A 56,824-nucleotide genomic window follows, 5' to 3' on the forward strand; every position below is an offset into this window, starting at 1 on the left:
CCCCGCCCGCCGCCGGCCCCCCCCCCCCCCCCCCCCCCCCCCCCCCCCCCCCCCCCCCCCCCCCCCCCCCCCCCCCCCCCCCCCCCCCCCCCCCCCCCCCCCCCCCCCCCCCCACGACCGTGTCGGCGAGCAGCCGCCCGCGCAGGGTGAGGACGGCGCGCCGGTCGCGGACCGCCGGCACGCCCTCGAGCAGGCCGTCGGCGACGAGGCCGGCGACGGCGCGGCGCCCGGGGTCGTCGAGCACGTCGAGGGCCAGGCCCTCGCGCAGCCGGACCCCGAGGAGCACCTCCTCGTCGTGGCGCTGCTCGTCGGTGAGGACCTCGCGACCGGCGGCCGGCGACTCCCCCGCCGCGAGCCGACCCGCGTACGCCCGCGGGTGCTTGACGTTCCACCACCGCACGCCGCCGACGTGGCCGTGGGCACCCGGCCCGACGCCCCACCACGCGCCGCCGCGCCAGTAGCCCTCGTTGTGCCGGCACCGGCCGGCCGACGTCCGGGACCAGTTGCTCACCTCGTACCAGTCGTAACCGGCCTGCGCGAGAAGGGAGTCCGCCAGCTCGTACTTGTCGGCCTCGTCGTCGCCCTCGGGCTCGGGCAGCTCGCCGCGGCGCACGCGCACCGCCATCCGCGTGCCCTCCTCGACGACGAGGGCGTAGGCCGACACGTGGTCGGGCCCGAGGGCCAGCGCGGCGTCGAGGCTCGTGCGCCAGTCGTCGAGCGTCTCCCCGGGCGTGCCGTAGATGAGGTCGAGGCTGGTCGCGAGCCCGGCGTCCCGGGCTGCCGCCACCGCCGTGCCCACGCGCGCCGGGTCGTGGGTGCGGTCGAGCGTCGCGAGGACGTGCGGCACCGCGCTCTGCATCCCGATGCTCACCCGGGTGAAGCCGCCGGCGGCGAGGGTCCGCAGGCTCTCGGGCGTCACCGAGTCGGGGTTGGCCTCGGTGGTCACCTCGACGTCGTCGGCGAGGCCGAACCGCTCGCGGACGCCGTCGAGCAGCCGGACGAGGTCGGCCGCCGGGAGGAGGGTCGGCGTCCCACCGCCGACGAACACGGTGTCGACGACGGGCGCGGCGTCGCCGAGCACCCGGCGGGCCAGGTCGAGCTCGGCGAGGGCGGTGTCGGCGAAGTCGGCCGTCGACGCGCCCGGGCCGAGCTCGGTCAGGGTGTACGTGTTGAAGTCGCAGTACCCGCAGCGCACCGAGCAGAACGGGACGTGGAGGTAGATCCCGAACGGCCCGTCGCCGAGGCGCGCGAGGGCGGCAGGGGGCAGCTCGCCGGACACGGGGGCGGGCTCGCCGTCGGGCAGTCGGGGCACGCCGCCCATCGTGTCACCCGGCGCAGGTCGCTCCACGGGCCGACCTAGGATGGCGTGGTGCCGGACCGCTGGATCGACCTCGACGGACTCGTCAACATGCGCGACCTCGGCGGACTGCCGACCCTCGACGGAGGCACCACGGTGTCCCGCAGGCTGATCCGCTCGGACAACCTCCAGGACCTCAGCGAGCAGGACGTCGACCGGCTCGTTCGCGAGCTCGGCGTCACCGACGTCGTCGACCTGCGCACCGAGACCGAGCTGCACCTCGACGGCCCCGGGCCGCTGCGGCGCACCACCGACCTCGCGCACCACCACCACTCCCTGCTGCCGCAGCGCGCCCCCGAGAGCGCCGACGAGATCGCCGCCCGCGCGCTGGCCCTGCCGCAGGACGAGCGACCGGTGCGCGACGCCGCCTTCTGGTCCGAGCACTACCTCGGCTACCTCGCGAAGCGCCCTGACTCGGTGGCGGCCGCCCTGCGCGTCGTCGCGGACGCCGCGGGTGCGGCCGTCGTCCACTGCGCCGCGGGCAAGGACCGCACCGGCACGGTCGTGGCGATGGCGCTCGACGTCGCCGGCGTGCCGCGCGAGGAGATCGTCGCCGACTACGCCCTGTCCGCCGAGCGCATCGAGGCGATCATCCGGCGGGTCGCCGGCTCCGACGCCCACGGCCCGTTCCTCAGGGACCAGTCCGTCGCCGACCAGACACCGCGCGCCGAGACGATGGAGGCGATCCTCGATGCCGTGGCCGACGGTTGGGGCGGTGCACCGGGCTGGCTGCGGGCGCAGGGTTGGGCCGAGGAGGACGTCGAGCGGCTGCGCGCCCGCCTCACCCGCCCCTGACCGAGCGGGGACGGCTCAGCGGGAAGGGCGTTCGCTGACGTAGATGGTGATGGTCCCCTCGACGACGACCGTGCCGTCGGTGCGCACGGCCCGCACGCGCACCGGCACGTCCCCCGCGCCCCCGACCTCCCAGTCGGCCGGGTCGGTCTCGGCGACGCACAGCAGGTCGGTCGTCGACCTCGCGAGGTAGGCGACGGTCATGCCCTTGGGGATCCACCGGTGCGTGGCCGGCGTCGTGGCCTCGGCGAGCAGGCCCATCGCCGCCTCGAGCCCGTTGCACACGGCGATGGCGTGCACGGTGCCGATGTGGTTCTGCACGCCCCACCGCTTGGCGACGACGAGCTCGGCGTGGTGCGGCCGCACCTCGCGCACCCGCGGGCGCACGGTGCGGAAGTACGGCGCCTTGAGCGAGAAGAGCAGCGAGAAGGCGCGCCGGCCCCCGGGACGGGCGGAGAGGCGTCGGTAGAGGGCCACGGTGTCGCTCATGCCCGCGATGTTACCCGGCGGTAACCGCTCTCCTCGCCTAGCGTGGCGTCGGTGACCTCTCCCCTGCCCGGCCAGCCCGGCTTCGTCCGCCCGGCCCCCGAGGACCGGCCCCGCTTCGCGCGCCGGGCGGTCCGCGTGCTCCTCCTCGACGAGGACGACCGGGTGCTGCTCCTCGAGGACTCCGACCTCGGGCTCGACCCCGTGCCGCGCTGGTGGAACACCCCGGGTGGCGGGGTGGACCCGGGCGAGAGCGACACCGAGGCGGTCGTGCGCGAGCTGTGGGAGGAGACCGGCCTGCGGGTCACCGAGGCCGACCTCGTCGGTCCGCTCCTCGAGCGGCGGGTCGTCCACGGCTGGAGCGACAAGGTCGTCGATCAGGACGAGGTGTTCTGGGCGGTCCGTGTGCCCGCCTTCGAGGTCGAGACCTCCGGGCACACCGAGGAGGAGCGGCTCACCGTCGTGAGCATCCGGTGGTGGGACCTCGACGCGCTCGAGGCCACCGGAGACCTCGTCTGGCCCGTCGACCTGCGCGCCCTCGCCGACCTCGTGGCCGAGCCGGCGCGGTGGCGCGACGGACCGGTCGCCGCTGGTGAGGTCGAGGAGTCCACCCTCGCCGTCTACCCCCTCATCTGAGGGGTCGGCGACCCTGCACCTGCGGGTCCCGCCACCCCCTCCCCGGCCGCGACACTCGACGCACCCGCGGCACCCGGTCGCGCCCTGACCCGAGGACCGTCGATGCGCCTGGTCCGGCTGTTCGGCACGACCACCGTCGTCGTGGCGGGCACGACGCTGCTCGCGGGCGACGCGCTCGGCGACGAGCGCAGCCGACGCCTCCTCGCCCGCCTGGCCGTCGCGACGCCCGCGCCTCTCCCCCTCGAGCGGCTCGAGCGTGACCTCGGCACCCCGCTCCAGCTGCGACGGGACGCCGCGCGGCTCGCCCACGCCCTCGGCGACCCCGGGCTCGTCGTCGAGCAGGCCGACGGCTGGCTGCTGCGCCCCGGCTGGGGCCGCGTCGACCTCGACGTGGCGCACGCCCTCTTCGCACGGGCCGCCGCGGCTCCCCCGACGACCGCCCTCGCGCTCGTCCTGCGGGCCCTGCGCAGCTGTTGCACCGCGACCCTCCTCGCGTCCGAGGACGGCGCGGCGCCGTGGGTCCGGGAGGCCCGGGCCCGCCACGACCGCGTGCTGCGCGACGCCCTCGTCCGGGGCGCCGCGGCCGCTCGCGTCCTCCACGACGACGAGCTGGCGGACGAGCTGCTCGGCCGGGTCGTCGGCGCCACGCCGGTGGAGTCCCCCGGCCGCTGAGGCACCCGGTGCCCCCGGCCCGCCGCCGTGGGCCACAGGCTTTCCCCAAGGTCCCGCTGGGTCAATGGCCGTGTCCATGGCGACCCGCGGACCCGAGGAGCACGGCCATGACCACGATCACCTTCCACCCCGACCGGCCGTCCACGGCGTCCTACCGGGGGGTGACCGTCGCCCTCGTGGCGCTCCTCGCCGTGGTGCTCGGCCTCGTCGCGATGCCGCTCTCCGGCGCCGCGGCGGCCAGCGGCCAGCCGGCCGTCTCGTCGGCCGTCGACCCCGCGAACGGCTTCCCGCTGTGGTTCGAGGACGGGGGCGGCACCCGCCTGTCGCCGTGCCTCGACCCGACGGACGCCAACTGCGTGGTGCTCGGCGACGCGACCTACGACCCGGCCCGCCCGCAGGTCTTCCCGACCAACTTCCCCTCGGAGTTCTTCTACCTCGTGGCCGAGTCGACGAAGATCCCGACGGCCGGGTGCTCGGGCACCAAGCGCGGCACCACGTCGGTGCGGATGGCCCTGGAGGGGGCCTTCGCCAACGGCAACCCGGTGCCGGGCCAGCAGATGGTCTTCGGGCGGATCCGGCTGACCGTCACGAGCGGCCTGTGTGCCTCCTCGACGTACACCGCCACGACGCCCTTCGGGCAGATCTCGTTCCAGACCGACTCCGCCGGCGCGCTCGCCCGCAACCAGGGCACCACCGACATCGGATGCGCGCCGGTCGCACCGGCGACCTGTGACTGGCGGCTCGCGCTCTCGAGCCCGGTCGCCCGCAGCTTCCTCCGGTGGGACCCCGCGGTCGCCCCCTCGGCCCCGGTCGGCTACCTCGGCGACGCCGTGACGGCCCACCGCATCACCGGTGCCACGTACACCGCGCCGGGTGAGGCGACGCCGGCCAACTACTTCCGGGTCGCCGGTCCGAAGCTGGCCACCCCGCTGAGCACCACCCTCTTCACCGTGGCCGGCAAGGTCGCGGGAGCGCTCACCGCCTCCCCGTCGGCCGTCACGCTCGGCGCGGTCGAGGTCGGCCAGAGCGCCCCCGCCAAGGACGTCGTCCTCACCAACGTCGCCACCGGCACGACGACGCCCGGAGCGGTGTCGGTCACCGGCCCGGCGGCCGGCGACTTCACCGTCACCCAGAACGGCTGCACCGCAGTGCCGTTGGCGCGCGACGCCACCTGCACCGTGCAGGTCCGCTTCTCCCCCACCGCGGTCGGTGCGCGCGGCGCCACCTTGTCGGTGGCCCACGACGGGCTGCGCACCCCGGTGTCCGTGCCGCTGAACGGCGAGGGCACCGCGCCGCACCAGGTGCCCCGCGCGAGCGCGTCCGCGACCTCGATCGCCTTCGGGCCGGAGCGGCTGCGCGTCCCGAGCGACGCCCGTACCGTCACGGTGACCAACACCGGTACCGCCCCGCTGACGCTCGGCACGGCGTCGCTCACGGGCTCCTCGCCGCGGGACTTCGAGAAGAGCTTCGACACCTGCTCGAACGCCGTCGTCGCCGTGGGCGCCACGTGCCGCGTCGACATCGGTTTCCTCCCGCAGGCCGTCGGCGACACCAGTGCCGTCCTCCTCATGCCCTCCGACGACCCCAGCAGCCCGCTCGAGGTGGCCCTGTCCGGCACCGGCTTCGGTGGCGTCGCCGGCGTCTCGCCGACGACCAACCCCTCCACCGGCTTCCCCGTCTGGTACCAGGACGAGCGTGGTGTGCGCCTGGGCGAGTGCATCGACCCGGCGGACCCGAACTGCATCGTGCTCGCCGGCGGCAACTACCCCGGCACCGGTCCGGTGACCTTCCCGGACACCTTCCCGGACGAGTACTTCTACACCGTCGTCGACAGCGACATCATCACCACCCCCGGCTGCGGCTCCAGCCCGCCCGGCAAGATGATGGTGCGGATGGCCCTCGAGGCCGCGTTCGTCAACGGCGACCCCGTCGCCGGTGAGCAGATGACCTTCGGGCGCCTGCGCGTCAACGCCACGAGCGGCCTCTGCGCCGGCCAGGAGTACACGGTCGTGCACCCGTACGGCACGTACACCTTCACCGCCGACGACGCCGGCGGCCTCAAGCGCTCGCCGGGCACGAGCGACGTCGGCTGCCTCGCCGCGACGCCCGAGGCCCCCTGCGCCTGGGAGCAGGCCATCGCGAGCCCCGTGCTCGGCGGCTTCCTCCGCTGGGACCCGGCGGTGGCCCCGGCCGCACCGGCGGGCTACCTCGGTGACGCCACGACGCTCCACAAGGTCACCGGCTCCTCGTACGTGCCCGCCGGCCAGAACGCCCCGGCGAACTACGTCAGGCTCCAGCGCGGCGGTGCCACCATCGCGCAGACCGACCTGTTCACCGTCATGGGCAAGCTGGCCGGGCCGCTCGTGGCCCACCCCGGCACCACCGACTTCGGACGCGTCGCCGAGGGCGACTCCGGCCCGGGCCGGGTGACCCTGCGCAACGAGGGCCTCGAGCCGCTCACCGTCACCGGGCTCTCGCTCCGGGGTGCGGACGTGGCCGACTTCGCCCTCGACGCCGGGTCCGACGCCTGCACCGGCACCACCCTGGCGCCGAACGCCGAGTGCCACGCCGACCTCACCTTCACCCCGTCCGCGGTCGGTGACCGGACGGCGGCCCTCCGGGTGCGCCACACCGGCCTCAACGACCCGCTCGACGTGCCGCTCACCGGCGTGGGCTCCGCGGCCCAGGGCAAGGCGGCGCTGTCCGCCTCCGGTGCCGTGACCTTCGAGCAGCGCCACGTCGGCCGTCCGGCGGCCACCCAGGTCGTCACCGTGTCCAACCGTGGCGGCTCGGCCCCGCTGGCGCTCAAGGCACCGGCGCTCGTCGGCGGCGACGGCGGCGACTTCTCGGTCGTCGGGACGACCTGCGACGCCCCCGTCGACGTCGACGGGACCTGCACGGTGACCGTCGGGTTCACCCCGTCCGCGCCCGGCGCCCGCAGCACCACGCTGCGGCTCTCCGACCCGGCGGCCCGCCCGGCGAGCCTCGACGTCGCGCTCTCCGGACGCGGCTCGACCTCCGACCCGGCCGTCTCGCCGCGGACCCGGACCGACGGCTTCCCGGCCTGGTACCAGGACGGCGACGGCCTGCGCGTCGACCTCTGCGACGACCCGACCGACCCCGGCTGCATCGTCCTCGGCGGTGACGGCTACGACCCGACCCAGCCGATCAGCTTCCCGGACAACTACCCGCCGGAGCTGTTCTACGCGATCGCCGACAGCGAGCCGATGGCGACCGCCGGCTGCGAGGGCGTCGCCCCCGGCACCGCGGCGCTGCGGGTGGCCCTCGAGGCCGCGTTCACCGGAGCCGGTGTCGAGCCGGGCCAGCAGATCGTCTTCGGGCGGGTGCGCTTCAACGCCACGGGCCTGTGCCCGGACACGGACTACACGGTGACCACTCCGTACGGTCCGCTCGACGTGCACAGCAGCGCCACCGGCACCGTGGCCCGCAACGCCGCGACGAGCGACATCGGCTGCGGAGCGGCTCCGTGCGACGTCTCCGAGGCGCTCGCGGCCCCGATCCTCTCGAGCTTCCTGCGCTGGGCACCGGGTGTGGGTCGGGTGGCCCCGGCCGGACACCTCGGCGACGCCGTGACGCTCCACGAGGTCGTCGGCGGGACCGCCGTCGAGGGCGGCGTGCCGGTCAACCACGTCGCGGTCACGGGACCCGAGGGCGAGGTCGCCCGCACGGACCTGTTCACGGTCTCGGGGCGGCTGGCCACCGGCCTCGCGGGCGACACGACGCTGGCCTTCGGCGACCACGACCTCGGGACGAGCACGACGCGCACGGCGACGCTGCAGAACCTCGGGACGGGCGGCCTCGCGCTCGGGACCGTCCGGGTGACCGGACCGCAGGCCGCGGCCTACGTCCTCGGCGCCGGCACCTGCGCGGCCACCACGCTCGCGGGCGACGGCAGCTGCACCCAGGACGTCTCCTTCCGTCCGACGGTCGCCGGTGACGCCCTCGCCACCCTCGAGGTCCTCGCGGACGACGGGCGCGTGCTCAGCAGCACCGCGCTCACCGGCCACGGCATCGCTCCCCCGACGCCGCCGCGAGCCACCCCCTCCGCGACGAGCCTGGCCTTCTCCGCCCAGCGGGTGACGACCACCTCGGCCGACCAGGTGCTCTCGGTCCGGAACACCGGCGGCGCCCCGCTCACCGTCACGGCGGCCGCGCTCACCGGGACCGCGGCGCGCGACTACGCGACCACCGTCGGCGCGGACTGCGTCGACGTGGCGGCCGGGGCCTCGTGCTCGGTGCGGGTCCGGTTCTCCCCCACCGCGGCCGGTACGCGGACGGCGACCCTCACCATCCGCAGCAACGACCCCGGGGCCGGCCCGACGGTGGCGCTGACCGGCACCGGGACCAGCTCGGTCCTCACGCCGAAGTCGACCTCGGTCACCCTCGGCACGGTCAAGGTCGGACGGGCGGCGACGAGCACCCAGACGATCACGAACACCGGGACGGCCCCGCTGAACATCACCCGGGCCACGTCGACGAGCGCCGCGTACACGGTGGCCCTCGGGACGTGCGCCGTGGCGGTGCCTGCGGGCCGGAACTGCTCGCTGACGATCACGCTGAACGCGCAGGCCGTGCCCGCGACCTACGCGACGGCGATCGGCTTCGTGAGCGACGCGACGAACCAGGCGACCATCGCGGTCACCGCCGTCGTCCGCTGACCGACGGGGCGCGGTACCCCACAAACGTGGGGTACCGGGCCCCGTCGTCTGCGTCTGCCGGGTCGCGCCGGCGCCGCACACACTGGGTGCAGTACGTGGTCGCAGGGGACCGCGTCCGGAGCCGCAGGGGGTTCCACCATGCACAGGATCATGTTGTTCGGCACGACGACCGTCACCGTCGACGGTCGCGAGGTCAGCGGACCGGCCCTCGGCGGGGTCAAGCCCCGTCAGGTGCTCGAGCTGCTCGCGCTCGCCGACGGGGCACCGGTCACCAAGGACCGCCTCGTCGAGATGGTGTGGGGTGACGGCGCGCCCGCGTCGGCCGTCCCCACGCTGGAGAGCTACGTGTGCGTCGTCCGGCGCGCCATCGGCGGCGTGGCCGGCGGCCGCGACTCGGTCGTCCTCACGACGTCGGCCGGCTACCGCCTCGACACCACGCGCGTCGTCGTCGACCGCACCGAGTGTCTCCAGCGGCTCGCCCGGTCGGCCTCCGCCCCGGTGGCCGAGGCCGTGCGGTCGGTGCGGGAGGCCCTCACGACGGCGCAGGCACCGCTCCTCGCGTCCGAGACCCGCGCCGCGTGGGCGGACCGGGAACGGGACGCGATGAGCGCGCACCTCGCCGAGGCGTGCGCCGACGTCGCCGCCCGCGCGCTCGACGCCCAGGACGTCGACGCCGCCGTCGAGCTCTCGCGACGGGCGGTCGAGCTCGCCCCGTTCGACGAGCGCGCGGCCACCGTGCGGATCGCGGCCCTCGAGGCTGCGGGCCGCCGGGCGGAGGCCCTGCGCTGCTACCTCGACCTGCGGCGCCGCCTCGTCGACGAGCTCGGGGTCGAGCCCGGGGCCGAGGCCCGGGCGCGCTACCTCCGCCTGCTCACCGGGCCCGCGGAGCAGGCGTGGGAGGCGCCGTCGCGCACCGAGCTGGCCGCGCTGCTCGAGCTCCTCCGCGACACGCTGGGCCGGGTCCCGGGCCTGGACACCGTCCCGGTCGAGCGGGCCCTCGGACGGGTCGCCTCGCATGCCCTGGCCCTCCTGTGACATCGTCCGTCCGGCCAGCACCGGCCGGAAAACTGCAGACAGCGCGACGGCCAGCGGTCACACTGTTCGCGTGAGCGACAGGGGGCCCACGGACGGGCTGTCGGGGGCGGCCGCCCCGGGGACCCGCCGTGTCCTCGTGGTCGACGACCACCGCACGTTCACCGACCTCCTCGGACGCGCGATCGCCGCCGAGGCCGACCTCGAGTGGCTCGGGGCCGCGCACACGGTCGAGGACGCGGTCGCCCGCACCCGGGCGCTGCGGCCGGACGCGGTCGTCATGGACGTCCAGGTCGGGGACGGCGACGGCCTCGAGGCCACGACCGCGCTGCTGGCCCTCTTCCCGGACCTGCGGGTCGTCGTGCTCACCGCGTTCGCCACGCAGTCGCTGCTCCAGCGCGCGATGGACGCCGGCGCCAGCGCCCTCCTCCCCAAGGACGGCACCCTCGAGGACCTGCTCGACGCCCTGCGCGACACCACGGGCGAAGGGTTCCGGGTCCACCCGGCGCTCCTGCGGCGGCTCCTCGAGCTGCAGGGCGGCGCCGCGCGCCCCGAGGAGACCGTGCGCCTCACGGCCCGCGAGGACGAGGTGCTCCACCTGCTCGCCGAAGGCCTCGACCCCGGCTCGATCGCCCGCCGGCTGGGGATCTCGCGGCACACCTCCCGCGGCTACGTCGCAGCGCTCCTGACCAAGCTCGACGCCCACTCCCAGCTCGAGGCCGTGGCCGTCGCCCGGCGGCGGGGGTTGCTCCGTGAGCGCGGCTGAGCCGGGGACCACCGCGTCCCGGTCCAACCGGGTCATCGTCCGCACCGCGGTCCGCCGCTTCGTCGTCCTGAGCGTCGTGACGCTCCTCGTCCTCGCCGTCGGGGCCCTGCTCGTCTGCCGACGCATCGCCCAGGACTCCGCCCTCGCGGAGGCGCGCCTGCGCGGCGCCACCCTCGCGGGGACCGTCGCCGCGCCGCTCGTCGACGAACGGGTCAGGGAGCAGGACCCCGAGGCGATGGCCAGCCTCGGCGCGGTCCTGCTGCGGAGCATGGAGGTCGGGTCGATCAGCCACGTCAAGCTGTGGACGCCCGAGGGGCGCATCCTGTGGTCCGACGAGACCGAGCTCATCGGCCGCACCTTCGACCTCGAGCCCGTCGTCGACGGTCTCGTCGGCAGCACCCGCACCGTCGCCGAGCTCTCCTCGCTCGACAAGGCCGAGAACGCCTCGGAGCGCAGCGAGAAGGAGCTCCTCGAGGTCTACGCCGGGGCGCGGGACGCCGACGGCAAGGACCTCGTCTTCGAGGCCTACTACTCCACCGGCGAGATGCGGGCGCGCGAGCACGAGATCCTCACGGCGATCCTGCCGGTGGCCCTCGGCGGCCTCCTGCTGTTCCAGGTGGCCGTCATGCCGCTCGCGATCTCGCTCGCGCGGCGCGTCGAACGCGGTGAGCTGCAACGCATCCGGCTGCTGCGCCAGACGGTCCTCACCACCCACCGCGAGCGCCTCCGCATCGCCCGCGACCTCCACGACGGTGTCGTGCAGGACCTCGCGGGCCTCCGGTACGCGCTCCCGGTGGTCGCGGCGCACGTGTCCGACGCCCCGGAGGCCGCGCCGGCCCGCGACACCCTCGAGCAGGCCCGCGAGATCCTCGGCCGCGACGTCGAGGCGCTGCGCTCGCTGCTCGTCGACATCCATCCTCCGGGGCTGGAGGGCACCGCGTTCCGCGACGCCGTGGAGGACCTCGCCGAACGCACCCGGCGGGCCGGCCCCGAGGTCTACGTGACGATGCCCGACCGCTCGGCGTGGTCGATCGACGTCGCGCGCGTCTGCTACCGGGTCGTCCAGGAGGCGCTGCGCAACGTCGCCACCCACGCCCAGGCCCAGAACGCCTGGGTCGACGTCGCCGGCGTCGAGCGGCAGGTGCGCGTCAGCGTCGCCGACGACGGGCGCGGCATGCCCCCGGGCGACCCCGACGACGGCCACGTCGGGCTGCGCCTGCTCGCCGACCACCTCGAGGACCTCGGGGGGTCGCTGGAGGTGGCTCGGCGGCCGGGCGGCGGTACGCTGCTGACCGCCCTCGTCCCCGCCGACCTGCCGGCCGGCACCTGAGGCCACAGGGTTTTCCCAACCGCCGTCCCGCAGGCTCGGCCCCGTCAGACCGTCCCCCACCCCTGTCCCGGGAGGACCGATGATCCGGATGCTCCTCGCCGACGACCACGAGGGCATCCGGCTGGGCGTCCGCGCACTCGTCGACGCCGAGCCGGACCTCGAGCTCGTCGGCATGGCGACGACGGGCGAGGACGCCGTGCAGCTCGCCGGCACCGAGGACCCCGACGTCGTCCTCATCGACCTCTCGATGCCGGGCCGTGGCGGCCTCTGGGCGCTCGCCGAGATCCGCCGGGCCCGACCGTGGACCCGTCTCGTCGTCCTCACGAGCGACGGCCGGGCCGCCACCCTGCGCGCCGCCGTCGCCGCCGGCGCCGACCGGTGCGTCCGCAAGGACGAGGAGGTCGAGGAGCTGCTGCTCGCCGTCCGGGGGGCAGCTCCGACCCCAAGGTGACCCCAAGGCCCCTCGGCCATCCTCGACGTGGGGCCGGCCGGCCTCCACCAGGAATCGTGGCAAGGCAGGGGACGATCCATGGGAATCTCTCGTCGTGATGCACTGAAGCTCGGCGTCGTGGGCGGGGCGTTCGCCGCCCTCCCGCTCGAACGGACGGCCTTCGCCGGCACCGTCGTCAACCGGATGGCCGCGAGCAAGATGGTCAAGCCGTTCACGCTCCCGTTCGTCGTGCCGCCGGTGCTCAGCCCGTCCGGGACGCAGGCGGTCGCGTGCTCGGACGGGCAGATGCGCGAGTACGACCGGTACGACGTCAGCCAGACCTTCTCGGTGGCGACGATCATGCCGGGGTACAAGACCCCGTTCTTCGGCTACAACGGCGTCACACCCGGCCCGACGATCGTCAACCGCCGGGGGCGCCCCGTCGTCGTGCACCAGACCAACCTGCTCCACCGGCCACCGGCGAGCGCCCCGAACGCGGCGGTGCCGTCGAAGTACTCCAGCGACCCGCTCGACCGCTGGACCTCGACGCACCTCCACGGGTCGGCCTCGCTCCCGCAGTACGACGGCTACGCGTCCGACGTGACGCTGCCGGGTCGGACGAAGCGGTACGTCTACCCGAACTGCCAGGAGGCCCGCACGCTCTGGTACCACGACCACGGCGTGCACCACACCTCGCAGAACGCGTACAACGGCCTCGCCGGGATGTACGTCCTCCACGACGACGTCGAGCTGTCGCTCGGCATCCCGCAGGGGCCCTACGACGTCCCGATGGTCGTCAAGGACGTCATGCTCGACACCAAGGGCGGGCTGATCTACGAGGACAACAGCGAGTCGGGGGCGTTCGGCGACATCGTCCTCGTCAACGGCGTGCCCTGGCCGGCGATGCCGGTCGAGCCGCGCAAGTACCGCTTCCGCATCCTCAACGCCTCCGTGTCCCGCTCCTACGAGTGGCAGCTGCACGACGGCAAGAGCGCCGTGCCGATGACGGTCATCGGCACCGACGCCGGGCTGGTGCCCCAGCCCCAGGTCGTCTCCTCGCTGCGGCACGGCATGGCCGAGCGCTACGAGGTCGTCATCGACTTCGCGCCCTACGCCCAGAAGCCCGGGAAGGCCGCGGCGAAGCTGACGCTGAAGAACCTCGGCCCGAAGAACAACGTCGCCGAGGCCACGGCGCTCTACGCGATGCAGTTCGTCGTCGGCCCGGAGTCCTCGGTACAGAGCACCGAGAACAACTCGATCCCCACCCTGTGGAACTCGGCGGTCGCGCCGCAGGAGTGCATGACCTGGACCGAGGCCGGGCTGCTCGCGCAGGGTGTGACGCAGCGCCGGTTCGCCTTCGTCCGGACCAACGGTCACTGGACGATCAACGGCGAGACGTGGCAGGACGTCGTCGACAGCGACTACACGCACTGCATGGCCGAGCCGGACCAGGGTGCGGTCGAGATCTGGGAGCTCGCGAACACCTCCGGCGGGTGGTTCCACCCGGTGCACATCCACCTCGTCGACTTCCAGGTGCTCTCGCGCAACGGCAAGGCGAGCCTCGTGCGCCCGCACGAGAAGGGCGGCAAGGACGTCGTGTACGTCGGGGAGAACGAGACGGTGAAGGTGGCCATGCGCTTCTCCGGCCCCTCCGCCGGCGAGGGATGGCAGGTGCCCAAGGGTCGCTACATGATGCACTGCCACAACCTGGTCCACGAGGACCACGACATGATGATGCAGTTCAGCGTCGGCGACCCGGACCACGACCCCGAGTGCGACCCGATCACCGGCGACCCGGCGTGGTGACGACGGTGGTCGCCGCTCCGGCCACCCGGCCCTCGGCGGCCGGCTCGCCGGCCCGGCGCCGGCTGCGTGCCGTCGACCTCGCCCTGGTCGCGCTGCTCGTCATCCTCGCGGGCCGGCTGGCCCTCGAGCCGGTGCGCGTCCCGACCGCGAGCATGGAGCCGACCCTGCACGCCGGCTCGCACGTCCTCGTCGACCACGTCGGGCCCCTCGTGCGCGGCTACCACCGCGGCGACGTCGTCCTGCTGGAGGCACCCGACGGCAGCGGCCTGCTCGTCAAGCGGGTCGCCGCGCTCGCCGGCGAGGAGGTCGCGGTGCTCGACGGTGTCCTCACCGTCGACGGCGTGCCGGTCGACGAGCCGTGGGTGGACCCCGGTGACGTCGACTCGGTCTACGCCGAGCTGGGGCGCGTGCCCTCCGGCCACGTCGTCGTCCTCGCGGACCACCGACCCGACGCGCGTGACTCGCGCTCCTTCGGACCGGTCGCCGTCGACGCCCTCCACGGGCGCGTCGTCGCGACCGTGTGGCCGCTCGGTGCCGTCGGGGGCCTCCCGTGAGCGCCGCGCACCGGCCGGTGTGGCTGCTGCGCGTCGCGGCCCTCCTCGCGCTGCTCGTCGCCCTCGGCGGGCTCGCCGCGGCCCCGGCCGACGCCCACACCGGGCTCCTCGGCAGCACACCAGGCGACGGCAGCACGGTCCGCCGGGCTCCCACGTCCCTCGTCCTCCGGTTCGCCGACCCCGTGGTCCCCGGGACGGCCGTGGGCTCCCTCACCGGCCCCGAGGGCCCCATCCCCCTGCGGGAGCCCACGGTCCGGGGGGCCACGGTGCGGATGCGTCTCGCCGCTCAGGCCCCCGCCGGTCGCTACACGCTCACCTGGCGGGTGGTCGCCGAGGACGGGCACCCCGTGTCCGGCACGCTGTCCTTCCGCGTCACGCCCGTCACCGCGCCCGTGAGCTCCGCGAAGCCGTCCGCCGCGTCGCCCTCGCCGTCGCTGTCGCCGACCCACAGCCCCGCGGTGGCCGTCGGCCCGTCGTCGCCCCCGGGCGAGGACGCCCTGGCGGTCGTCGAGGCCGCGGACGCCTCCCGCAGCGCCGCCGGAGGCTCGGCACCGACGACGGGAGGGCCGGTGCTCGCGTGGAGCCTCGTCACCGGCCTGCTCCTCCTCGGGGCCGGCGGGCCGGCCGTGCTCGTGCGCCGACGCCGACGGGCCGCACCGGTGGAGCCGTCGTGAGCGTCCCGGGCCTGCCGCTGTCGACCGTGGCGCCGGGCCGCGTCGTCGTCGCGGCCGCCGCCCTCGGTGCCGCCGTCGCCCTCGTCGTCCTCACCGTCACGGCGCCGGCGGCCGGTCCGGCGACCGCCCTCCCCGACGCCGGACCCGCCGTGGCCCTCCTCTCGAGCGGAGCGCGGCTCGCGGGACGCGTCTGCGCGGTCGTCGCCGTCGGGGGTCTGCTCCTGCCGGCCTGGCTGCTGGGAGAGGTCCGGGCACCGGCCCGGGTGCTCCGCACGGTGCGGGTCGCGGCGTGGGCGTGGGTGGTCGCCTCGGCGGTCGGGATGGTCGCGACGGCGGCCGAGGCCCTGGCCGTCCCGCTGCCGGGCGCCCTCGCGTCGGCGCGGGTGTGGGCCTTCGTCCCCACCCTCGAGACCGGCCGGGCGCTCATGGTCACCGCCGTGCTCGCGGCCTTCGTCGGTGGCGGCACCCTCCTCGTCCGCACCTCCGGCGAGGCCCTCGCCCTGCTCGCCCTCGCCCTGCTCGCGGTGCTGCCCACCTCGTTGACGGGCCACGTCGCGACCTCGGAGCTGCACGTCCCGGTCACCGTCGGCACGGCGGTCCACGTCGTCGGGGCGCTCCTGTGGGTCGGCGGGCTCGTCGGGCTCGGCCTCCTGGGGCGTGGCCCGTCGCTCGCCGACGCCGTCGGCCGGTTCTCCGGGCTCGCACTCGTCGCCGTCTCGCTCGTCACGGTGAGCGGGCTGCTCTCGGCGTGGTGGCGGCTCGGCCCGGTCGGTGACGCCTGGCGGACCTCCTACGGCGTCCTCGTCCTCACGAAGGTCGCGCTCCTCGCGGTCCTCCTGGCGCTCGGGGCGGCCCACCGGCGATGGAGCCTGCCCGCGCTGCGTCGCGGCTCGACGCGGGTGTGGTGGCGGCTCGCGGCGGCGGAGACCGCCGTCATGGGCCTCGCGCTCGGGGCGGCCGTGGCCCTCGGCCGGGCGCCGACCCCCACCCGTCCCGACGTCGTCGCGCTCCCGCACGGTGGGGTCACCACCGTCGACCGCGCCCTGCCGGAACCGACCGCCTGGCGCCTCGTCGTCGAGCCGCGCGGGTCGGCGACCGGGGTGGTGGCGGTCGCGCTCCTCGTCCTACTCGTCGGCCTCGCCGCGAGCCGCCCCGGTCTGGCGCCACGCGCCGTGTGGCGGGGGCTCGCGTACGGTCTCGGTGCCGCGGCCGTCCTCGGCTGGCTCCTCCTCGGCGGTCCGGGCGCCTACGCGAGCGCGCTCCTCGTCGTGCACGGCCTGCGGCTCGTCGCGGCGGCGCTCCTCGTCCCGCCGCTGCTCGTCCTCGCGGCCCAGCACCTGCTCCCGGCGGTCCCCGTGGACCGCCGGGCGAGCCCGGTCGACGCCGCCCTCCCGGTCGTCGTGCTCGTCGGGGTCGTGCTCGGCAGCCCGCTGCTCGGGGTGTCGCTCGCGCGCGAGTCGGTCGGCACGGCCCTCGTCGCGGGTGCGGTGCTCGCCGGCCTCCCGGCGGCGCTCCTGGCGACCCGGACCGACCGGCGCCAGGCCGCGCTGGTGCTCGTCGGGGTGGGGCTGCTCGTCCTGCTCGCCCTGACGGCCCGACCGGACGCCTTCGCGGCCCAGTGGTTCGCCGACCTCCCCCTCGACTGGGCGGACCCGCTGCGCGGCACCGGGATCGGCGAGCGCGGAGAGTGAGGCGCCTGCTCAGTCCTCGCGCCGCGCGGCCGCCGACCGCGTCAGCCGCGCCGTGACGAGGACGAGCAGGCCCAGGAGCACGAGGACCCCGCAGCCGACGAAGACCCCCGGGTACCCCAGGGCGCTCGTGCCCCCGAGCGCGATGACCGGGCCGGCGACGATGGCGCCGACGCGCGTGGTGTTCATGAAGAGGCTGGACGCCAGCCCGGGCCGGCCGAGCACGTCCTGGAAGAGGGTCAGCCCGACCCCGGACATCGTGGCGATGAACACCGCGTTGGGCAGCTGGCCGGCGAGGAGGACCGGCGTCGAGGGCGCCAGGGCCATCGCCGCGTAGTACGCCAGCCCGGCGACGCACCCGACCGCGACGACGCGGCGCGGCCCGAACCGGGCGGTGACCCGGCCGAGCACGACGAGGATCGGGATCTCGAGGGCGGCGCAGGTGCCGAGCGCGATACCGCTCCACTCGACGTCGAGGCCCAGCTCGTCGGTGACGAGCAGCGGCAGGGACGACACAGCGGCGTTGAGGGCCGCACCGAGGGCGACGAACGTGCCGAGCAGCACCAGCACCTCGGGCCGGCGCAGGGCCACCCCCATCCGGTCGCCGGTCGGCGGTGGGCGACGGGCGTGCGGGGAGGTGGCGTGCGCGTGCATCATCACGCGGGTGAGGGCGAGCCCGAGGACGCCCAGTGCCGCGACGACCCAGAGCACCGAGCGCTGGCCGAGCACGCCCATGAGGAACGCGGCGAACGGCGGTCCGCCGACCCACGCGAAGGAGAACACCGCCCGGGTGCGCATGATCTGCTGCACGCTCGCGCCGGTGTGCCGCTGGTAGGCGAAGATCAACCCGATGGCGATGCCCGCCGGACCGCCGAGCGCGACGAGGGCGAGGACGGCGAGCGGCAGCGTCGTCGCGAGGGCCAGCGCCGTGGTGAGGGCGATCGTGAACCCGCCGCACCACAGCAGCGGCCTGAGGTAGTCGCCGCGGCGGTCGGCCCGGGTGGGCACGACGAGCGTCGAGACGAACCCGCTGACGTTGTAGGCGGCGAGCGCGAACCCCACCTCGGCCGCCGACGCCCCGTAGAGCGAGACGAGGATGATGCCGACCGCCGGGTTGAGAAAGGCGAACTGCGTCCCCCACAGCAGGGCGGCCGAGGGGACGAGCAGCGCGCGGCGGTGGCCCGCGAGGAACCCGGAGCCGGCGGCCGCGGTCACTTCTTCGTGGCCTGCGCGCCCGCTCCGTCGGAGGTCAGCGCGGCGATGAAGGCCTCGGGCGGCACCTCGACCGAGCCGATGTTCTTCATCCGCTTCTTGCCGGCCTTCTGCTTCTCGAGCAGCTTGCGCTTGCGGCTGATGTCACCGCCGTAGCACTTGGCGAGCACGTCCTTGCGGATGGCGCGGATGTTCTCGCGGGCGATGACCCGGGCGCCCACGGCGGCCTGGATCGGCACCTCGAACTGCTGGCGCGGGATGAGCTCCTTGAGCTTGCCGGCCATCATCAGGCCGTAGCCGTAGGCCTTGTCCTTGTGGACGATCGCCGAGAAGGCGTCGACCGTCTCGCCCTGGAGCAGGATGTCGACCTTGACGAGGTCGGCGGCCTGGTCACCGTCGGGCTCGTAGTCGAGGCTCGCGTAGCCGCGGGTGCGCGACTTCAGCTGGTCGAAGAAGTCGAAGACGACCTCGGCGAGCGGCAGCGTGTACCGCATCTCGACGCGGTCCTCGGAGAGGTAGTCCATCCCGAGGAGGGTGCCGCGCTTGCCCTGGCAGAGCTCCATGATCGCGCCGATGAACTCGCTCGGCGCGAGGATCGTCGTGCGCACCTTCGGCTCGCGGACCTCGGCGATCTTGCCACCGGGGAACTCGCTCGGGTTGGTGACGGTGACCTGGGTGCCGTCGTCCATCGTCACGTCGTAGACGACGTTGGGCTGGGTGGAGATCAGCTCGAGGTCGAACTCGCGCTCGAGCCGCTCGCGGACGATCTCGAGGTGCAACAGGCCGAGGAAGCCGCAGCGGAAGCCGAAGCCCAGGGCGACCGAGGTCTCGGGCTCGTAGACGAGCGCGGCGTCGTTGAGCTTGAGCTTGTCGAGCGCGTCGCGCAGGTCCGGGTAGTCGGAGCCGTCGAGCGGGAAGAGGCCGGAGAAGACCATCGGCTTGGGGTCGCGGTAGCCGCCGAGCGCGTCGGCGGCCGGCTTGGCCGCGTTCGTCACGGTGTCGCCGACCTTGGACTGGCGGACGTCCTTGACGCCGGTGATGAGGTAGCCGACCTCGCCGACGCCGAGTCCCCTGCCGGGCAGCGGTTCCGGGCTGATGACGCCGATCTCGAGGAGCTCGTGGGTCGCCTTGGTCGACATCATCGCGATGCGCTCGCGCGGGTTGAGGTTGCCGTCGACGACGCGGACGTAGGTGACGACGCCGCGGTAGGTGTCGTAGACCGAGTCGAAGATCATCGCGCGGGCGGGGCCGTCGGCGTTGCCGGTGGGCGACGGGATCTGGGCGACGATGGCGTCGAGGAGCGGCTCGACGCCGACCCCGGTCTTGCCCGACACCTGGAAGCAGTCCTCGGGCTCGCAGCCGATGAGGCCGGCGAGCTCCTCGGCGTACTTCTCCGGCTGCGCGGCCGGCAGGTCGATCTTGTTGAGGACCGGGATGATCGTCAGGTCGTTCTCCATCGCGAGGTAGAGGTTCGCGAGGGTCTGGGCCTCGATGCCCTGCGCCGCGTCGACGAGGAGCACGGCGCCCTCGCACGCGGCGAGGCTGCGCGAGACCTCGTAGGTGAAGTCGACGTGGCCCGGGGTGTCGATCATGTTGAGGACGTGGCTGCCGCCGTCGACCTCCCAGGGCATCCGGACGGCCTGGCTCTTGATGGTGATGCCGCGCTCGCGCTCGATGTCCATCCGGTCGAGGTACTGCGCGCGCATCGCCCGCTCGTCGACGACCCCGGTGATCTGGAGCATCCGGTCGGCGAGGGTCGACTTGCCGTGGTCGATGTGGGCGATGATGCAGAAGTTGCGGATCGCCTCCGGCGGCGTCGCGTGCGGCTGCAGCACGGTCTTGGCGCGGGGGGACACGGGTGGGCGGTTCCTTGCTGTGGTGGACGGTGGGCCCGCCGGCGGACGGCGGTCGGGGCACTGCGTCCCAGTCTCCCACGTCGCGGCGGTGGGTCCGAACGGGATGCGGACGGTCGGGGTGCACTTGCGGCCGAGGGGCGGGGTGGTGTGTGTGTCGCGTGCTCTCGGTTGCACCACATCCCGAAGCAACCGAGAGCACTCCGACCACGTGCCCCGCCGACACTCTCGGTTGCTCGCGATACCGACTCAACCGAGAGCACTCGCACCACGTGCCCCGCCGACACTCTCGGTTGCTCCCGATACCGACTCGACCGACAGTCACTGCACCACACCCCTCGCCCACCGCCGGGCGCGGTCGTCGGCGCAGGCACCCGCCGGCGGCCTGCGGACAGCATCCGGGGAAACCGGGACCATCACCCCGGTTTCCCCGGCTGGAGGGATCGACGGGTGGCCCGCGCTGGCTAAGGTCGGCCGCATGCAGTGGCAGCGCGTCCTCCGGCCGGTCCTCGACACCGCGCGCCGAGAGCTCGCCCGCGCGACCCGACGGTCGCGCCCGGCCGCCCCCGGGCCGGCCGACGCGCCATCCCCCGCCCCGTCACCCCCGGCTCCTCCGGCACCGCCATCCACCCCACGCCGCCCGCACACGCCGTCCGGCTACCCGGGCGACCACACCGGCTCGCTCGAGCCCGAGTACGACCCGCACCCGGACGGCCGCCCCGACCCGGGCGAGATCGTCTGGACCTGGGTGCCCTACGAGGAGGACCACACCCAGGGCAAGGACCGCCCGGTGCTGCTCGTCGGCCGCGACGGCCCGTGGCTGCTGGCCCTCCAGCTGACGAGCAAGGACCACGACCGCGACGCCGGCCAGGAGCGCGCGGCGGGTCGGCTCTGGGTCGACATCGGCTCCGGCCCCTGGGACGCGAGGGGCCGGCCCAGCGAGGTGCGCGTCAACCGGGTCGTCCGCGTCGACCCCGCCCACGTGCGCCGCGAGGGAGCCGTCCTCCCGAGGGACCGGTTCGACGCCGTCGCGGCCGCCGTCCGCGCCGCCCGCTGACCGCGCCGGCTCCTCGCCGCGACGCACGAGGGCCCGTCACCCAGTGGGTGACGGGCCCTCGGTGCGAGGCGCCTGGCTCAGAGCGAGGCGGCCTTCTTGGCCATCGCGGACTTCTTGTTCGCGGCCTGGTTCTTGTGGATGACGCCCTTGCTCACGGCCTTGTCGAGCTTGGTGGACGCGGCCTTGAGGGCCTTGTTCGCCTCGTCGGCGTTCCCGGTGGCCGCGGCCTCGCGGAACCGGCGGATCGCCGTCTTGAACTCGGACTTGACCGCCTTGTTGCGCTCGGTGGCGCGGCGGTTGGTCTTGATGCGCTTGAGCTGGGACTTGATGTTCGCCACTGGATGTACTGCCTTCGGTCGGGATCGGGTTGCCGTGTAGAGGGCGGCAGACGCTCGTCGGGACCGGGCGTGGGGCACCCGTGGTTGACTCGCGCTGGGTGGTGCTCGTGCGCGCGCGACCACACGCGCACGCAGTCGACAAAGGTACCAGCGGCGGTCCCGGCCTGCCAAAACGGCCGACCGCCGAGCCGACGCCCGCCGGTCAGCCGTCGCGGTGGCGCTCGTGCTGCCGCGTGATCGCGAGGACGACCCGCTCGACGGCGTACACGGGGTCTCGCCCCCCGCCCTTGACCTCGGCGTCGGCGGCGGCGAGCGCCTGGAGGCAGGTGGCCAGCCCCTCGGCGGTCCACCCGGAGAGGGTGCGCCGGGCCCGGTCGACCTGCCACGGAGCCATCCCGACGTCGCGGGCGATGTCGCCGGAGCGCCCGCGCCCGGCCGAACCGACCTTGACGAGCTGGCGCACCTGCTGGGCGAGCACGGCGACGATCGGCACGGGGTCGACCCCGACCGCGATGGCGTGCCGCAACAGGCGCAGTGCCTCCCCCGCGTCCCCGGCGAGGGCGGCGTCGGCGACCCGGAAGCCCGTCGCCTCGACCTTGCCGCCGTGGTAGGTGAGGACGACCTGCTCGTCGATGACGCCGGTGGTGTCGTCGACGAGCTGCTGGCAGGCCGCCGCGAGCTCGCGGACGTCCTTGCCGACCGCCTCGACGAGTGCGTGCACCGCCTCGGCCGTGGCCTTGCGGCGGGCGCGGCGGAACTCGTGGGCGGCGAAGTCGGTCTTGTCGCGGTCGGTCTTGACGGCGGGGGCGTCGAGCACCCGCGCGCCGGCGCCGCGCAGGGCGTCGAGGACCTTCTTGCCGCGCTGTCCGCTCTTGTGGAGCACGACGAGGGTGAGGTCGGGCTCGGGGTGGTCGGTGACGACGGAGAGCAGGTCGCCCTGGAGGTCCTCCCCGGCCTCGTCGAGGTCGTGGACGACGATGCACTTCGCGCCGCCGAAGAGCGAGGGGCTCGTGTGCAGGACGAGCTCGCCGGGCTCGTAGGCGCCGGCGTGGACGCGGATGACCTCGAGGTCGGGGCTGGCGACCCGCAGGTCGTCGAGCGTCGCGGCGAGCGCCCGCTCGGCGAGGATCCCCTCGGGACCCGACACGAGGACGTACGGGGGCACGCGGTGCGCGACGGCGACGACGTCCTCGGTCATGGCGCCACTCTGCCACCCGTCGCCGACGGCCCCGGACCGGATGTCCGGGGCGGCGCGCGCAGGACCTACGCTCGTCCGGTGCTCCTCGACGGCCCCTTCGACCTCGCCCGCCACCGGCGGGTCGTCATCGTCGGGGTCACCGGGTCGGGCAAGTCCTCGCTGGCGGTCCGCCTCGCGGCGATCGGCGGGATGCCGCACGTCCGCATCGACGACCTCATGTGGCGCCCGGGCTGGGTGCAGCTCGACGCCGCCGCCCAGGCCGACGCCGTGGCGCCGCACGTCGGCGCCGACGCGTGGGTCCTCGACGGCCTGTGGACCGCCACCCGCGAGGTCGTCCTCCCCCGCACCGACCTCGTCATCGCGCTCGACTACCCGCGCCGGGTCAGCCTCGGCCGACTGCTCAACCGCACGGTGCACCGCATCCGCACCCACGAGGAGGTCTGCGGCGGCAACACCGACACGTGGGGCAAGGCCCTCTCGCGCGACTCGATCGTGGCCTGGCACTTCCGGTCCTTCGACCGCAAGCACGCCCAGATCGAGTCGATGGTCGCGTCGCCGGACGGTCCGCCGGTGCTGCGCCTCACCGACCCGCGGCGCACGGAGTCGTGGCTGCGCTCGCTCGAGCACGCCGCGGCCGCCTGAACGGCCTCGGCCCCGGCGGGAGCCGTCAGTCGAAGGTGAGGGTCGGGCCGCGACCGGCCTCGAGCCCGAGCCCGGCCAGCCGGGCCGCCACGGCCTCGCTGGGCACCTCCATCGACTCGGCGAGCTCGTCGAGGGAGAGCCCGAGCGACACCCCGTCGCGCAGCTCCTCGTCGAGCTCGGCGGTCCACGCGTGGCCGTGGGTGACGGCGGTGCGTGGGGACGCCGGCGGCGGCGGGTCGGCGGCCACCGGACGCTCGGCGGCCACCGGACGCTCGGCGGCCACCGGCGCCGCCGAGCCCGAGCCCATCGACGTCCCGGCGAGTGCTCCGGTGAGCCCGCGCCGGGCCGGCTCGGCGACGGGCAGCGGCGGTGGAGCGGTCTCGTCGAGCCGGGCCAGCGCCGAGAGGACCATCGCGCGGTCGGCCGTCGGCCAGAACGGCGGCAGCGAGCGCTGGAGGAAGCCGGCGTAGCGCGCGGTCATCATCCGGGAGTCGAGGAACGCCACGACGCCACGGTCGTCGCCGCGCCGGATGAGCCGGCCCGCCCCCTGCGCGAGCCGCAGCGCCGCGTGCGTGGCGGAGACGGCCATGAAGCCGTTGCCGCCCATCCGGGCGATGGCCTGCGAGCGCGCGGACGCCAGGGGGTCGTCCGGGCGCGGGAACGGGATGCGGTCGACGATGACGAGCTGGCACGACGACCCCGGCACGTCGACGCCCTGCCACAGCGAGAGGGTGCCGAAGAGGCAGGTGCGGGGGTCCTTGGCGAACTCGCGCACCAGCGTCGAGATCTGGTCCTCGCCCTGGCACAGGACGACGATGTCGGTGTCGTCCAACCGTTCCCGCATCACCTCGGTGGCCTCCTTGGCCGCCCGCATCGACGAGAACAGCCCGAGCGTGCGCCCACCCGCGGCCCGCACCAGCGCCTCGATCTCGTCGAGGGTCTCGGGCGCCGTGCCGTCGCGCCCCGGCGGCGGCAGGTGCTTGGCGACGTAGGCGATGCCCTGCTTCGGGTACTCGAACGGGCTGCCGACGTCGAGGCCGCGCCACGCCGGCGACCCCTCGCCGCGCAGGCCGATGGTGCCCGCGACGGCGTCGAACGAGCCACCCAGCTCGAGTGTCGCCGACGTGATGACCACCGTGCGCTCGTCGAACACCTTGTCGCGCACCAGCATCGCGACGCTCATCGGCGCGACCCGCAGCACCGGCCCGCGTCGGGGGTCCTTGGAGAGCCACACGACGTCGAGCTCGCGCTCCTCGAGCATCCGGGCCGAGACGTCGAAGAGGTCCTCGACCGCCGCCCGGGCGACCTGCTTGGCGCCGTCCGGCTCCTCGCCCTGCTGCGGCTTGAGCTCGGTCTGCGCGGCGCGCGCGACGTCCCGGATGCGGCCGAGGGCCAGCGCCAGCGCGTCGGGGACGGCCGTGAGCCGCCCCTCGGGCATCGGCTCGAGGACCGACTCGAGGAGGGTCGCGGCGTCGTCGAGCGCCTCGGCGGCGTCGGCCTGCCGCCCGGCGCGCTTCGAGGCCGCCCGCACCGTGCCCGGCGTCAGCTCGTCGGTGATGGTCGAGGTGACCCGGTCGACGAGCTCGTGGCCCTCGTCGACGACGAGGACGTCGTGCTCGGGGAGCATCTGGCGGCCCTCGAAGGCGTCGATGGCCATGAACGAGTGGTTCGTGACGACGACGTCGACGTCCTTGGCGGCCTCGCGGGAGCGCTCGACGAAGCACTCGGCGACCATCGGGCATCGCGACCCCAGGCACTCCTCGGCACTGACCGACACCTGGCGCCAGGCCCGCTCGGAGACGCCGGGCACGAGCTCGTCGCGGTCGCCGGACTCGGTCTCGCCGGCCCACTCGCGCAGCCGGACGACCTCGGCGCCGAGGCGCGAGGCCGCGCGGTCGACGTCGCCGACCGAGAGCAGGCTGTCGGCGTCGTCGTCGGGGAAGCCGCCCTCGAGCTTGTGGAGGCACACGTAGTTGCGCCGGCCCTTGACGAGCGCGTACGTGGGGCGCCGGCCGACGACGGGCTCGAGGGCCTCGGCGAGGCGCGGCATGTCGCGGTCGACGATCTGCGCCTGGAGCGCGAGGGTGGCCGTGGCGACGATCGCCGTCTTGCCGGTGTCCATCGCGTGCTGGACCGCCGGCACGAGGTAGGCGAGCGACTTCCCGGTGCCCGTCCCGGCCTGGACGAGCAGGTGCTCGCCCGACTCGACGGCGTCGGCGACCGCGTGCGCCATCTCGACCTGACCCGGCCGCTCGGTGCCCCCGACACCCGTGACCGCGGCGTGGAGCAGGTCGTCGAGGGAGGGCACCCGTGCAGCCTAGGCTGTGCCGGACCCACCCCCGGCAGGCCGTCCCCAGGCACCCGATCGGCGACGGTGGCGTTGCGCATGACGCACCGCGTTGCGGTTGACGCACCCGATCTCTTGTCGCGGCCCCGTGCGGCTGACACCATGGCCGACGTGACCACGAGCGCGCAGACCACCACGACCGTCCCGCCCGACATCGAGATCGCCGAGGCCGCCACGCTGACGCCGATCGTCGACCTGGCCCGCGAGCAGCTCGGCATCGAGCCCGACGCCCTCGTCCCCTACGGTCACACGAAGGCGAAGGTCTCGCTCGGGTACGTCCGCAGCCTCGCCGACCGCTCCGAGGGCCGGCTCGTCCTCGTCACCGCCATCTCCCCCACCCCCGCCGGTGAGGGCAAGACGACGACCTCGGTCGGGCTGGCCGACGCCCTCGCCTCGCTCGGCGAGAAGGCGATGGTCGCCCTGCGCGAGCCGTCGATGGGCCCGGTCTTCGGCATCAAGGGCGGCGCGGCCGGCGGCGGCTACGCCCAGGTCGTGCCCATGACCGACATCAACCTCAACTTCACCGGTGACTTCGCGGCGATCGCGGCGGCCAACAACCTGCTGTCGGCGATCCTCGACAACCACGTCCACCACGGCAACGCGCTCGGCATCGACCCACGCACCGTCACCTGGAAGCGGGTCGTCGACCTCAACGACCGGGCGCTGCGCGACGTCGTCGTCGGGCTCGGCGGCGTCGCCAACGGCATCCCCCGCGAGGACGGCTTCGACATCGTCGTCGCGTCCGAGGTGATGGCCATCCTCTGCCTCGCGACGTCGATCAAGGACCTCAAGGAACGGCTCGGCAACGTCGTCGTCGGTTACACGCGCGACAAGCAGCCGGTCACCGCGCGCGACCTCAAGGCTCACGGCGCGATGACCGTCATCCTCCGGGATGCGTTGGCGCCCAACCTCGTCCAGACCCTCGAGCACACACCGGCGATGATCCACGGCGGCCCGTTCGCCAACATCGCGCACGGCTGCAACTCGGTGATGGCCACCCGCACGGCGCTCAGGCTGGCCGACTACGTCGTCACCGAGGCCGGCTTCGGGGCCGACCTCGGCGCCGAGAAGTTCATCGACATCAAGTGCCGCCAGTCCGGCCTGCGGCCCTCGGCGGTCGTCGTCGTCGCCACCGTCCGCGCGCTCAAGTACCACGGGGGGATGGCCGTCGCCGACCTCAAGCAGGAGTCGGTCGACGCGCTGACCCTCGGGATGGCCAACCTGCGCCGGCACCTGCGCAACGTCCGCGACGTCTACGGGCTGCCTGCGGTCGTCGCCCTCAACCGCTTCCCCACCGACACCGACGCCGAGGTCGCGGCGCTGCTGCGGCTCGTCGAGGAGGAGGGCTTCCGGGCCTTCGAGGCGACCCACTACGCCGACGGGGCGGCCGGCGCCCAGGACCTCGCGCGCGGCGTCCTCGACGCCATCGAGAACAGCCCCGGCGAGATGCAGCTCGTCTACCCCGACGACCTCTCGCTCGCCGAGAAGGCCGAGGCCGTGGCGACGCGCGTCTACGGCGCCGCCGGGGTCACCTTCGACGCCAAGGCCGCCCGCCGGCTGGCGGCGATCGAGGCCGAGGGCTTCGGCCACCTCCCCGTCTGCATGGCCAAGACGCAGAGCTCGTTCTCCACCGACCCGACCCTGCGCGGCGCCCCGGTCGACCACACCGTGCACGTCCGCGAGGTACGCCTGGCCGCCGGCGCGGGCTTCGTCGTCATGGTCACCGGCGACATCATGACGATGCCCGGCCTGCCCAAGGTGCCCGCGAGCGAGCACATCGACGTCGACGACGACGGGCGCATCGTCGGACTCAGCTGAGGAGCGGCCGGCCGTCGAGCCGGCGCGCCATCCAGACGTCGTCGCGGTCGTCGTCGGCACCGACGCGGATGCCGCCGGGCAGCCGGCCGACCTCCTCGTACCCGAGCGCGGCGTAGAAGGCGTCGACCCCCGTGCCGCCGCGCACGCCGAGCTCGGCGACCTCGACGCCGTCCTCGCGGGCGACGCGGTGCATCGCCGCCATGAGCAGCCGGCCGAGGTTGCGTCCGCGACGGTCCGGGTCGGACATCACCCGGTAGGCCGTGCGCCGGTGCCCGAGCAGGGGGTTGGCCGCCGCCGACCACCACGCCGCCGCCACGACGGCGTCGTGCGGGTCACGGAGCAGGACCGCGACGGCGGTGCGAGCGGCCATCTGCTCCTCGTGGGCGGCGAGGGCCTCGGCGACCCGCTCGCGCGGGGCCCCGGGCAGGAAGCCGACCGCCCCGCCGGAGTCGTTCGTCGCACACCACAGGTCGAGCACGGCCTCACGCGTCTCGGCGTCGAAGGGCCTGCGCCACACCTCGGCCCGCGGCGCCACCAGCACGACCGGTCCGGGCACGTCGGCCGGGTCGTTCGCCCGGGCCCGCTCGACGACGACCGCCGGGACTCCCGGCAGCACCGCGCCCTCCTCGGCGGCCCCGGCGAGGGTGAACCCGCTCCGCTCGGCGGTGCGGATCGAGGCGCGGTGGTCCGGGCGCGCGGTGGCCGTCAGCGGCAGGGCCGGGCCGTGCTCGAGGGCGTCCGCCGAGACCGCGCGCGCGACCTCCGGCCCGAGGCCGCGGCCCTGGTGCGGCACGTCGAGGCGGTAGTAGAGGTTGAGGTTGCGCCGGTCCCGGCCGTGGATGACCCCGCCGACGCCGAGCGCGTCGCCGGTGCCGCGGTCCTCGACGACGCCGTAGCCGAAGCCGTGCTCGGCCCAGTGCACCAGTGCGGCGCCGAGCAGCTCCTCCGCTCGCGCGACGTCGCTGCGGGCCCACGGCGCGAACGGGTACTGCGCCGGGTCGGTGTGCAGCCGGACCCAGAGGTCGCGGTCGGTCTCCCGCAGCGGGCGCAGGCGGGTCCGGACGGTCGTCAGCGTGCGAGGCGTGGTCACGCCGTCACCCTATTGCGAACAACTCGCAACAGTGGCTCCGGGGTGCGCGTCAGACCGCGAAGGCCGAGAGGTCGTCGGCCAGCTCGGCGTCGACCCGGGCCGTGAGGCGCGTCCCCTCGGCGACGTGCTCGCTCGTGAGGACCTCCCCCGTCTCGTGGACGCGGCTCACGAGGTCGCCGCGCTCGTAGGGCACGAGGACGTCGACGTCGACGTCGGGCTGCGGCAGCTCGTCGGCGATGAGCGCCCGCAGCTCGTCGAGCCCGGCGCCGGTGCGGGCGGAGACGACGATCGAGTGCTTCTCGTGGCGACGGAGCCGGTCGAGCACCTCGGGGTCGGCGAGGTCGGCCTTGTTGACGACGATGACCTCGCGCACGTCCGTGGCCTCGACGTCGGCGAGGACGGCGCGGACCGCGGAGATCTGCCCCTCGGGGTCGGGGTGCGAGCCGTCGACGACGTGCAGCAGCAGGTCGGCGTCGGCGACCTCCTCGAGCGTGGAGCGGAAGGCCTCGACGAGCTGGTGCGGCAGCTGGCGGACGAACCCGACGGTGTCGGCGAGCGTGTACAGGCGCCCGTCGGGGGTCTCGGCGCGGCGCACGGTGGGGTCGAGGGTCGCGAAGAGCTGGTTCTCGACGAGCACGCCCGCACCGGTGAGCCGGTTGAGCAGGCTGGACTTGCCGGCGTTCGTGTACCCGGCGATGGCCACGCTCGGCACGCGGTTGGCCTTGCGCCCACCGCGCTTGGTGTCGCGGGTGGTCTTCATGTCCTTGATCTCGCGGCGCAGCTTGGCGATCCGGCTGTTGATCCGGCGGCGGTCGAGCTCGATCTTCGTCTCGCCCGGGCCGCGCGAGCCCATGCCCTGGCCGCCCGCGGCCTGGCCACCCGCCTGCCGCGACATCGAGTCACCCCAGCCGCGCAGGCGCGGCAGGAGGTACTGCAGCTGGGCGAGCTCGACCTGGGCCTTGCCCTCCCGGCTCTTCGCGTGCTGGGCGAAGATGTCGAGGATGAGCGCGGTGCGGTCGATGACCTTGACCTTGACGACGTCCTCGAGCGCGCGGCGCTGGCTCGGGGCGAGCTCGGTGTCGCAGACGACCGTGTCGGCGCCCTCCTCGATGACGACGTCGCGCAGCTCCTGCGCCTTGCCCTTGCCGAGGTAGGTCGCGGGGTCGGGGTTGGCCCGGCGCTGGATGACGCCCGCCAGGACCTCCGAGCCGGCCGTCTCGGCGAGCGCGGACAGCTCGCGCAGGGAGTTCTCGGCGTCGACGAGGGTCCCCTCGGACCACACGGCCGCGAGGACGACGCGCTCGAGGCGCAGCTGGCGGTACTCGACCTCGGTGACGTCCTCGAGCTCGGTGGAGAGCCCGGCGACGCGACGCAGCGCGGCGCGCTCCTCGCGGTCGTACTGGTCGCCGTCGAAGGTCAGCGCGTCGTCGTCCAGCACGAAGCCGGCGTCGTCGAAGGAGGTGGTGGCGGTCTCGGCGAGCGCCTCGGCCCGCCCGGAGAGGATGTTCTTGGCAGTCATATGCTCCCTAGGGTCTCATCGGTCAACGCCGGGGCGCGACGGGATTCTTCCGCTCCGCCGCTACCGTGGGCCCCGCGATGAGCGACCACGACCACTACTTCACCGCCGCCCCGGCGAGCGACGGCGAGCGCCGGCCGCTGCGGGTGCGGCTCGCCGGGCGGGACGTCGAGGTGGAGGTGGCGGGGGGCGTCTTCTCTCCCGGCGGGCTCGACAAGGGCACCCGTGTGCTGCTCGACGAAGCGCCCGCTCCCCCGCCGACCGGCACCTTCCTCGACCTCGGCTGCGGGTGGGGCCCGGTGGCCCTGACTCTCGGACTGCGCTCACCCGGCGCCACCGTCTGGGCGGTCGACGTCAACGAGCGCGCGCTCGACCTCTGCCGCCGCAACGCCGCGGCACTGGGCCTGACCGGCGTGCGGGCCGGCGTCGCCGCCGACGTCCCGGCCGAGGCGCGCTTCGACCTCATCTGGTCCAACCCGCCGATCCGGGTCGGGAAGGCCGTGCTGCACGACCTGCTGCGGACGTGGCTGCCCCGCCTGGCGCCGGGCGGCCGCGCATCCCTCGTCGTGCAGAAGAACCTCGGGTCCGACAGCCTGCAGCGCTGGGTCGAGGCCGAGCTCGGGATGCCGTGCCGTCGGCTGACCTCGGTGAAGGGCTTCCGGGTCCTCGAGGTCACTCCCGCGCATCCCTGACGAACGGCAGCCCCGCCGCGAGGATCTGCCGGTCCCAGGTGAGGAAGTCGACGCCCTCGACGAGGGCCTGGGTGAGCAGCAGCCGGTCGAAGGGGTCACCGTGCGGGAGGCCCTCGACCTCCCCGATCCGCAGCCCGTGCTCGACGAGGACGGGGAGGTGGCGGAAGCCCGACTCCGCCAGCATCTGCCCGAGCGGTTCGGTGAACTCGAGCCGCCCCGTCCGGACCTTGATGGTCAGCTCCCAGGTGCTGGCGGCGGACACGAACACGGTGTCGCTCTCGAGGCGGCTGCGCGTGCGTGCGCCCAGACGGGACTCGTCCCGCAGCGCGGCCAGGGCGACGTGGGAGTCGAGGAGCATCAGATCGGGCCCTCGGTCATCAGTCGCGTGAGCTCCTCGTCGGGCTCGTCGAAGGTGTCCGGGTCGTAGAAGATCTTCCCCTTGCCCAGACCGAGGGTGATGCCTCGCGGACGGGGTGCGACGAGCTCGGCGACGGGCCTGCCGTTGCGGGCGATCGTGATCCGCTCGCCCGCCTCGACCCGTTCGAGCAGCCGGGAGAGGTGGGTCTTGGCCTCGTGCACGTTCACGGTCGAGGCGGTGCGGGGGTCCCGCGGCGTCGGGGTCGGCTGCTCCCTCATCACCTCAGCGTAGTGGACCAGACTTAGTCCGCTCCACGCTCACGACCGCTCAGCGCCGGGGCCACACCACCATCGCGGAGCCCCCACCACGGCGCGTGGGCTCGGCGGCCGCCGTCAGCAGCCCGTGCCGGCCGACGTCGATCGCCGTCGCGGCGCCGATCTCCGGCGTCGAGGTGATCGTGTGCCCGAGCGCCCTCAGCCCGGCGCCGGTCGGGCCGTCGGCGATCGCCGGCTCGGCCTGCTCGCTCGTGCCGTTGCGGCTCGACAGGCGTGGGGCCGCGAGTGCGTCACCGACGGACAGCCCGCGCTCGAAGTGCCCGAGGAGGATCTGCGCCGTCGTCGTGATGATCGACGCGCCGCCCGGGCTGCCCGCGACGAGGTCGAGCCGGCCGTCGTCGAGGACGATCGTCGGCGACATCGACGAGCGCGGGCGCTTCGAGGGGCCGGGCAGGTTCGGGTCCGGCACACCCGGCGTCACGGGCACGAAGTCGAAGTCGGTGAGCTCGTTGTTGAGGATGAACCCCCAGCCCGGCACGGTGATGGCCGAGCCGCCCGTCTGCTCGATCGTCGAGGTGTAGGCGACGGCGTTGCCCCAGCGGTCGACGACCGACAGGTGGGTGGTCGACGTGCCGTCGTGGGGCAGGACGCCGGACGCGGTGGCGGTGCCGCAGTCGGCGTAGTCGCCGTCCGGGCTGCCGAAGGGCAGCGGGCGGGGCATCGCGGCGGTGGCGGAGAAGAGGCAGGACCGCTCGTCGGCGAACCCCTGCGACACCAGCTCGCGCACCGGCACGCCGCGCACGTCGCCGAGGTAGCGGTTGCGGTCGGCGAAGGCCGTGGCCGAGGCCTCGGAGAAGCGGTGGAGGTACTGGACGGCGTCGACGTCGGAGGTCTTCGTCCCGGTGCGCCGGTCGTAGGCCTCGACGAGGTTGAGGATCTCGCCGACCCCCGTGCCGCCGCTGCTCGGCACCGGCATGCCGTAGATGTCCTTGCCGCGGTAGCGCGAGTGGACGGGGTCCTTGTCGAGCACCCGGTACCGGGCGAGGTCGCGGGTGGTCATCTCGCCCGCGGCGACGGACGTCCCCGGCGTCGTCGTGGGGTTGCGCACCTGGGCGACGAGGTCGCGGCCGAGCCGCCCCCGGTAGAGCGCGTCGACGCCCTCGGTGCGCAGGAGCCGGAGGGCCCTGGCCAGGTCGGGGTTGCGGAACACCGAGCCGGTGGCCGGCGCGGTCCCGCCCGGGAGGAAGACCCGGGCGGTCTCGGGGAAGGTCGAGAAGCGCTCGGCGTTGTCGAGGGTCTGCTGGTGGAACGTCGCGTCGACGACGAAGCCGTCACGGGCGATCCGCTCGGCAGGCGCGAGCAGGGTGGACAGGCGCCGGCTGCCCCAGCGGTCGACGGCCCGCTCCCACGTGGCCGGCGTGCCCGGGACGCCCACGGGCTGACCGGAGTTGACGACCGTGTCGAAGTCCTTCGCGGTGCCGTCGGCGTTGCGGAACTGGTTCTCGTCGTAAGTCGCCGGCGCCGCCTCGCGTCCGTCGATGGTCTGGACGCGGTGCTTCCGGGCGTCGTAGTGGACGAAGAACCCGCCCCCGCCGATGCCCGTCGAGTACGGCTCGGTGACCCCGAGGGCCGCCGCGGTCGCGACCGCAGCGTCCGTGGCGTTGCCCCCGGCGCGCAGGACGTCGATGCCGACCTGGCTGGCGACCGGGTCGACGCTGGAGACCGCTCCCCCGGACCCGGTCATCACGGCGACCTTCGGCAGCTGGTGCCCGACCGGCGGCCGGCCCCCGCGCCCCGGGTGACCGTGGTCCTGCGGTGCCGCCGTGCTCGGCGTCGCGACCGCGAGGGTCGCGGCGACACCGAGCGCGAGGCCGGCCGCGAGGCGGCGTCGGGTGGGTCGGACGGGTGCAGCGCTGCGCAGGGTCCCCATCACGGCACCGTAACCCGCGGTCGCGGGCCTGTCGCGCCGAGCGGGAGGCGCCCGGCGGACGGCCGGCGCGTCAGTCGGGCAGGAGGGCGGTGGGCACCGAGCCGTCGGCGACGAGCACCGCCGGCCCGGCGAGCTCGACCCCGTGGTCCGGGAGCAGCCGGACGGTCAGCCGGCCGCCGGGGACGTCGACGAGCCACGTCGAGCCGGTGTCGAGGGAGCCGGCCCAGAAGCTCGTGGCGATGGCCGCCGCGCAGGCCCCGGTGCCGCAGGAGCGGGTCTCGCCGACGCCCCGCTCGTGCACCCGCATGACGACGTGGCCCGGACCGACGGGGCGGACCAGCTCGACGTTCGTGCCGTGCGGCGGCTCGGGGCGCACCGAGGGGGCCTCGAGAAGGTCGAGGTCGGCGAGCTCGACCTCCTCGGGGAGCGCGACGACGGTGTGCGGGTTGCCGAGGTCGACCGACAGCGCGGAGAACGGGTCGCCACCGCCGACGTGGACGAGCGCGTCGAAGCCGTCGCGCTCGGCCGTCGGGGCGTCGGCGAGGCGCCAGGGGCCGAGCTCGACCGACCAGTGGTCGCCGTCGCGCCGGACGGCCTTGGCGCCCGCGCGGGTGGCGATGGTGAACGCGTCGGCGTCCTCGAGGCCCTCGCGGCGCAGGTACTCGGCGAAGACGCGGGTGCCGTTGCCGCACATCTCCGCCGCCGACCCGTCGGCGTTGCGGTAGTCCATGAACCAGCGTGCCGCGCCGGCCTGCTCGCGCACGGCGGGCTCGTCGGCGAGCTCGGTGGGCACGACCCGGATGACGCCGTCGCCGCCGATCCCGGCGCGGCGGTCGGCGAGCCGGGCGGCCCGGGCGGCGGACAGCCCGAGGGCGCCGTCGAGGTCGGGCACGAGGACGAAGTCGTTCTCGGTGCCGTGCCCCTTGGTGTACGCGAGCCGGTCAGCCATGCGCACCATCGTCCCATCCCCCGCGCCGCACCCGGGTCGCCGCCTCCTCGACGCGCTCGGCGACCCGGTCGACGAGGTCGGGGTCGGTGGCGTCGACCCACGTGGTGCGGGGGTCCGCGCCGAACCACGACTCCTGGCGCCGGACCAGCCGGCGGGTGCGCAGCGCGGTGTCGGGGACCGCGTCGTCCGGGGTCATCGTCCCGTCCACGACGGCGAGCGCCTGCGCGTACCCGACGGCCCGGCTCGCCGTGCGCCCCTCGCGCAGACCGAGGTCGACGAGGGCGCGGGTCTCCTCGACGAGGCCGGCGTCGAACATCCGGCGGGTGCGGCGCTCGATCCGGCGGTCGAGCGCCTCGCGCTCGAGGCGCAGGCCGACGGTCAGCGTGGGCCGCACCGACTCGCGCACCGGCAGGGTCGCGCTGAACGGCCGACCGGTCAGCTCGACGACCTCGAGGGCCCGCACCACGCGGCGCGTGTTGTTCGGCTCGATGGCCGCCGCGGCCTGCGGGTCGGCGTCCCGCAGCTCGGCGAGGAGCGCGGCCGTGCCCTCGGCAGCGGCGCGCTCCTCGAGCCGTCGGCGCACCTCGGGGTCGGTGGGCGGGATGTCGAGCCGGTCGAGGAGCGCGCGGACGTAGAGACCCGAGCCGCCGACGACGAGCGGCACCCGCCCGCGGTCGAGCACCGCCGCGAGGTCGGCGCGCGCGTGGCGCTGGTAGCCGGCGACCGTCGCCTCGTCGGTGACGTCGAGGACGTCGAGCTGGTGGTGTGGCACCCCCTCGCGCTCGGCGAGGGTGAGCTTGGCGGTGCCGATGTCCATCCCCCGGTAGAGCTGGGAGGCGTCGGCACCGACGACCTCGCCGCCGAGCCGGTGGGCCAGCGCGACCCCGAGGTCGGACTTGCCGGTGGCCGTGGGCCCGACGACGGCGACGACCAGCCCGGAGGCGGGGGCCGCCGGAGCCCGGAGGGCCTCCTCGAGCGGGTCCACGAGTGGGCGCTCAGTCCGCGCGCTCGTCGTCGGGTGTCTCGTCGTCGTGGCCGAAGGGGTCGCGGTCCTCGCCGGGCATCCACGACAGGCCGGGGGTCCCCCAGCCGTTGGCCTTGACCGCCTTCTTCGCCTTGCGGGCGTAGCGGCCGGTGAGCCGGTCGACGTAGAGGAACCCGTTGAGGTGGTCGTACTCGTGCTGGAGCATCCGGGCGAACCACCCGGTCGCCTCGTAGCGCAGCTCGTGGCCGTCGACGTCCTGGCCGGTGAGCACGGCCTGCTCGCCGCGGCGCAGCGGGTAGGACTCGCCCGGCACCGAGAGGCAACCCTCGGACTCCTCGTGCGGGTCGGGGTCGCCGACGACCGGCTTGGCGGCGACGAGGTAGGGGTTGATGACGACGCCGCGCGGCGGGATGCCGTCGTCGTTGGCCAGCTGCCAGGTGAAGATCCGCAGCCCGACGCCGATCTGCGGGGCGGCGAGCCCGACACCCCGCGCGGCGTCCATCGTCTCGTACATGTCGGCGACCAGCTCGCGGATGCCGTCGTCGATGACCTCGACGGGCTCGGCGCGGCGGTGGAGCACGGGGTCACCGGTGATGACGACGGGGCGGATGGTCATGGCGCCGATTCTTCCAGAGCCGGGCGCGCCGTCCGACGGCGGGAAAGGGCTGGCGCGCCGCGTCGTTCGGGTGTGGACTGGACCTGCTCCCGCGGGAGCACGCCCTGTCACCGAGCGGAAGGAGGTCGCCGATGGGATTTCTCGACAGTGCCAAGGAGAAGCTCACCGAGCTGGCCGAGCAGCACCCCGAGCAGGTCGAGTCGCTGAGCGACCAGGCCATCGAGCGCGGCGGCGACGCCGTCGACTCGGCGACGGGAGGCAAGTACGCCGACAAGGTCGACCAGGCCCAGGCCAAGGCCGACGAGGCGATCGGCGGCCAGTGAGCCGACCCGAGGCCGCGAGACCCCCGACCGGATCCGGTCGGGGGTCTCGTCCGTTCGGACAGGATCGGGCGCGCTGATCGGCCACGAAGCGTGTCGCGGACCGTCTTTCGCCCCGTCGGCCCCGAAGGCTTCCCTATGGTCGAGTCCTCGTTCCCGCCACCTCGGAAAGGACGCGCCGTGTCGCACTGGCACTCCGGGCTCCCCAAGCTCGAGCTCGAGCCGTTCGACCCGACCCCGCTCTACGACGCGGTCCGGTCGACCGCCGCCGAGACCGAGGTCGCCCAGGCCCGTCGCCGCACCAGCCTCCGCACCGCCGGCGTCGTCGCAGGTGTCGTCGCGGCCTGCGCCCTCGTGGGCGGGCTCGTCGCGCTCCTCGGCTGACGTTCAGGCGCCGCAGGCCGGCGCGGCCACCGGCACCTCGGGACGACCGACGGACGGCATCCCCAACGACACCGACGGCTTGCCGGGCACCGGCGCGTCCTGGAGCGCCGCCCAGGCGTCCCCGCCGGGCGTGCGGCGCACCGCGTAGGCACCGCCCTGCACGCCGCTGTCGGCGACGAGGTGGTGCGGCGCGCCGTAGGTGACGCCGACCGTCGCGAGGTCGCCGGGACGCGGTCGCTCGGCCCCGTCCGGCACCGAGAAGTGCACGAGCCGGTTGTCGCGGGCCCTCCCGGACATCCGCGCGGTCTCGCCGTCCTTGCGGCCCTCGCCCGGGGCCACGAGGACCTCGACCTCGCGGCGCTCGAGCGCCCGGTTGCCCGCCCACGAGACCTCCTCCTGGAGGGCGATGAGCCGGTCGAAGCGCTCCTGGACGACGGCCTTGGGCACCTGGTCGGCCATCGTCGCCGCCGGCGTGCCCGGACGGATCGAGTACTGGAAGGTGAAGGCGCTGGAGAACCGGGAGGCCTCGACGACCCGGAGGGTCTCGGCGAAGTCCTCCTCGGTCTCGCCCGGGAAGCCGACGATGAGGTCGGTCGTGATCGCCGCGTCGGGCATCGCGGCGCGGACCCGGTCGATGATCCCGAGGAACCTCTCGCTGCGGTAGCTGCGGCGCATCGCCCTGAGCACGCGGTCCGAGCCGGACTGCAGGGGCATGTGCAGGCTCGGCATGACGTTCGGGGTCTCGGCCATCGCCTCGATGACGTCGTCGGTGAACGCCGCCGGGTGCGGGCTCGTGAAGCGCACCCGCTCGAGGCCCTGGATGTCGCCGCAGGCCCGCAGCAGCTTGCCGAAGGCGAGCCGGTCGCCGAACTCGACGCCGTAGGTGTTGACGTTCTGCCCGAGCAGGGTGACCTCGACGACGCCCTGCGCGACGAGCGCCTCGACCTCGGCGAGGACGTCGCCGGGTCGGCGATCCTGCTCCTTGCCGCGCAGGCTCGGGACGATGCAGAACGTGCAGGTGTTGTTGCAGCCCACCGAGATCGAGACCCAGCCGGCGAACGCGGAGTCCCGGCGGGTCGGCAGGGTCGACGGGAAGGTCTCGAGCGACTCGAGGATCTCGACCTCGGCCCGCTGGTTGTGGCGCGCGCGGTCGAGCAGGGCCGGCAGGCTGCCGATGTTGTGGGTGCCGAAGACGACGTCGACCCACGGCGCGCGCTTGACGATCGTGTCGCGGTCCTTCTGGGCCATGCAGCCACCGACGGCGATCTGCAGGTCGGGGTTGGCGGTCTTGGCCGGGCGCAGCTGGCCGAGGTTGCCGTAGAGCTTGTTGTCGGCGTTCTCGCGCACGGCGCAGGTGTTGAAGACGACGACGTCGGCCACCTCGGGCCGCTCGGCCTCCGGCACGCTCGCGAGGTCGACGTACCCGGCGGTCTCGAGCAGGCCGGCGAGGCGCTCGGAGTCGTGGACGTTCATCTGGCACCCGTGGGTGCGCACGTCGTAGGTCTTGGCAGTCATGGCGTCCCCAAGGGTAGGCGGCGGGTGCGGTGGCGGCGAAACGCCGTCGACGGCCGGAGCGACGCCGTGTGCCCTTCAGGCGAGCCGGGTGATCGTCACGGCCACGTCGAGGGCCGCGCTCGCCCGTCCGGAGTAGATGCCCTTGAACGGCGGGACGTCGTCGTAGTCGCGGCCGCGGGCGACGACGACGTGCTCGACCCCCACGGGCGTGCCGTTCGTCGGGTCGGCGGCCACCCAGGCGTCGTCCCAGAACTCCACCCAGGCGTGGCTCTCCCCCGACGCGCTGTCGCCGACCGCGAGGTCGCGCGTCGGCACGAGGTACCCGGACACGTAGCGCGCCGGGATGCCGAGGGCCCGCAGCGCCCCGACGGTGATGTGCGCGAAGTCCTGGCAGACCCCGGCCCGGTCGGCCCACGCGTCCTCGCCGCGCCCGTGCACGCCGGTGGCGCCGGGCCGGTACTCCATCTCCTCCCGCACCCGTCGGCAGACCTCGTCGGCCGCGGCCCGGGGGGTGGGCAGGCCGCGCACGTCCTCGACGAGCGCCTCGACCCCCTCGCCGGGCCGGGTCCGCTCCGAGACCATGAGCCACTCGTAGAGCCGGTCCTGCACGGCCGCGTCGCGCACGGTGTCCCACGTGCAGGTGGCCTCCGCCGCCGGGACCTCGGTGCGCTCGACGGTCGAGATGGCCTCGATGTCGAGCCGCTGGTGCTCGGACAGGCTCTCCATCGCCATGACGTGGGTGCCCCAGTGGTCGCGGTAGACGTGGCTCCACGTGAGCGGCCGGATCCGGATGCGGTTCTCGAGCGTGGTCTGGCCCGGCTCGTTGAGCGGGGTCATCCGCAGCTCGTTGTGGGCGGCCCGGACCGGCCCGTCGTAGCCGAGGCCGGTCGTGTGGACGATGCGGTAGCGGCGCACCTCAGACCACGTCCCTCGTCCACGTCGGCAGCGGTCCCGACTGGAAGTACCGCGACGCGATGGCGCCCGACGCCGTCGTGACCGCCGACTGCACCCGGCGCATCTGGGCCGGCAGGTCGGCGATGACGTCGGTCGTCGCGCGGTACTCGAGCGAGGTGCGGATCCGTCCGAGCTGCCGGCGGGCCTCGTCGGAGACGCCGATCCGCTCGGTGTGCGGCGGCGAGAGGGCCTCGAGCCGGTTCTCGGCCTCGCGGAGGCTGAAGAAGACCGAGCGGGGGAACTCGCGGTCGAGGACGAGGAAGGCAGCGGCCCGGTCGTCGGAGAGCAGGCCGCGCTGGCTGCGCATGAACGCCTGCTGCGCACCGCAGCTCGAGAGCACCACCGACCACGGCGCGCCCCCGCCGGGATGGCCTCCGGTGGCGACGAGCCGCGCGGTCATGTCGGCCCGCTCGATGCTGCGCCCGAGGACGAGGAAGTCCCAGGCCTCGTCGTGGCTCATCGTCGAGTCGGCGATGCCCGAGACGAGTGCGGCCCGCTCGCGCACCCACGAGAGGTGCCGCTCGGTGACCATCCCCCGGCCGAAGCCGTTCCACCGGTGCCACGTCGTGTTGATGCCCTCCCACAGCTCGGTCGAGAGCGTCTCGCGGGCGCGGCGGGCGTTCTCGCGGGCGGCGAACCACGCCCCGGAGATCGAGCTGGGGTTGCTGCGGTCGAAGACGAGGGAGGCGCCGACGTCGTCGAAGGAGACCCTCCCCTCGTGCGGCAGGCCCATGATCACCGACAGCACGGTGTGCGAGGCGGCGGACTCGTCGGCGACGGGGTCCTCGAGCAGCTGCAGGCGCAGGACGTCGATGATCCGCGCTGTGCCGTCGGCCCGCTCGGTGTAGCGACCGATCCAGAAGAGGGACTCCGCGATCCGGCTCAGCACGGGGCCTCCCCCTCCTCGCGCAGCTGCTGCTGCTGTTGCTGCTGGGCGCGCATGCTGTCCTCGAGCGAGGCGGTCGGGGCGCTCATGACGACGACCTCCCGGTTGTCGGGGTGCGGCGCGGTCGCCGGGACGCTCGCCCGGCGGTCCGAGAGCACCCAGGTGTCCTTGGACCCGCCGCCCTGGCTGGAGTTGACGACGAGCTCACCCTCCGGGAGCGCCACGCGGGTCAGGCCGCCCGGCAGCACCCGCACCCGCTCCCCGTCGTTGACCGCGAACGGGCGCAGGTCGACGTGCCGGGGAGCGAGGCCGCCGTCGATGAAGGTCGGGACGGTCGAGAGCTGCACGACCGGCTGGGCGATCCAGCCGCGCGGGTCGTCCTCGAGCGTGGTCCGCAACCGGTCGAGGGTCGGGCCGTCGGCGCGCGGACCGACGACGAGCCCCTTGCCCCCGGAGCCGTCGACCGGCTTGACGACCATCTCGTCGAGGTGCCCGAGGACGTGCTCGAGCGCCCCGGCCTCGGCGCAGCGGAAGGTGTCGACGTTCGGGAGGATCGGGTCCTCGTCGAGGTAGAAACGGGTCAGCTCCGGGAGGTAGCTGTAGATCAGCTTGTCGTCGGCGACGCCGTTGCCGACGGCGTTGGCGACCGTCACCCGGCCGGCCCGCATCGCCGAGGTGAGCCCCGCGACACCGAGCACCGAGTCGCCGCGGAAGTGCACGGGGTCGATGAAGTCGTCGTCGACCCGGCGGTAGATGACGTCGACGGGGCGGTCCCCGGTCGTCGTCCGCATCCGGACCTGGCCGCCGACGCAGACGAGGTCGCGCCCCTCGACGAGCTCGACGCCCATCATCCGGGCGAGCAGGGCGTGCTCGAAGTAGGCGCTGTTGAAGACGCCGGGCGTGAGGACGACGACGGTCGGGTCGCTCGCGCCGTCCGGGGCGGCGGCCCGCAGCGCCGCGAGGAGCATCCGCGGGTAGTCGTGGACCGGCCGGATGCGCATCGTCGCGAAGGCCTCGGGGAAGACGTTGGCCATCGCCCGGCGGTTGGCGATGACGTAGCTGACGCCCGAGGGGACGCGGACGTTGTCCTCGAGGACCCGGAAGGTGCCGGCCTCGTCGCGCACCAGGTCCACGCCGGCGACGTGGACCCGCACGCCGTTCGCGGGCCGGATGCCCGTGACGGCCCGGTGGTAGTGGTTCGAGCTGGCGATGAGCCGCCACGGGACGACGCCCTCGTGGACGGCCCGCGGGATCTCGCCCTCGCGTGAGTAGATGTCGTCGAGGAAGGCCTCGAGCGCCGCGACCCGCTGGGCGACCCCGGACTCGATGACCTGCCACTCGTGCGCCGAGATGACCCGCGGGACGGCATCGAGCGGGAAGGGGCGCTCCTCCCCCGCGTAGTCGAAGGTGACGCCCTGGTCGAGGTAGGAGCGGGCGAGGATGTCCGCACGCTCCTTGAGCGTCGACCCGGTCATCGACCGCAGGGTGTGGAAGACGGCCTTGTACGGCGTGCGCGGCTCGCCGGGACCGTCGAGCATCTCGTCCCACGCCCCGCCGCCGAGCCGGTACCCCTCGAAGAGGCTCCCCGGGGCGTCGGTGCTCGGCGGCTGGCTCACCCGTCCGAACCTAGGGGCAAACGGTGACCGTGTCATCACGACCGCGTCTCCGGGATGTTTCCGGGAGGACCCCGATGCCGGTCGCCCCCGGCGCGTGCGAGGCTGGGGCACAGCGACATCCGTTGCGAGGTCTGGAGGTTCGGTGCGCACCCTGCTCAACGTCGTCTGGTTCGTCTTCGGCGGGTTCTGGCTCGCCCTGGGGTACGCGTTCGCCGGGCTCGTCCTCTGCCTGCTCGTCGTGACCATCCCGCTCGGGGTCGCGTCGTTCCGGATGGCCAGCTACGCGCTGTGGCCGTTCGGGCGCGCGGTCGTCGAGAAGCCCGGAGCCGGCGCCGGGTCGGTGGTGCTCAACGTCGTGTGGATCGTCCTCGCCGGCTGGTGGCTGGCCCTCGGTCACCTGTTGACCGCCGTCGCGCAGGCGATCACGATCATCGGCATCCCGCTGGCCATCGCCAACCTCAAGCTGCTGCCGGTCTCGCTCGTGCCCTACGGCAAGGAGATCGTCCCGAGCGACTCGCTGCCGCCCGGACGCCGGCCGCTGCACTCGCTCTGAGCGGCGGCGCCGGCCACCCGCTCGGTCAGTCGCGCCGGTGCTCGGGGGCCTCGCGGACCGCCTCGCGCACGACCCGCATCGTCAGCTCGGCGTCGTAGCCCTTGCGGGCGAGCATGCCGGCGAGCCGCCGCGTCTGGACGACCGGCTCGAGGCCGTGCATCGTGCGCATCTTCTTCGCGACGAGCTGCCTCGCCCGCTCCTCCTCGGAGTGCCGGTCGACGTCGGCGAGGGCCGCCGCGGCCGTCTCGTCGTCGACGCCCTTGCGGCGCAGCTCCTGGCGCAGCGCCCGGGTGGCGAGCCCGCGGCCGGCCTGCTGGGAGCGCACGAGCATCCCCGCGTAGGCCTCGTCGTCGACGAGGCCGACCTCCTCCATCCGGTCGAGGACGGCGGTGGCGACGTCGTCGGGACAGTCCTTCTTGCGCAGGGCCTGGGCGAGCTGGGACCGGCTGCGCGGGGCGGCGGTCAGCTGGCGCAGGACGATCTGGCGCGCCCAGTCGTGGGGGTCGGGCTCCTGGCCGCGGGTGCGCGGGTCGGCCTCGGGGTCCGGTTCGGGCGCCCGGGACACGGCGGGCCCCGCCGCCCAGTCGGGCGGCGGGGCCGATCCGTCGGCGAAGGCCATCGGCCGGGACCTCAGAAGTCGACCGGGACGTCCGGGACGGCCTCGAGCTCGGGCTTGACCCCGACGCCCAGCTTGTCCTTGATCTTCTTCTCGAGCTCGTCGGCGAGCTCGGGGTTGTCCTTGAGGAACTGGCGGGCGTTCTCCTTGCCTTGCCCGAGCTGGTCGCCGTCGTACGTGTACCAGGCGCCGGCCTTGCGGACGAAGCCGTGCTCGACGCCCATGTCGATGAGGCCGCCCTCGCGGGAGATGCCCTGGCCGTAGAGGATGTCGAACTCGGCCTGCTTGAACGGCGGGCTGACCTTGTTCTTGACGACCTTGCAGCGGGTGCGGTTGCCGACCGCGTCGGTGCCGTCCTTGAGGGTCTCGATGCGCCGGACGTCGAGCCGGACCGAGGCGTAGAACTTCAGCGCCTTGCCACCGGTGGTGGTCTCGGGCGAGCCGAACATCACGCCGATCTTCTCGCGCAGCTGGTTGATGAAGATCGCCGTCGTGCCGGTGGTGTTGAGGGCACCGGTGATCTTGCGCAGCGCCTGCGACATGAGCCGGGCCTGGAGGCCGACGTGGCTGTCGCCCATCTCGCCCTCGATCTCGGCACGGGGCACGAGCGCCGCGACCGAGTCGATGACGATGATGTCGAGGGCACCGGAGCGGATGAGCATGTCGGCGATCTCGAGCGCCTGCTCACCGGTGTCGGGCTGGGAGACCAGCAGCGCGTCGGTGTCGACGCCGAGCTTCTTCGCGTACTCGGGGTCGAGCGCGTGCTCGGCGTCGATGAACGCCGCGATGCCGCCGGCCTTCTGGGCGTTGGCGACCGCGTGGAGGGCGACGGTCGTCTTGCCCGAGGACTCCGGGCCGTAGATCTCGACGACGCGGCCACGGGGCAGGCCCCCGATGCCGAGCGCGACGTCGAGCGAGATGGAGCCCGTGGGGATGACGGCGATGGGCGGGCGGACGTCGTCGCCGAGGCGCATGACCGCGCCCTTGCCGTGCTGCTTCTCGATCTGGGCCATCACCGAGGCGATGGCCTTGTCCTTCTCGCCGCCGTCGGCCGCGGCCACCGGGTTGGGCATCACGCTTCCACGAGCACCAGCCATGTCACACCTGTTCCTTCGTTCGTCATCGGACGCGCCCACCGGCGACCAGCCCTCGCGGTCGGTCTCGTCGCGAGCTCTGGTCAGACGCTAGGTGGGGGCACCGACAACGGTCACGGGTCGCCGTGGGACCTGTGGACGAGTGTCGCCGGGGCCACCACCTGTGGACGACAGTAGACGAACACGTGTTCGACGCGCGCGACGCCACGCCGCGACACGCCGGGAACCTCAGGCCGGGGCCGGCACGCCCCACATCGCGGCCACGTGGCGCACGTCGGTGCCGCAGCACCCGCCGAGGACCCGCAGTCCCGGGAGCCGCACGTTGACCGTCATCTGGTCGGCCGCGAGGGCCGCCGGGTCGCCGTCGTCGAGGTCCTCGGCCTCGTCGAGCTCGGCGTGGCTCATCGTCGAGGCGTTGACCCGCGTCCCCGCGATCCGGGCGACCCACGGCCCGTCGTCGAGCGCCGGGAGGACGTGGGTCGGGTGCGCGCAGTTGACGACGAAGTGCTCGGGCGCGGCCGCGGCGTCGACCGCCGCCACCGCCTCCGCGAGCGGCGTCCCGTCCGGGAGCCGGCCGTCGGTCTCGACGGTGAAGCCCACCGACACCGGCACCCCCGCCTCCCGCGCCGCGAGGACCACGCCGACCGCCTCGGCGACCGTCGTCAGGGTGAGCGCCGAGACGAGGTCGGCCCCCGCGTCCGCGAAGGCCCGCACCTGGGGCGCGTGGTACTCGCGCGCCTCCTCGGGGTCCTGGGCCTCCCCCGCCACGTACCCGTCACCGCGCGGCCCGACCTGCCCGGCGACGAGTACGGCGGGCACGTCGTACCCGGTCGCGAGCGCCCGGAGGAACTCGATCGCCGTGACGTTGGCACGCGTCGTGCCGTCGGGGCCGTACCCCACCCGGGCCGCCCAGTCGGTGTTCGCCCGCCAGGTCGGCGACTCCAGGAGCAGCCCGGCCCCCGCGGCGGCGGCCACGGCGGCGTAGCCGTCGTAGTAGCGGGTGAGCAGGTCGCGCCCGGCGGGGTCGTCGAGCAGCGGGAACGCGGCGAACTCCGGCAGGTCGACGCCGTGGTGGAAGATGAGGTCGGTCTCGAGGCCGCCGTCGGTGACGAAGCCGCGGACCCCCCGGTCGTGCAGGGCCGCGAGGGGCCCGGTGGTGGTCTCCATCCGGGGAGTGTCCTCCGGATCGGCTGCCAGGGGAATGGCTCAGGTGAGCAGGAGGGTGGCGATCCGCCGCGAGGTGCCCCAGACCCCGAGCGCCCCGAGCACGACGAGGTAGCCGACGTGCCAGAGCATCGCCCACCCGACCTCGCCGAGCAGCAGGGCCCGCTCGAGCGCCACCCCTTGGTAGAGCGGCGTCGCGGCGACGAGCCACTGGAGGGTGTCGGGGTAGGTCGAGAGCGGGAAGAAGGTGGCCGAGAAGAGGAACATCGGCTGCACCGCGAGGGTGACGTAGTCGAAGTGCTGCCACGAGCTCATGAACGTCGTCGCGAACATCCCGACCGCCCCGAACGCGAGCCCGACGAGCACCGCCGCGGGCACCGCGAGCAGCGCCCACCAGGAGTGCACGAGCCCGGCGACCCACGCGACGACGAGGAACATCGTCGAGTACAGCGCCCCGCGCGAGAGCGACCAGAGGATCTCCCCCACCGCGATGTCCCTCGGGGACACCGGAGTCGCGAGCATCGCGTCGTAGAGCCTCTGGTAGCGCAGCTTGAAGAAGACGTTGTAGGTGCTGTCGGCGATCGCCCCGTTCATCGCCGAGGCGGCGAGCAGCGCGGGCGCGACGAACTCGGCGTACGGCACAACGGTGCCGCCGTCGGTGGTGACGGTGCGCACGAGCGCGCCGAGCCCGATGCCGATGGAGAACAGGTAGAAGACCGGCTCGACGAAGCCGCTGAGCAGGAGCAGCCAGGCCCGCCGGAAGGCGGCGACGTTGCGCATGAGGACGTAGCGGGCCAGCCCGATGCCCAGCGGGGCGGGCACGGCGCCGGCGACGCGCGAGACGGCGGTCACGACAGCAGCCTCCGGGTGAACGACGCGTGGGCGAGGACCCAGCCGACGCCGACGTACACGAGCAGCACCGCGAGGTGCCCGGCCCCGGCCCACCCCGGCCAGGCACCCTCGGACGCGTCACGGCACAGCTCGACCCCGTGCCACAGCGGTGTCACCCAGGCCAGCGGCTGCATCCACCCGGGGAGCTGGTCGATCGGGAAGAAGGTGCCGGAGAAGAGCATCAGCGGCGTCATGACGAACCGGAACAGGATGCTGAAGCCGCTGTCGTCCTCGAGGCGTGCGGCGAGCGCGAAGACCGGCACCGCGAACGCCATCCCGGTGAGGACGGCCACCGGCACCGCGAGGAGCACCCACCACGACCCGAACGCCCCGAAGGGTGCGGCGACGGCGACGAAGATGGCCGTCGCGACGGCCAGCTGGAGGGCGACGACGGCCAGGTGCCCGCCGAGCACCTCCCCCACCCGCAGCGGCGTCGCGAGCATCGCGGAGTACATGCGGTTCCACTTGATGTAGCCCATGACCGCGTACGTGGAGTCGCCGAAGGCGAGCATCATCGCCTGCATCGCGAGGATGCCGGGGACGACGAAGCGCAGGTACGGCAGGCCGCCGACCCCGCCGGCGCGGTCGTCGACGAGGGCCCCGAGCCCCAGGCCCATCGACAGGAGGAAGAACAGCGGCGAGGCGAACCGCCCGACGATCGAGCCCTTCCAGGTGCGCCGGTACACGGCGAGGTGGTGGGTCATCACCGACCCCACCCGCTCGGTGCGGGTCGTCGGCCGGCGGGGGCCGGGGGCGAGCCGACCGCTCGGCGCGGTGGCGACCGAGGTGTCGGCGGGCGGTGCGTCGGCGGCCATCAGTCGACGAGCGAGCGGCCGGTGAGGTGGAGGAAGACGTCCTCGAGCGTGGAGCGGCGCACGAGCGAGGACAGCGGCCGGACGCCGCGGCCGTGCAGCGCGGCGAGGGTGTCGTCGCCGTCGGCGGTGTAGACGAGCAGACGGTCGGGCAGCTCCTCGACCCGCTCGGCGACGGCCCGGACGGCGTCGACGTGCTGCTCCTGCTCGTCGACGGCGAACCGCAGCTCGACGACCTCGCGGGTGGAGTAGGTGTCGATGAGCTCGCGCGGGCTGCCCTCGGCGACGATCCGGCCGTGGTCCATGACGACGAGCCGGTCGCAGAGCTGCTCGGCCTCGTCCATGTAGTGCGTCGTGATGATGAGCGTGACGCCCTCGCGCTTGAGCCGGTAGAGCCGGTCCCAGAGCACGTGCCGGGCCTGCGGGTCGAGGCCGGTCGTCGGCTCGTCGAGGAGGAGGACCTCGGGGTTGTTGACCAGCGCCCGGGCGATGGTCAGCCGGCGCTTCATCCCGCCGGAGAGCGGCTCGACCCGGTCGTGGCGGCGCTCGGTGAGCTGGGCGAAGTCGAGGAGCTCGTCGGTGCGGGCCCGCACCTCGCGGCGGGAGAGCCCGAAGAAGCGCCCGTAGACCCAGAGGTTCTCCTCGACCGAGAGGTCCTCGTCGAGCATGTCCTGCTGGGGGCAGACGCCGAGCCGGGCGCGGATGGCGGGGCCGTCGGCGGCAGGGTCCATCCCGAGGATGCGCAGCTCGCCGCCGGAGACCGGGGAGACGCAGCCGACCATCTTCATCGTGCTCGACTTGCCGGCGCCGTTCGGGCCGAGGAAGCCGAACGCCTCGCCGCGCATCACCTGCACGTCGATGCCGTCGACGGCCGTGAAGTCGCCGAAGCTCTTGGTCAGCCCCCGGGCGTGCAGGAGAACGTCATCCGTCACGGTGGACGACGCTAGCCCAGGGCACCGACGTCCGGCGCGGGAGTTTCCGGCTCAGGTGCGCGGGGGCGGGAGATCGCGGCCGTGCCGGCGCTCGACGGGCACGTCCATCTGTTCGCAGAGCGCGGCCCAGACCTCGCGCGGCGGCTCCCCCGCGTCGAGGGCGGCCTGCGCGGTGAGCCCGCCGAAGGCCGTGAGGTGCTGGCCGTTCGCGAGCGAGCGCGCGTAGGCCTCGCCGAACTCCTCGGCCATGAGCTCCCAGAACCTCGAGTGACGCACCCGGCGATCGTAGGCGCCGCCGGGCCCGACCCCGTCCGCCGGGGGTCGGCCGCGGCGGCATACTGGCGCCATGCGCCTCATCACCGCCGACGGGGTCCCCACGTCGCTCGCCCGTGTCCACGAGCCCACCGCTCCCCCGGTCCGCGTCGGGCTGGTCCAGCACGCCTGGGACGACGACGCCGACCGGCTGCGGGCCACGCTGCTCGACGGCGTGCGCACCGCCGCCGACGCCGGCGCCCAGGTCGTCTTCCTCCCCGAGCTGACCCTCTCGCGCTACCCCGCCGACACCCTGCCGAGCGGCCGCCCGGACGCCACGGCCGAGTCGCTCGAGGACGGCCCGACGATGGCCTTCGCGCGCGAGGCCGCCGCCGCGTCCGGCGCCCACGTGCACGCCAGCCTCTTCGAGAAGGCCCCCGCGCCCGACGGCTCCGACGACGGTCTCGGCTTCAACACCGCGGTGCTCGTCGCCCCCGACGGCACGCTCGTCGGACGCACCCGCAAGACCCACATCCCGGTCACCGCGGGCTACTACGAGGACAAGTACTTCCGCGCCGGCCCGCCGCAGGACGCCTACCCCGTCTACGCCCTCGACGCCCTCGGCGGGATGCGCGTGGGCCTGCCGACCTGCTGGGACGAGTGGTTCCCCGAGGTCGCCCGCTCCTACGGCCTCGCCGGCGCGCAGGTCCTGGTGTACCCCACCGCGATCGGCTCCGAGCCCGACCACCCCGACTTCGACACCCAGCCGCTGTGGCAGCACACGATCGTCGGGCACGCCATCGCCAACGGCCTGTTCGTCGTCGTGCCCAACCGGTACGGCACCGAGGGGCTCATCACCTTCTACGGCTCCTCCTTCATCGCCGACCCGTACGGCCGGGTGCTCGTGCAGGCACCCCGCGACGAGGCCGCCGTCCTCGTCGCCGACCTCGACCTCGCCCAGGGCAGGGACTGGATCGACCTCTTCCCGTTCCTCGCGACGCGGCGCCCGGACTCCTACGCCTCGCTCGCCGAGCCGGTCCGGCCCGAGCACCGCCGGGAGGGCTGACCCGTGGCCTGGCGGATGCCGCCGGAGTGGGCGCCGCACGAGCGCACGTGGATGGCCTGGCCGTCGTCGGGCTACACGCTCGGCGACACCGAGGCCGACGCCGACGAGGCCCGGGCCACCTGGGCCGACGTCGCGCTGGCCGTCTCCCGCTTCGAGCCCGTGACGGTCGTCGTCGACCCGTCGGCGGTCGACGTCGCGCGGCACTGGCTCGACGAGGGGCGCCACGGCCGCTACCGGGTCGACCTGCTCGAGGCGCCGCTCGACGACGCGTGGATGCGCGACATCGGGCCGACGTTCGTGGTCGGCGAGGACGGGGCGCTCGGCGCCGTCGACTGGGTCTTCAACGGGTGGGGCGCCCAGGAGTGGGCGACCTGGGAGCACGACGCCCGGGTCGGTACGTTCGTCGCGGGCCGGGCCGGGGCCGAGCGCATCGGGTCCGAGCTGGTCAACGAGGGCGGGGGCATCCACGTCGACGGCGAGGGCACGGTGCTGCTCACCGAGACCGTGCAGCTCGACCCCGGCCGCAACCCCGGGCTCACACGCGCCGACGTCGAGGCCGAGATGGCGCGCACCATCGGTGCGACGCACTGCATCTGGCTGCCGCGCGGGCTGACCCGCGACTACGACGAGTTCGGCACCCGCGGCCACGTCGACATCGTCGCGACCTTCTGTGCGCCCGGCACGGTGCTCCTGCACTGGCAGGCCGACCCGGCCCACCCCGACCACGCGGTCTGCGTCGAGCTCGAGGGCCTGCTGGCCTCGGCCACCGACGCCGCCGGCCGGACCCTCGAGGTCGTCCGCGTCCCGGCGCCGAAGACGCTCGAGGACGACGAGGGCTGGGTCGACTGGTCCTACATCAACCACCTCGTGGTCAACGAGGGCGTGGTGGCCTGCACCTACGACGACCCGCAGGACGCCGACTCGCTCGCGGTGCTCGAGCGGGCGTACGACGGCCGCGAGGTCGTGGGCGTCGACGCCCGCCCGCTCTTCGCCCGTGGCGGCGGCATCCACTGCATCACGCAGCAGCAGCCCCGCACCTGAGCGTGGGTCAGGAGTCGGCGCGGTCCCGGTAGGACGGCGTCAGCTCCTCCCAGCGCGCCTTCCAGCCTGTGGCGGGCGCCTCGGCCGACCACCCGTCGGGGTGCACCGTCGTGCCGGTGCGCAGCGAGGCGCCGAGGTCCTCGAGGTGGGCCTGCCAGCCGGACCCGTGGAACGGCAGGGCCGCGAGCGCCAGCCCCCGCTCCTCGACGACGAGCCGGGCACCCTCGCCCTCCGGCGTGATCCACAGCTCGATCTCGGTGGCCTCGTCGGTGCCGGGCGCCCCGGCGAGCAGCAGGTGGGTCTGGGCCTCGCAGACCTCGACCCGCAGCTCGCCGGTCCACGTGCTCGTGAACGTCGCGCGGACCGAGCCGCCCTCGCGCAGGTCGCCCTCGACGTGGGCCAGCCAGCGGGCCAGCCGCTCGGGGGTCGTGCAGGCCTCCCAGAGGTCGGCGACGTCGGTGGCGTAGACGTCCTCGACGCGTACGGCCCCGCGCGTGTCGTCCAGGGCTCGCAGCGTGCCGGTGGTGGTGGAGGTGGTCATCGTCGGTCCTTCTTCCCTCGTGCGATCTCGGTGTGCAGCGCGTCCAGACGGCCGCGCCAGAGCGCCCGGTACTGCTCGAGCCAGTCGTCGACCTCGACGAGCGCCTCCGGGCGGAGCGTGTAGACGCGTCGCTGCGCCTCGGGACGGGACTCGACGAGCCCCGCCTCGCGGAGCACCCGCAGGTGCCGCGAGACCCCCGGCCGGGCGATGGGGAGGGCCTCGGCGAGCTCCCCGGCGGTGGCCGGGTGGTCGCGGAGGATCTCCAGCACCGTCCGGCGGCTGGGGTCGGCGAGGGCCTGCAGCACGGCGTCCATGCCCTCGACCGTACCCGATCGGTTATGTAACCGCAAGGGTACGCACCAACCGGACCGATGAGTCCTGCGCGTCACTCCGGTCGGTCCGTGTCGGAGCGCTCTGCCAGAGTGCGTGCACCGACCGAGGAGGACACGGATGTCACGCACGAGGGTCCACAACTTCGCCGTCTCCCTCGACGGCTTCGGCTCCGGGGAGCCCCAGTCCCTCGAGGCCCCGTTCGGCCACGCCGGACAGCGGCTCCACGAGTGGATGTTCGCCACCCGGTTCTGGGGACCCGAGGGCGCGACCGGGGTGGACGACGCCTTCGCCCAGCAGCACGGCGCCGGCTTCGGGGCCGAGATCATGGGGGCGAACAAGTTCGGTCCGCCCGGGTGGCCCGACGACCCCGCGTGGCGCGGCTGGTGGGGCGAGGACCCGCCCTTCCACACCCCGACGTTCGTCCTGACGCACCACCCGCGCGAGCCGCTGGAGATGGCGGGCGGTACGACGTTCCACTTCCTCGACGCCTCCCCCGCCGAGGCGCTCGAGGTGGCCCGCGCGGCGGCCGGCGGGCTCGACGTGCGCATCGGTGGCGGGGCCGCGGTCGTCCGCGACTTCCTCGCCGCCGGGCTCGTCGACCATGCCCACCTCGTCGTCGTGCCGATCGTCCTCGGTCGCGGGACGCGGGTCTGGGACGGCCTCGAGGCGCTCGAGGACGCCTACGCCGTCGAGGCGGTGTCGTCGCCGAGCGGCGTCACGCACCTCACCCTCACCCGGCGCCGTTGACGCGGTGACCACCACGCTGCGCCCGGTCCGCGACGAGGACCACGACGCGCTCTTCGCCTGGCAGTGCGACCCCGCCGGCATCCGGATGGCCGCCTTCACCCGCGAGGACCCGTCCGACCGCGCGGCGTTCGACGCCCACCAGCACCGGGTCCGCACCGACCCCGCCATCCGGCACCGGGCGGTCGAGCGCGACGGCGTGCTCGTCGGCACCGTCGCCGCCTTCACGATGGAGGGCGACCGCGAGGTCACCTACTGGGTCGACCCCGCGCACTGGGGCGAGGGCATCGCCACCGACGCCCTGCGCCTGCTGGTCGCCGAGGAGCCCGAGCGGCCGCTCTTCGGGCGGACCGCGGTGCACAACACCGGGTCCCGCCGGGTGCTCGAGAAGTGCGGCTTCGTCGTCGTGGGCGAGGACTCCGGGTGGGCCCACGGCGTCGGCGCGCAGACCGCCGAGCTCGTCCTGCGCCTCGACGCCTGAGCCGGCCGTCAGCCGGGCTGCGGCGCGAGGGCCGCGAGGAGCTCCTCGGCACGCTCGCGCGCCACGGCCTCCGGCACCTCCGGGGTCCCGGCGAGCGGTGAGAGGTTGAGGTCGAGGAGCACCTCGGTGGCGCCCTCGCGGACGAGTGCCGCCACGTCCTCGAGCAGCTGGTCGGCCGTGCCGTGGAACGGGCGGCGCCCCGGGCCGGGGTCGCGCCCGACGAGCTCGGGGACGACCCGCACGAGGACGCGCAGCGCGTCGGCGTCCCGTCCGGCCTCCCCCGCCGCCGTCCGCACTACGGCCACGTCGTGCGCCAGCCGCCCGCGCTCGTGGGTGCTGCCGGCGACCCAGCCGTCGGCGAGCCGGCCGGCCCGCCGCAGCGCGGGCTCGGCCGTCCCCCCGACGAGCAACGGCGGATGGGGCACCTGGACCGGCCGGGGCGCGAGGTGCGAGCGCGGCACCGACCAGAACTCTCCGGCGAACTCCACCGGGTCCTCGGTCCACAGGGCGAGCAGGCAGCGCAGGTACTCCTCGAACCGGGCTCCCCGACGCTCCATCGGGACGCCCGCCGCCACGTGCTCCTCGGGGAGCCACCCCATCCCCAGCCCGACCGTGAGCCGTCCGCCGGAGACGACGTCGAGCGAGGCCGTCTGCTTGGCGAGCAGCGCCGGGGCGGTGAACGGCGCACAGAGCGTGGCCGTGCCGAGCCCGATCCGGGAGGTGTGCCCGGCGACGAGGGAGAGCGCCACCACCGGGTCGAGCACGCTGCGGTGCGAGGCGCCGAGCCGGCCGTCCGCGGGCCACAGGGTCCGCTGGAAGGTCCACAGCGAGTCCCAGCCGAGCTCCTCGGCCCGCCGGGCGACGTGCACGACGGTGGCGGGCCGGGCCCAGGCACCGGCGACCGGCAGGCCGAACCCCAGGCGGGGCCGGCCTGCCGTCACGCGGGTCAGCGGTGCCGGGCCGCCAGGTCGACCGGTCGGGCCGTGAACGTCGACGCCGTCGCGGCCTGGTCACCGCTCGCCCGCCGGGCCGAGGCCGTGCTCAGGGCGCGGAGCCCGTCGCTGCGCAGGGCCGACGCGACACCCGGGTCGGCGACCGCCGGGTAGGTCTCCATGGTCCCGGCCACGTCGATGACGAGGTTCGTCGACCCGGCGAGGTTGTGGACCTTGAAGTCGTAGTCGAGGCCGATGTCGGTGAACGTCATGTTCGAGACGAGCTGGCCCGCGTACGGGTTGAGGTTGCTGACGTTCGGCCGCGTCGGGATGTCGGCGTTCCACAGCGTGAGCACGCTCGTGATCGTCGGCTTGTTCGCCGTCGTGTTCGTCACGAGCGACATCGAGTTGTACGTCGTCACCGAGGTGGGCGCCGTCACCGTGCGGGTGGCGTTCGAGGGGATGGCCCCGGAGATGCCCTGGTTGGTCTTGGTGTTGACGATGCGGGTCGGGCCGGCGAGCGGCCGGTAGCGCCACATGCCGTCGAGGGTGTTGTCGTCGTAGACGCCGACGAGGTCGACGACGACGTGCGCCGCGCCGCTCGAGGTGTTGAGCACGCCGATGACGGGCGTCGCCGGGTCGGTGCAGCTCGGGCCGCACGTCCCCGTCGGCACGACGGCCATGTTCGGCACCGTGCGGCCCTTGGTGAAGTTGAGCGTCGAGGTGTCGGGGATGGCGTTCTCGTCGCCGTTCCAGGCGGTGAGGTAGCCCGCACCGGACGGCTTGACGACGGTGATGTTCACGGCGAAGGCCCGGATGCGCGAGTTGACGTCGGAGCCGAAGTCGGCGCCGGTCGTGAGGTAGAAGTCGCGCGGCAGCGGGTCGTTGTTCGTGCGGGTGTCGAGGATGCGCGACGGCTCGACGCCGGAGTAGCCGCCGTACTGCGTCGTGGCCGTGCTCGCGCTGCCGTGGTAGTAGCCCATGACGTCGGCGACGACGTGGGTGTTGCCGGCGTAGTTGAAGAGGCGCACCTTGCCGCCGGTGCCGAGCTTGACGGTGATGAGGTTGGCGCCGGTCCACCCCTTGTTGAAGTTCACCGAGGAGGCCGTGGGGCGCGAGCCTCCCGTGGGGTACATCGTCACGTACCCCTCGCTCGTCGGGGAGACGACGGTGACGTTGAGGACGACCGAGGTCGGGCCGGAGGCGGGGACCCCACCGCGGGTCGTCACCTGGAAGTCGACCGACTTGCCGGCGCCGAGCGGGGTGGTCGTCGAGACGCCGACCTTCTTGCGGGTGTCGAGCAGGCGGTAGGGCGTGACCGGGGTGTACGCGCCGTTCGCGGTGTCGTAGCCGACGGACGTGACGGGGATCTTCCGGCCGCTGCCGCCGTCGGGGAGGGTGATGACGTCCTGCGCCGGGCCGAAGAAGTCCGGGGTGGCGGTGAGGGTCAGGGTGCACGTGCTGCCGGCCGGCTTCGGGGTCGCCGCGGTGCAGGTGTTGCCGGTGACGGCGACCTTGGCGTCGGTCCCCGTGAAGGTCGGGGTGCCGAAGGTCGTCGCGGACCCGCCGACGGCGACCTCGACGGTCTCGACCCTCGGCGTGCTGACCGGCGTCGCGAGGACGATCATCGGCACGGTGGACTGCCACCGGATCTCCTGGGCGAAGACCGGCTGGCCGGTGCCGCAGTTGCCCTTGACCGACCCGGCGAAGGAGGTGACCGAGCCGCCGGAGAGCGTGACGGCGTGCACCGTGAGGGTGCCGGTGACCGACGAGCAGGCCGACGGGGCGCCGCCGGAGACGACGACCCCTGCCCGCCCGGTGGTGGCCGTGGCGCCGATGTCGTAGGTGCCGACGGCGAAGGACTGGCCGGTGGGCGGCGTGACGGTGGTGCTCGCCGAGGTCGCTCCGTTCGAGGCGGTGACCGAGACCCCGGCACCGCTCGCGGACCCGGAGGCGGAGGTGGACACGAAGCGCGTCCCCCACCCGGCGTCGGGCACGGGTCCGGTGAAGACGCCGTAGGCGGTCGTCGCCGGGCTCGGCAGCGGGACCGCCGCGGCGGGGCCGGCGGAGAGCCCGACGGCGAGCACGGCGGCGGCGGGCAGGATGACGGCGAGACGTCGCATGGGTCCCCTCGGGAAGATCGTGACGGTGCGCCGGATCATACGGCGGAACCGGGCCCGGGGCAGCGCTTCGACGGTTTCCGCACCTGCGTGTCGAGGGCTGTCGACCCCGCGCAGCGACGCCGCCCGGTGTCGGCGCCGGGTGAGAGGGTGTGACGACGATGGCTGACGACGTCCTCGACCGGTTCTCCCCCGCCACCGCCGCGTGGTTCCGGGGGAGCTTCAGTGCACCCACCGCCGCGCAGGAGGGCGCCTGGCAGGCGGTGAGCAGCGGCCACCACGCCCTCGTCGTGGCTCCGACGGGTTCGGGCAAGACGCTCTCGGCCTTCCTCTGGGCCCTCGACCGGCTGGCCGCCGAGCCGGTGCCCGAGGAACGCCTGAAGCGCTGCCGCGTCCTCTACGTCTCCCCGATGAAGGCCCTGGCCGTCGACGTCGAGCGCAACCTGCGCAGCCCGCTCGTCGGCATCCGGCACGCCGCCACCCGGCTCGGCCTCCCCGAGCCCGACATCTCCGTCGCGGTCCGCTCGGGCGACACCCCCGCCGACGAGCGGCGCGCCTTCGCCCGGGCCCCCTCCGACGTCCTCATCACGACCCCCGAGTCGCTGTTCCTCATCATGACGAGCGCCGCGCGCGAGGCGCTGGCCGGTGTCGAGACGGTCGTCCTCGACGAGGTGCACGCCATCGCCGGCACCAAGCGTGGAGCGCACCTCGCCCTCACCCTCGAGCGGCTCGACGCGCTCCTCGATCAGCCGGCGCAGCGGATCGGGCTGTCCGCCACCGTCCGCCCCGTCGAGGAGGTCGCTCGCTTCCTCGCCGGTGGCCGGCCGGTCGACGTCGTCCAGCCGCCGTCGACCAAGGAGTGGGACCTCAAGGTCGTCGTGCCGGTCCCCGACATGGCCGAGCTCGGGCAGCCCACGGGCGATCTCGCCGGCGCCGCCTCGGGGCAGGAGCAGCGCGCGAGCATCTGGCCGCACGTCGAGGAGCGCATCGTCGACCTCGTCGCCGACCACACCTCGACCCTCGTGTTCTCCAACAGCCGCCGCCTCGCCGAGCGGCTCACCACCCGGCTCAACGAGATCTGGGAGGAGCGGGTCGAGGCCGCCGACGGCGAGGACGCCGTGCAGGTCGACGGCGCCGCCCCACGACCCGCGGTCCTCAAGGACAGCCCGGCCCAGGTGATGGCCCAGTCCGGGCAGTCCTCCGGGGCGGCGCCGGTGCTGGCACGGGCGCACCACGGGTCGGTCAGCAAGGAGCAGCGCGGGCAGATCGAGGAGGAGCTGAAGTCCGGGCGCCTGCCGGCGGTCGTCGCCACGAGCAGCCTCGAGCTCGGCATCGACATGGGGGCCGTCGACCTCGTCGTGCAGGTCGAGTCGCCGCCGTCGGTCGCCTCCGGGCTCCAGCGTGTCGGCCGCGCCGGCCACCAGGTCGGGGCCGTCTCGCGCGGCGTGCTGTTCCCGAAGTTCCGCGGCGACCTCGTCCAGACCGCCGTCGTCGTCGAGCGGATGCTCGCCGGCTCCATCGAGGCCCTGCGGGTGCCCGCCAACCCCCTCGACGTCCTCGCCCAGCAGGTCGTCGCGATGTGCGCCCTCGACGAGTGGACGGTCGACGACGTGCTCGCCCTGGCCCGGCGGGCCGCCCCCTACGCCACGCTGACCCGGCCGGTCCTCGAGTCGGTCCTCGACATGCTCGCCGGCCGCTACCCCAGCGAGGACTTCGCCGAGCTGCGGGCGCGCATCACCTGGGACCGGCTGTCCGACACCCTCACCGGCCGGCGGGGTGCCCAGCGGCTGGCCGTCACC

General features: G+C 74.3%; 54 protein-coding genes (1 of these 54 cut by a window edge). 24 read left to right on the forward strand and 30 right to left on the reverse strand.

Annotated elements, in window-relative coordinates:
* Positions 1-1,321, reverse strand: a 1,321-nt coding sequence (gene hemW, locus JQN70_RS00770) for a radical SAM family heme chaperone HemW (protein ID WP_204129768.1), incomplete at its 3' end; no start/stop codon positions are given.
* Positions 1,322-1,369: 48 nt separating this feature from the next.
* Between hemW and JQN70_RS00775 the strand changes: the two genes are divergently transcribed.
* On the forward strand, positions 1,370-2,152 hold the full coding sequence (locus JQN70_RS00775; protein WP_307835736.1) for a tyrosine-protein phosphatase: 783 nt from the start codon (positions 1,370-1,372) through the stop codon (positions 2,150-2,152).
* Between the two features lie 15 nt (positions 2,153-2,167).
* On the opposite strand, the gene JQN70_RS00780 is transcribed toward JQN70_RS00775, so the two are convergent.
* Entirely contained in the window at positions 2,168-2,638 is a 471-nt protein-coding gene (locus JQN70_RS00780) for a hotdog fold domain-containing protein (RefSeq protein WP_204129415.1), read from the reverse strand.
* A 51-nt stretch (positions 2,639-2,689) separates the two neighbouring features.
* On the opposite strand from JQN70_RS00780, the gene JQN70_RS00785 reads away from it, so the two are divergent.
* The 11 genes from JQN70_RS00785 (at position 2,690) to JQN70_RS00835 (ending at position 16,905) form a co-directional block, all read left to right on the forward strand.
* Entirely contained in the window at positions 2,690-3,271 is a 582-nt protein-coding gene (locus JQN70_RS00785; protein ID WP_307835737.1) for an NUDIX hydrolase, read from the forward strand.
* 102 nt (positions 3,272-3,373) lie between these two features.
* Entirely contained in the window at positions 3,374-3,943 is a 570-nt protein-coding gene (locus JQN70_RS00790; RefSeq protein WP_204129416.1) for a hypothetical protein, read from the forward strand.
* Between the two features lie 107 nt (positions 3,944-4,050).
* Positions 4,051-8,622: a choice-of-anchor D domain-containing protein gene (locus JQN70_RS00795; RefSeq protein WP_204129417.1), complete on the forward strand. Its 4,572-nt coding sequence runs from the start codon at positions 4,051-4,053 to the stop codon at positions 8,620-8,622.
* A 138-nt stretch (positions 8,623-8,760) separates the two neighbouring features.
* A complete protein-coding gene (locus JQN70_RS00800; RefSeq protein ID WP_204129418.1) occupies positions 8,761-9,657 on the forward strand; it encodes an AfsR/SARP family transcriptional regulator in 897 nt (298 codons plus the stop codon).
* Between the two features lie 70 nt (positions 9,658-9,727).
* Positions 9,728-10,420: a response regulator transcription factor gene (locus tag JQN70_RS00805; protein ID WP_204129419.1), complete on the forward strand. Its 693-nt coding sequence runs from the start codon at positions 9,728-9,730 to the stop codon at positions 10,418-10,420.
* Positions 10,407-11,750 (forward strand): sensor histidine kinase, encoded by a 1,344-nt coding sequence (locus JQN70_RS20740; RefSeq protein WP_204129420.1) that lies wholly within the window; start codon positions 10,407-10,409, stop codon positions 11,748-11,750. The genes JQN70_RS00805 and JQN70_RS20740 overlap by 14 nt, the downstream gene beginning before the upstream one ends.
* Before the next feature lie 79 nt (positions 11,751-11,829).
* Positions 11,830-12,201, forward strand: coding sequence for a response regulator (locus JQN70_RS00815; RefSeq protein ID WP_204129421.1), 372 nt, complete (start codon positions 11,830-11,832; stop codon positions 12,199-12,201).
* A gap of 78 nt (positions 12,202-12,279) precedes the next feature.
* Positions 12,280-13,986, forward strand: a complete 1,707-nt coding sequence (locus JQN70_RS00820) for a multicopper oxidase family protein (RefSeq protein ID WP_204129422.1) — start codon at positions 12,280-12,282, stop codon at positions 13,984-13,986.
* On the forward strand, positions 13,980-14,540 hold the full coding sequence (gene lepB / locus JQN70_RS00825; protein ID WP_204129423.1) for a signal peptidase I: 561 nt from the start codon (positions 13,980-13,982) through the stop codon (positions 14,538-14,540). Before JQN70_RS00820 ends, lepB begins: the two co-directional genes overlap by 7 nt.
* Complete coding sequence (locus tag JQN70_RS00830) at positions 14,537-15,214, forward strand: copper resistance CopC family protein (RefSeq protein WP_204129424.1); 678 nt, start codon at positions 14,537-14,539, stop codon at positions 15,212-15,214. Before lepB ends, JQN70_RS00830 begins: the two co-directional genes overlap by 4 nt.
* Positions 15,211-16,905 carry a copper resistance D family protein gene (locus JQN70_RS00835; protein ID WP_204129425.1) on the forward strand — a complete coding sequence of 565 codons (1,695 nt, stop codon included), beginning with the start codon at positions 15,211-15,213 and terminating at the stop codon, positions 16,903-16,905. The genes JQN70_RS00830 and JQN70_RS00835 overlap by 4 nt, the downstream gene beginning before the upstream one ends.
* A gap of 9 nt (positions 16,906-16,914) precedes the next feature.
* Here the strand turns inward: JQN70_RS00835 and JQN70_RS00840 are convergent, their stop codons facing one another.
* Positions 16,915-18,117: an MFS transporter gene (locus JQN70_RS00840; RefSeq protein WP_204129426.1), complete on the reverse strand. Its 1,203-nt coding sequence runs from the start codon at positions 18,115-18,117 to the stop codon at positions 16,915-16,917.
* Positions 18,114-19,970, reverse strand: coding sequence for a translation elongation factor 4 (gene lepA / locus JQN70_RS00845; protein ID WP_307835738.1), 1,857 nt, complete (start codon positions 19,968-19,970; stop codon positions 18,114-18,116). The genes JQN70_RS00840 and lepA overlap by 4 nt, the downstream gene beginning before the upstream one ends.
* A 475-nt stretch (positions 19,971-20,445) precedes the next feature.
* Here lepA and JQN70_RS00850 point away from each other — a divergent pair, with 475 nt between their 5' ends.
* Complete coding sequence (locus tag JQN70_RS00850; protein ID WP_204129427.1) at positions 20,446-21,024, forward strand: type II toxin-antitoxin system PemK/MazF family toxin; 579 nt, start codon at positions 20,446-20,448, stop codon at positions 21,022-21,024.
* Positions 21,025-21,101: 77 nt separating this feature from the next.
* Here JQN70_RS00850 and rpsT read toward each other — a convergent pair whose 3' ends face one another.
* Entirely contained in the window at positions 21,102-21,362 is a 261-nt protein-coding gene (rpsT, locus tag JQN70_RS00855) for a 30S ribosomal protein S20 (RefSeq protein WP_204129428.1), read from the reverse strand.
* A 202-nt stretch (positions 21,363-21,564) separates the two neighbouring features.
* Positions 21,565-22,560 (reverse strand): DNA polymerase III subunit delta, encoded by a 996-nt coding sequence (gene holA, locus JQN70_RS00860; protein ID WP_204129429.1) that lies wholly within the window; start codon positions 22,558-22,560, stop codon positions 21,565-21,567.
* A gap of 78 nt (positions 22,561-22,638) precedes the next feature.
* On the opposite strand from holA, the gene JQN70_RS00865 reads away from it, so the two are divergent.
* Positions 22,639-23,202 carry a P-loop NTPase family protein gene (locus JQN70_RS00865; RefSeq protein WP_204129430.1) on the forward strand — a complete coding sequence of 188 codons (564 nt, stop codon included), beginning with the start codon at positions 22,639-22,641 and terminating at the stop codon, positions 23,200-23,202.
* 25 nt (positions 23,203-23,227) lie between these two features.
* On the opposite strand, the gene JQN70_RS00870 is transcribed toward JQN70_RS00865, so the two are convergent.
* Positions 23,228-25,510 carry an ATP-dependent DNA helicase gene (locus JQN70_RS00870; protein ID WP_307835739.1) on the reverse strand — a complete coding sequence of 761 codons (2,283 nt, stop codon included), beginning with the start codon at positions 25,508-25,510 and terminating at the stop codon, positions 23,228-23,230.
* A 150-nt stretch (positions 25,511-25,660) separates the two neighbouring features.
* On the opposite strand from JQN70_RS00870, the gene JQN70_RS00875 reads away from it, so the two are divergent.
* Entirely contained in the window at positions 25,661-27,367 is a 1,707-nt protein-coding gene (locus JQN70_RS00875; protein WP_307835740.1) for a formate--tetrahydrofolate ligase, read from the forward strand.
* Here the strand turns inward: JQN70_RS00875 and JQN70_RS00880 are convergent.
* Both JQN70_RS00880 and hflX read right to left on the reverse strand, forming a co-directional pair.
* The gene (locus tag JQN70_RS00880) at positions 27,360-28,457 is read right to left on the reverse strand and encodes a GNAT family N-acetyltransferase (protein WP_204129432.1); all 1,098 of its coding nucleotides are present in this window, start codon (positions 28,455-28,457) and stop codon (positions 27,360-27,362) included. The genes JQN70_RS00875 and JQN70_RS00880 overlap by 8 nt on opposite strands.
* Positions 28,458-28,506: 49 nt before the next feature.
* A complete protein-coding gene (hflX, locus tag JQN70_RS00885; protein ID WP_204129433.1) occupies positions 28,507-29,976 on the reverse strand; it encodes a GTPase HflX in 1,470 nt (489 codons plus the stop codon).
* A 77-nt stretch (positions 29,977-30,053) separates the two neighbouring features.
* Between hflX and JQN70_RS00890 the strand changes: the two genes are divergently transcribed.
* Positions 30,054-30,665, forward strand: a complete 612-nt coding sequence (locus JQN70_RS00890) for a class I SAM-dependent methyltransferase (RefSeq protein WP_204129434.1) — start codon at positions 30,054-30,056, stop codon at positions 30,663-30,665.
* Here the strand turns inward: JQN70_RS00890 and JQN70_RS00895 are convergent.
* The 6 genes from JQN70_RS00895 to def all read right to left on the reverse strand — a co-directional run bounded on the left by JQN70_RS00895 (position 30,646) and on the right by def (position 35,778).
* Positions 30,646-31,023, reverse strand: coding sequence for a type II toxin-antitoxin system VapC family toxin (locus JQN70_RS00895; RefSeq protein WP_204129435.1), 378 nt, complete (start codon positions 31,021-31,023; stop codon positions 30,646-30,648). The two genes, JQN70_RS00890 and JQN70_RS00895, sit on opposite strands and share 20 nt — an antisense overlap.
* Positions 31,023-31,301: a type II toxin-antitoxin system Phd/YefM family antitoxin gene (locus JQN70_RS00900; protein WP_204129436.1), complete on the reverse strand. Its 279-nt coding sequence runs from the start codon at positions 31,299-31,301 to the stop codon at positions 31,023-31,025. The genes JQN70_RS00895 and JQN70_RS00900 overlap by 1 nt, the downstream gene beginning before the upstream one ends.
* Positions 31,302-31,350: 49 nt before the next feature.
* Entirely contained in the window at positions 31,351-33,228 is a 1,878-nt protein-coding gene (ggt, locus tag JQN70_RS00905; RefSeq protein WP_204129437.1) for a gamma-glutamyltransferase, read from the reverse strand.
* 70 nt (positions 33,229-33,298) lie between these two features.
* Positions 33,299-34,186 (reverse strand): diaminopimelate epimerase, encoded by an 888-nt coding sequence (gene dapF, locus JQN70_RS00910; RefSeq protein WP_434063736.1) that lies wholly within the window; start codon positions 34,184-34,186, stop codon positions 33,299-33,301.
* Positions 34,170-35,162, reverse strand: coding sequence for a tRNA (adenosine(37)-N6)-dimethylallyltransferase MiaA (gene miaA / locus JQN70_RS00915; RefSeq protein WP_204129439.1), 993 nt, complete (start codon positions 35,160-35,162; stop codon positions 34,170-34,172). Before miaA ends, dapF begins: the two co-directional genes overlap by 17 nt.
* A gap of 10 nt (positions 35,163-35,172) precedes the next feature.
* The gene (gene def, locus JQN70_RS00920) at positions 35,173-35,778 is read right to left on the reverse strand and encodes a peptide deformylase (protein WP_204129440.1); all 606 of its coding nucleotides are present in this window, start codon (positions 35,776-35,778) and stop codon (positions 35,173-35,175) included.
* A gap of 131 nt (positions 35,779-35,909) precedes the next feature.
* On the opposite strand from def, the gene JQN70_RS00925 reads away from it, so the two are divergent.
* Entirely contained in the window at positions 35,910-36,101 is a 192-nt protein-coding gene (locus JQN70_RS00925) for an antitoxin (protein ID WP_204129441.1), read from the forward strand.
* A 177-nt stretch (positions 36,102-36,278) separates the two neighbouring features.
* On the forward strand, positions 36,279-36,482 hold the full coding sequence (locus JQN70_RS00930; protein ID WP_204129442.1) for a hypothetical protein: 204 nt from the start codon (positions 36,279-36,281) through the stop codon (positions 36,480-36,482).
* Positions 36,483-36,485: 3 nt separating this feature from the next.
* Here the strand turns inward: JQN70_RS00930 and miaB are convergent, their stop codons facing one another.
* From miaB to JQN70_RS00950, 4 genes are all read right to left on the reverse strand, one after another.
* Positions 36,486-37,997 carry a tRNA (N6-isopentenyl adenosine(37)-C2)-methylthiotransferase MiaB gene (miaB, locus tag JQN70_RS00935; RefSeq protein ID WP_204129443.1) on the reverse strand — a complete coding sequence of 504 codons (1,512 nt, stop codon included), beginning with the start codon at positions 37,995-37,997 and terminating at the stop codon, positions 36,486-36,488.
* Between the two features lie 75 nt (positions 37,998-38,072).
* The gene (locus JQN70_RS00940) at positions 38,073-38,912 is read right to left on the reverse strand and encodes a transglutaminase family protein (RefSeq protein ID WP_204129444.1); all 840 of its coding nucleotides are present in this window, start codon (positions 38,910-38,912) and stop codon (positions 38,073-38,075) included.
* Between the two features lies 1 nt (position 38,913).
* Positions 38,914-39,840, reverse strand: a complete 927-nt coding sequence (locus tag JQN70_RS00945; protein WP_204129445.1) for an alpha-E domain-containing protein — start codon at positions 39,838-39,840, stop codon at positions 38,914-38,916.
* Entirely contained in the window at positions 39,834-41,375 is a 1,542-nt protein-coding gene (locus JQN70_RS00950) for a circularly permuted type 2 ATP-grasp protein (protein WP_204129773.1), read from the reverse strand. Before JQN70_RS00950 ends, JQN70_RS00945 begins: the two co-directional genes overlap by 7 nt.
* A 220-nt stretch (positions 41,376-41,595) precedes the next feature.
* On the opposite strand from JQN70_RS00950, the gene JQN70_RS00955 reads away from it, so the two are divergent.
* On the forward strand, positions 41,596-42,006 hold the full coding sequence (locus JQN70_RS00955) for a YccF domain-containing protein (protein ID WP_204129446.1): 411 nt from the start codon (positions 41,596-41,598) through the stop codon (positions 42,004-42,006).
* Positions 42,007-42,031: 25 nt separating this feature from the next.
* Here the strand turns inward: JQN70_RS00955 and JQN70_RS00960 are convergent, their stop codons facing one another.
* The 7 genes from JQN70_RS00960 to JQN70_RS00990 form a co-directional block, all read right to left on the reverse strand.
* Positions 42,032-42,625, reverse strand: coding sequence for a regulatory protein RecX (locus JQN70_RS00960; protein ID WP_204129447.1), 594 nt, complete (start codon positions 42,623-42,625; stop codon positions 42,032-42,034).
* An 11-nt stretch (positions 42,626-42,636) separates the two neighbouring features.
* Complete coding sequence (gene recA, locus JQN70_RS00965) at positions 42,637-43,695, reverse strand: recombinase RecA (RefSeq protein ID WP_204129448.1); 1,059 nt, start codon at positions 43,693-43,695, stop codon at positions 42,637-42,639.
* A gap of 249 nt (positions 43,696-43,944) precedes the next feature.
* A complete protein-coding gene (locus tag JQN70_RS00970) occupies positions 43,945-44,883 on the reverse strand; it encodes a homocysteine S-methyltransferase family protein (RefSeq protein WP_204129449.1) in 939 nt (312 codons plus the stop codon).
* Between the two features lie 39 nt (positions 44,884-44,922).
* Positions 44,923-45,732: an ABC transporter permease gene (locus JQN70_RS00975; protein ID WP_307835741.1), complete on the reverse strand. Its 810-nt coding sequence runs from the start codon at positions 45,730-45,732 to the stop codon at positions 44,923-44,925.
* On the reverse strand, positions 45,729-46,586 hold the full coding sequence (locus JQN70_RS00980; RefSeq protein WP_239110388.1) for an ABC transporter permease: 858 nt from the start codon (positions 46,584-46,586) through the stop codon (positions 45,729-45,731). Before JQN70_RS00980 ends, JQN70_RS00975 begins: the two co-directional genes overlap by 4 nt.
* On the reverse strand, positions 46,586-47,515 hold the full coding sequence (locus tag JQN70_RS00985; RefSeq protein WP_204129450.1) for an ABC transporter ATP-binding protein: 930 nt from the start codon (positions 47,513-47,515) through the stop codon (positions 46,586-46,588). The genes JQN70_RS00980 and JQN70_RS00985 overlap by 1 nt, the downstream gene beginning before the upstream one ends.
* Positions 47,516-47,566: 51 nt before the next feature.
* On the reverse strand, positions 47,567-47,791 hold the full coding sequence (locus JQN70_RS00990; protein WP_204129451.1) for a DUF3046 domain-containing protein: 225 nt from the start codon (positions 47,789-47,791) through the stop codon (positions 47,567-47,569).
* Positions 47,792-47,861: 70 nt separating this feature from the next.
* Here JQN70_RS00990 and JQN70_RS00995 point away from each other — a divergent pair, with 70 nt between their 5' ends.
* The gene (locus JQN70_RS00995) at positions 47,862-48,833 is read left to right on the forward strand and encodes a nitrilase-related carbon-nitrogen hydrolase (RefSeq protein WP_204129452.1); all 972 of its coding nucleotides are present in this window, start codon (positions 47,862-47,864) and stop codon (positions 48,831-48,833) included.
* Positions 48,834-48,848: 15 nt separating this feature from the next.
* Positions 48,849-49,874, forward strand: coding sequence for an agmatine deiminase family protein (locus JQN70_RS01000; protein ID WP_204129776.1), 1,026 nt, complete (start codon positions 48,849-48,851; stop codon positions 49,872-49,874).
* A gap of 7 nt (positions 49,875-49,881) precedes the next feature.
* On the opposite strand, the gene JQN70_RS01005 is transcribed toward JQN70_RS01000, so the two are convergent.
* Together JQN70_RS01005 and JQN70_RS01010 are read right to left on the reverse strand one after the other, a co-directional pair.
* Positions 49,882-50,415 carry an SRPBCC domain-containing protein gene (locus JQN70_RS01005; RefSeq protein WP_204129453.1) on the reverse strand — a complete coding sequence of 178 codons (534 nt, stop codon included), beginning with the start codon at positions 50,413-50,415 and terminating at the stop codon, positions 49,882-49,884.
* Positions 50,412-50,729, reverse strand: a complete 318-nt coding sequence (locus tag JQN70_RS01010; protein WP_204129454.1) for an ArsR/SmtB family transcription factor — start codon at positions 50,727-50,729, stop codon at positions 50,412-50,414. The genes JQN70_RS01005 and JQN70_RS01010 overlap by 4 nt, the downstream gene beginning before the upstream one ends.
* A 136-nt stretch (positions 50,730-50,865) precedes the next feature.
* On the opposite strand from JQN70_RS01010, the gene JQN70_RS01015 reads away from it, so the two are divergent.
* Both JQN70_RS01015 and JQN70_RS01020 read left to right on the forward strand, forming a co-directional pair.
* Positions 50,866-51,495 (forward strand): dihydrofolate reductase family protein, encoded by a 630-nt coding sequence (locus JQN70_RS01015; protein WP_204129455.1) that lies wholly within the window; start codon positions 50,866-50,868, stop codon positions 51,493-51,495.
* Between the two features lie 4 nt (positions 51,496-51,499).
* Positions 51,500-51,973, forward strand: a complete 474-nt coding sequence (locus JQN70_RS01020; protein WP_204129456.1) for a GNAT family N-acetyltransferase — start codon at positions 51,500-51,502, stop codon at positions 51,971-51,973.
* An 8-nt stretch (positions 51,974-51,981) separates the two neighbouring features.
* Here JQN70_RS01020 and JQN70_RS01025 read toward each other — a convergent pair whose 3' ends face one another.
* Together JQN70_RS01025 and JQN70_RS01030 are read right to left on the reverse strand one after the other, a co-directional pair.
* Positions 51,982-52,914 carry a TIGR03619 family F420-dependent LLM class oxidoreductase gene (locus JQN70_RS01025; RefSeq protein WP_204129457.1) on the reverse strand — a complete coding sequence of 311 codons (933 nt, stop codon included), beginning with the start codon at positions 52,912-52,914 and terminating at the stop codon, positions 51,982-51,984.
* Positions 52,915-52,919: 5 nt separating this feature from the next.
* Positions 52,920-55,028: a hypothetical protein gene (locus tag JQN70_RS01030; RefSeq protein WP_204129458.1), complete on the reverse strand. Its 2,109-nt coding sequence runs from the start codon at positions 55,026-55,028 to the stop codon at positions 52,920-52,922.
* A gap of 158 nt (positions 55,029-55,186) precedes the next feature.
* Here JQN70_RS01030 and JQN70_RS01035 point away from each other — a divergent pair, with 158 nt between their 5' ends.
* A protein-coding gene (locus JQN70_RS01035; RefSeq protein WP_204129459.1) for an ATP-dependent helicase crosses the window boundary here: on the forward strand, positions 55,187-56,824 show its 5' end (the start). Its footprint extends 3,060 nt past the window's final position; 1,638 of the gene's 4,698 nt are visible here — the first part of the coding sequence; the start codon lies at positions 55,187-55,189; the stop codon falls past the right edge of the window.

The sequence above is a fragment of the Phycicoccus sonneratiae genome, assembly GCF_016887965.1.
Classification (GTDB): Bacteria; Actinomycetota; Actinomycetes; order Actinomycetales; family Dermatophilaceae; genus Phycicoccus; species Phycicoccus sonneratiae.

What these genes read in the sequence shown, in the direction of transcription:
- JQN70_RS01000 (WP_204129776.1), top strand. Translation starts at nt 48,849, where the DNA reads ATGCCGCCGGAGTGGGCGCCGCACGAGCGCACGTGGATGGCCTGGCCG.
- ggt (WP_204129437.1), bottom strand. Translation starts at nt 33,228, where the DNA reads ATGGGGACCCTGCGCAGCGCTGCACCCGTCCGACCCACCCGACGCCGC.
- JQN70_RS01005 (WP_204129453.1), bottom strand. Translation starts at nt 50,415, where the DNA reads ATGACCACCTCCACCACCACCGGCACGCTGCGAGCCCTGGACGACACG.
- JQN70_RS00900 (WP_204129436.1), bottom strand. Translation starts at nt 31,301, where the DNA reads ATGAGGGAGCAGCCGACCCCGACGCCGCGGGACCCCCGCACCGCCTCG.
- def (WP_204129440.1), bottom strand. Translation starts at nt 35,778, where the DNA reads ATGACCATCCGCCCCGTCGTCATCACCGGTGACCCCGTGCTCCACCGC.
- JQN70_RS00950 (WP_204129773.1), bottom strand. Translation starts at nt 41,375, where the DNA reads ATGCTCGACGGTCCCGGCGAGCCGCGCACGCCGTACAAGGCCGTCTTC.
- JQN70_RS01015 (WP_204129455.1), top strand. Translation starts at nt 50,866, where the DNA reads ATGTCACGCACGAGGGTCCACAACTTCGCCGTCTCCCTCGACGGCTTC.
- JQN70_RS00795 (WP_204129417.1), top strand. Translation starts at nt 4,051, where the DNA reads ATGACCACGATCACCTTCCACCCCGACCGGCCGTCCACGGCGTCCTAC.
- JQN70_RS00820 (WP_204129422.1), top strand. Translation starts at nt 12,280, where the DNA reads ATGGGAATCTCTCGTCGTGATGCACTGAAGCTCGGCGTCGTGGGCGGG.
- JQN70_RS01010 (WP_204129454.1), bottom strand. Translation starts at nt 50,729, where the DNA reads ATGGACGCCGTGCTGCAGGCCCTCGCCGACCCCAGCCGCCGGACGGTG.
- JQN70_RS00850 (WP_204129427.1), top strand. Translation starts at nt 20,446, where the DNA reads ATGCAGTGGCAGCGCGTCCTCCGGCCGGTCCTCGACACCGCGCGCCGA.
- JQN70_RS00895 (WP_204129435.1), bottom strand. Translation starts at nt 31,023, where the DNA reads ATGCTCCTCGACTCCCACGTCGCCCTGGCCGCGCTGCGGGACGAGTCC.
- JQN70_RS00890 (WP_204129434.1), top strand. Translation starts at nt 30,054, where the DNA reads ATGAGCGACCACGACCACTACTTCACCGCCGCCCCGGCGAGCGACGGC.
- dapF (WP_434063736.1), bottom strand. Translation starts at nt 34,186, where the DNA reads ATGGTGCGCATGGCTGACCGGCTCGCGTACACCAAGGGGCACGGCACC.
- holA (WP_204129429.1), bottom strand. Translation starts at nt 22,560, where the DNA reads ATGACCGAGGACGTCGTCGCCGTCGCGCACCGCGTGCCCCCGTACGTC.
- JQN70_RS00995 (WP_204129452.1), top strand. Translation starts at nt 47,862, where the DNA reads ATGCGCCTCATCACCGCCGACGGGGTCCCCACGTCGCTCGCCCGTGTC.
- JQN70_RS00780 (WP_204129415.1), bottom strand. Translation starts at nt 2,638, where the DNA reads ATGAGCGACACCGTGGCCCTCTACCGACGCCTCTCCGCCCGTCCCGGG.
- recA (WP_204129448.1), bottom strand. Translation starts at nt 43,695, where the DNA reads ATGCCCAACCCGGTGGCCGCGGCCGACGGCGGCGAGAAGGACAAGGCC.
- miaB (WP_204129443.1), bottom strand. Translation starts at nt 37,997, where the DNA reads ATGACTGCCAAGACCTACGACGTGCGCACCCACGGGTGCCAGATGAAC.
- JQN70_RS00790 (WP_204129416.1), top strand. Translation starts at nt 3,374, where the DNA reads ATGCGCCTGGTCCGGCTGTTCGGCACGACCACCGTCGTCGTGGCGGGC.
- JQN70_RS00800 (WP_204129418.1), top strand. Translation starts at nt 8,761, where the DNA reads ATGCACAGGATCATGTTGTTCGGCACGACGACCGTCACCGTCGACGGT.
- JQN70_RS00815 (WP_204129421.1), top strand. Translation starts at nt 11,830, where the DNA reads ATGATCCGGATGCTCCTCGCCGACGACCACGAGGGCATCCGGCTGGGC.
- JQN70_RS00960 (WP_204129447.1), bottom strand. Translation starts at nt 42,625, where the DNA reads ATGGCCTTCGCCGACGGATCGGCCCCGCCGCCCGACTGGGCGGCGGGG.
- JQN70_RS00925 (WP_204129441.1), top strand. Translation starts at nt 35,910, where the DNA reads ATGGGATTTCTCGACAGTGCCAAGGAGAAGCTCACCGAGCTGGCCGAG.
- JQN70_RS01030 (WP_204129458.1), bottom strand. Translation starts at nt 55,028, where the DNA reads ATGCGACGTCTCGCCGTCATCCTGCCCGCCGCCGCCGTGCTCGCCGTC.
- JQN70_RS00970 (WP_204129449.1), bottom strand. Translation starts at nt 44,883, where the DNA reads ATGGAGACCACCACCGGGCCCCTCGCGGCCCTGCACGACCGGGGGGTC.
- hflX (WP_204129433.1), bottom strand. Translation starts at nt 29,976, where the DNA reads ATGACTGCCAAGAACATCCTCTCCGGGCGGGCCGAGGCGCTCGCCGAG.
- JQN70_RS00980 (WP_239110388.1), bottom strand. Translation starts at nt 46,586, where the DNA reads ATGGCCGCCGACGCACCGCCCGCCGACACCTCGGTCGCCACCGCGCCG.